Genomic DNA, 57,671 nt, shown 5'->3' on the forward strand with positions numbered 1-57,671 from the left:
CCGCGCGATCGTCTCGACCGGGCGCGCGCCTTTGCCGGCCAGCGCCGAGCCGAGCCAATCGACGTACAGGTTGACGGTACGCTCGACGACCCCGTGCGGGATGCGGTCGAAGTCGAGTTGCGCGGCGAAAGTGGCAAGCGTGAGACTGGGATGGTCGTTCATGGGGTCGTTACCGAATCAGATCGTGCCCGCCGCGCGCAGCGCGTCGATACGCCCATTGTCGTAGCCGAGCTCACGCAGAATTGCTTCCGTATGTTGACCAAGCGTGGGCACAGGGTCCATTCGCGGCTCGAGGTCGGAAGGCAGACCGGGCGGCCGCAATGCGGGTATCGTCCCCGTTGCCGTGCCGACTTCCTGCCAGCGCTCGCGCGCCTTCAGTTGCGGATGCGCCCACACGTCGGCGAGCGTATTCATCTGCGCGTTCGCGATGCCTGCCTCATCGAGTCGATCGATCACGTGCGCCGCGCTCTGCTTCGCGAACGCCGCGACGATCACCTCGCGCAGGGCGTCGCGCGCCGCAGTGCGTTTCGAGTTCGATGCGAAGCGTTCGTCGGTTGCCAGTTCAGGCTGTTCGAGCACGCGCTCGCAGAACAGCTTCCATTCGCGTTCGTTCTGCAGGCCAAGCATGACCGTCTTGCCGTCGCCAGCGGGAAACGGGCCATAAGGATAGATCGTTGCATGCGCGGCGCCCGCAAGCGCGGGCTGCGACTGACCGTCGATCGCGTAGTAGAGCGGATAACCCATCCACTCGACCATGCTCTCGAGCATCGATACATCGATGCGGCAACCGCGCCCTGTGCGCCCACGCTGCAACAGCGCGCTCAGGATGTTCGAATACGCGTACATGCCCGCCGCGATATCGGCGATCGAACAGCCCGCTTTCGCTGGCGCGCCGGGCGAACCGGTGATCGACAGGAAGCCGGACTCGCTTTGAATCAGCAGGTCGTACGCCTTCTTGTCGCGATACGGACCGTCCGCGCCGTAGCCGGAAATATCGCAGACGATCAACTTCGGATACTTGTGGCTCAATGTGTCATAGCCGAGGCCAAGCCGTTCGGCCGCGCCTGGCGCGAGGTTCTGCACGAGCACGTCGGCATCGGCAACCAATGCATCGAGAATCCCGGCCGCCGCGGGCTGCTTCAGATCGAGCGAAAGACTCTCCTTCGAGCGATTGGTCCACACGAAGTGCGACGACAGCCCATGCACACGTTCGTCATAGCCGCGCGCGAAATCGCCGACGCCGGGCCGTTCGATCTTGATCACGCGCGCGCCGAGATCGGCCAGTTGACGCGTGCAGAACGGCGCGGCAATCGCGTGTTCGAGCGTAATGACCTTGATACCGTCGAGTGGTCTCATGATGTCCGCCAGCGGGTCAGAACGAACGCGGCAGCTCGAGGATATGCTCGGCCACGTACGAGAGAATCAGATTGGTCGATATCGGCGCGACTTGATACAGACGCGTTTCACGAAACTTGCGCTCGACGTCGTACTCGCACGCGAAGCCGAAGCCGCCGTGAAATTGCAGGCACGCATTGGCCGCTTCCCACGACGCATCCGCCGCGAGCAGCTTCGCCATATTCGCCTGCGCACCGCACGGTTGATGTGCGTCGAAACGACGTGCCGCTTCGAAGCGCATCAGGCTCGCTGCCTCGACGTTGATGAACGAGCGCGCGATCGGAAACTGCACGCCCTGGTTCTGTCCGATCGGCCGGCCAAACACGACGCGCTCCTTCGCGTATTCGGTGACTTTATCGACAAACCAGTAACCGTCGCCGATGCATTCCGCGGCGATCAGCGTGCGCTCCGCGTTCAGGCCATCGAGAATGTATTTGAAGCCTTGCCCTTCCTCGCCGATCAGATTCTCGGCGGGAATTTCGAGGTTGTCGAAAAAGAGCTCGTTGGTCTCGTGATTGACCATGTTCAGAATCGGCTGCACGGTCAGACCATGACCGATCGCCTCGCGCAGATCGACGATGAAGATCGACATGCCCTCTGATTTCCTCTTCACGTCCGCGAGCGAAGTGGTGCGTGCGAGCAGAATCATCAGGTCCGAGTGTTGCACGCGCGAGATCCACACCTTCTGACCGTTGATCACGTAACGGTCACCGCGCCGCTCCGCGGTCGTCTTGATCTTCGTCGTATCGGTGCCGGTGGTCGGCTCGGTCACGCCCATCGATTGCAAACGCAGGTCGCCGTTCGCGATCTTCGGCAGATACCTGCGCTTCTGTTCTTCCGAACCGTGCCGCAGCAGCGTGCCCATGTTGTACATCTGCCCGTGGCACGCGCCCGAGTTGCCGCCCGCGCGATTGATCTCCTCCATGATCACCGACGCTTCCGTGAGCCCGAGCCCCGAGCCGCCGAAGTCCTGCGGAATCAGCGCGGCGAGCCAGCCGGCCTTCGTCAGCGCCTCGACGAACTCTTCCGGATAGCCGCGCGCCTCGTCGATCTTGCGAAAGTACTCGCCGGAAAACTGCTGACACAGATCGCGCACGGCCTCGCGAATGTCCTGGAACGAATCGTGTTGCGTGGTTTGCATAGTCGGGTCTCGCGGAATTCAGGCGAGCGCGGCGGTCGCGCGCATGGTCAGATAACCTTCGTGGTCCTTCGCCCACAGGTCGATGGTCTTGCCGTCGGCGGCGGGCTTGCCGCATACCGTGAACGGCTGGTCCGCGAACGTGGGGCGAAGCGCGCGAAACGCGAAGCTTTGCAGCGTCGCTTGCTGCAGTTCTCGGCGCACGAGATCGACCAGCAGCGTCGCGATCAGCGGGCCATGCACGACGAGGCCCGGATAGCCTTCGACCTGCGTGACATAAGGATGGTCGTAGTGAATGCGATGGCCGTTGAAAGTCAGCGCCGAGTAGCGCAACAGCATCACGGCATCGGCGTCGATCGTGCGGCGCCATGTTTCGTCTTCGGGCGCGGGCGCCGGCTGTTGCGGCCGCGCGCCCTCCTGGGGCGCGTCGCGATAGACGATGTCGTGCTCCTCTTCGAGCTTCAACTCGCCATCGACTTCGATCGTATGTTGCACGGTGACGAACACGAGGCGGCCCGAGCGGCCGGTCTTGTCCTCGATATTGGCGATCGTCGACGTGCGCCGCGCATGCTCGCCGATCTTCAGCGGCGCATGAAACGTGAGCCGGCCGCCAGCCCACATGCGGCGCGGCAGTGGCACGGGCGGCAGAAAATCGCCACGCTTCGGATGTCCGTCGGGACCGACTTCGGAGAGCGGCGCGACCGGCAGAAAGTACAGCCAGTGCCACAACGGCGGCACGGTGTTACCGCTTTCCTCGCGATCGAGCGTGGCGGCAAGCGCCTTCAATGGAAACGCGGTGATGTCGTCTTCGGCCACCGCCTGCTTGTTGAGCCAATCGTCGAGTTTCTCTGGGGCAGCGGACATGACGGAGTCTCCAGATTCAGTGTGTTGGTCCTCGTTAGGGCCCACTATGACCGACGCGCTGCGTTCCGCGAAGTTCGATTTTCCGAAGCGGGCCTTTGTTTTTCGTTAAGACGTTGAGCCCAGCGAGCGGCGCTGACGATCTGTTGTCGGCTCGATCGGCGATTCGATGTGGCTTGACCTTAGTGCCGGGCCGCGACGGCACCGCTGCGCCTGTTCGCTCATTTGAGCCCGAGCCGTTTAGCCAGCCGATTCAGATTCGCCCGGTCCAGCCCCAGCTCGCGCGCGACCGCTGCCCAGTTCTGCCTGTTGCGGATCAGCGCTTCGAGAACGAGATTGCGTTCGAACTCGGTGACCGCGCTGCGAAAGTCTTTCGTCTCGCTTTCCTCGCTCTGCGTGGCGATTTGATTGGCTTCATGATCTTGTGCGTCCGACAACGCGAAGTCCGCGGCCGTCAACGTCAGAATACGGCGGCGCTCACGATTGGCCGCCAACGCCTTCAGCGCACTGCGTCCGATCAGATGCTCCAGTTCGCGCACATTGCCGGGCCATGTGTAGTGCAGCAATGCGGCCTGCGCGTCAGCCGCAAGACGCAGGCTCAGCAAACCGAGCCGGGAGCGATTGTCTTCGAGGAAGAAGCCCGCCAGCAGTAGCACGTCGCGGCCACGCTCGCGCAACGACGGCACGCGCAGCGGATACACGCTGAGGCGATGATAGAGGTCGGCGCGAAAGCGGCCCGCGCGCACTTCTTCGGCGAGGTCGCGATTGGTTGCGGCGATGAGCCGCACGTCGACTCTGTGTTCGTGGTCCGAGCCGATGCGCTGCAACTGGCCGTTCTGCAGCACGCGCAACAGCTTTGCCTGCACCGCGAGGGGCAACTCACCGACTTCGTCGAGGAAAATGGTGCCGCCGTCCGCGAGTTCGAACTTGCCGCGTCGATCCGCCGAGGCTCCCGAAAACGCGCCGCGCACGTGCCCGAACAGTTCGCTCTCGACGAGCGTATCGGGCAACGCCGCGCAGTTCAGGCTGATCAGCGGCTTGTTCGCGCGCGGCGACAGCGCGTGGATCGCATTGGCGACAAGTTCCTTGCCGACGCCGGTCTCGCCGGTGACGAGCACGGTCAGATCGCTGGCGGCCACCACCTCGATCTCCTTGATCATGCGGCGATGCGCGTCGCTGCTGCCGATCAGCTCGCGCCGGCTCTCGCTGCTCGCCAGCCGATACGCTTCCGCGCGGCGCTGCGCCTCCTCGCCATTGCGCGCCAACGCGTCGATGCGTTCGACGACGCTCACGGTCGCGGCCGCGAGGCCGAGAAACGCCTGCAGCGAGGCCATGTCGAGTGTGTCGAAGCGCGCCGGGTCGAGTGCGTCGAGCGTGAGCAAGCCCCAAGGCTCGCCGCGGATGAACAGCGGGCACCCCAGACAGTCGTGCACTTCGAGGTGCCCGGGCGCCATGCCTTGCACGAGGCCATCGTAGGGATCGGGCAGATCGGAGTCGGCGGCGAAGCGCGTCGGCCCTGGCTGGGCCAGCAGCTCCTGAAAGCGCGGATGCTCGGCGACGCGAAAACGCCGCCCGAGCGTATCGCTGCTCAAGCCGTCGATGGCGAGCGGCACCAGCGTATCGCCTTCGAGGCGTAGCAGAGCCGCCGCGTCGCCCGGAAATAGCGAGCGCAGCGCGCTGAGCAGCCGCCGATAACGCTCGCGCTCGGACAGCTCGCGCGACAGGTCGAGAATCAGCGGGGTAAGAACATCGAGGACCGCCCCTGTAGTCAGATCGACTGCGGATTGAGTCTTTTCGACTAGGGTCGAATGAACCATCTTAATTGCCAGATCGTTGATCTAAATGCATTTTATACCTGGCACGAATCGTGGGTAGTAGAGGCAGTCTGCCGAAACCGGCTGTGACATTCGCTGATAGACAGACGCTCACTCAGACTCTCACCAGGACTTAAAAACATGCTATCCGCCGAACACCGCGCCATCATCAAAGCTACCGTGCCGCTCCTGGAAAGCGGCGGCGAGGCGCTCACCACGCACTTCTACAATCTGATGCTCAGCGAGCATCCGGAAGTGCGCCCGATGTTCAATCAAGCCAATCAGGCAAGCGGCGCGCAACCGCGCGCGTTGGCCAACGGCGTGCTGATGTATGCGCGCCATATCGATCAGCTCGAGCAGCTGGGCGGGCTCGTCGCGCAGATCATCAACAAGCACGTGTCGCTGAACGTGCAGCCTGAGCACTATCCGATCGTCGGCAAGTGTCTGCTGCGCGCGATTCGCGAAGTACTCGGCGCGGACGTCGCAACCGACGCCGTGATCGAAGCGTGGGCCGCCGCGTATCAACAACTCGCCGATCTGCTGATCGGCCTCGAAGAAAAGATCTACGCCGAAAGCGCAGCAGCGCCCGGCGGCTGGCGCGGCACGCGGTTGTTCCGCGTCGCGCGCAAAATGCGTGAAAGCGACGAGATCACGTCGTTCTATCTGCGTCCCGATGACGGCGGCGAATTGCTCGCGTTTCAGCCGGGTCAGTACATTGGCGTGCGTCTGGTGATCGACGGCGAAGAAGTGCGTCGCAACTATTCGCTGTCCGCAATGAGCGATGGCCGCGAATATCGCATCAGCGTGAAGCGTGAACCGAATGGCACCGTGTCGAAGTATCTGCACGAGCAGATCAAGGAAAACGACTCGCTCGATCTGTTCGCGCCGTCCGGCGAATTTACGCTGCAACCTGGCGACAAGCCGTTGGTGCTGATCAGCGGCGGTGTTGGCATTACGCCGACGATGGCGATGCTGGAGTCCGCGCTGAAGACCAATCGTACGGTGCATTTCATTCACGCGGCCCGTCATGGTGGCGTGCATGCATTCCGCGGCGCAATCGATGCATTGGCCGCACGCCATCCGCAATTGAAGCGCTTCTATTGCTACGAGGAGCGCCGTGATGGCGATGCCGAAGCGCACGCGCTCGGTTACGTCGACGAAGCGAATCTGAAGAAGTGGTTGCCGGAAACGCGCGATGTCGAGGTGTATTTTCTCGGGCCCGTCGCGTTCATGAAGGCGATCAAGAAAGGCCTGAAGGCGATCGGCGTGCCGGAATCGCAGAGCCGTTATGAGTTCTTTGGGCCGGCTGCCGCGCTCGAATAACGCACTCGAGTAATCGACGGGTACTTGCCCACTTTGAACCGCTGCGAAGCGTATTCGAAGACGGGCATGTTCGGGCTTCGATCACGCCGGCGGGTTTGGCCTCGTAAAAAGCGGGCCAAATTTGCCGCGCCTTCTAGCGCTCCCTCCTGCGGCGAAACGCCCACCAGCCCGTCAGCCCGGTAAAGCCGGCGACCAGCACCACCATCAGCCAGAAGCCATGCTTGTTCTCGGCGAGCGGAATGCCACCGACGTTCATGCCGAAGAAACCGGCGACGATATTGATCGGCATCACCAGTACCGTGACTAGCGTCAGGGTAAATAGCGTCCGGTTGTTCTGCTCCTCGAGGCCCGAGGTGATTTCTTCCTGCAGCAATCTGACCCGCTCGATCAATCCCGCTACGTCCGAAAGCACGACCGAGAACTCCTCCGTCGATTCACGCAGATCTTGCACGTCTTCCGCATGAAGCCACCGAGGCGGCCTCGCCAGCAAGCGGAAAATCGCGCCCGGTTCGGGTGCCAGCATGCGTTGCAGGCGTGTCAGCGTGCGACGCATCGCGCCGAGGTCCAGGCGGTTTTGCGTCGGCCGTTGCGACAGAAATCGATCCTCGATTCGATCGACGTCGGCACTGGTTCGGCGGACGATCTGCACGAGCAGGTCGGCCTGGTCGCGCATCAGATGAACTAGCAGTTCGGCAGGTGACCTGAATATTTCACCTTCGCGCACCGACGCGCGCAAACGGTCGACCGAGCGCAGCGGCTTCAGCCGCGCCGTCACGATAAGCCGCTTATGTGCGTAGATCCACAGCGTCGCGATTTCTGACGGGAGGAATTCGAGGTTGAACATGACGTCGTTGACGACCGCGCGCAGTGCGCCGTCCGCATGCTCGATCCGCGTCGAATGCGAGCCTTCGCGCAAGGCGTCGAAAAAGGTTTCGGGCAGATCGAGTTGCGTGCGCATCCAGCGCTCGCTCGCGCTATGCGCGAGATTGAAGTGAAGCCATAGAAACTCGCCAGCGTCCGTCGCGCTAGTGCCGGCATCCTCGCGCTCGCGGTACCAGTCGATGACTTCGTCCGCGTCGATCGGCCGCCCGGCGAGCGTCGGCGAAAACCGGAAACCGCAGACCATACCCGACGAATCCGCGCCGTAGGTTTGCATTGCCAGATCTGATTTCATAGGTCGTTCGATGCCAGCGCTTCCGAAAGGAATACGTGAGCATAGCGCGAACAATTGAAAGAGAGTTGACGCGCGCACTTTCCGGCGTCGTATTGTCGAATTGTGGCGGCTGGATTGTCTCCGAAAGTAAGCACCTCACGACGACCGTCGTAGACGGCGGCGAGAACCGACATCAAAGTGGTGCCCATCATTTTCGATTTGATGGACATCACTGTGACAGAGTCGGAAGCCAAGCCGGGTAGCCGCAAGGGGCGCCCGAATTATGATCGCGAATTTCGACGCCGGCTTGCGGCCGCGGCATGTGAGCCTGGTGCGTCGGTCGCGAAGCTGGCGCGGGACAATGGCATCAATGCAAACATGCTGTTCACCTGGCGGCGTCGCTATCGCGAGCAATTGCAGGCGGAAACGACGTGCCTGATTCCAGTGGCGGTGGTTCATGAGACGCCGCCGCAGCGCGTGGCGATGCCCCCAGATGCAAGGGACGTCTGCAACCGGACTGCACGAGCCGGGACGATCGAGATCCGGTTCGGTGACGTGGTAGTCAAGGTCAACGGCATCGTCGACGCCGACACGCTACGCGTCGTGCTGGGGAGCGTGCGATCGTGATCTCTCTACCCACGGGTACACGCGTCTGGCTGGTGGCGGGCGTCACCGACATGCGCTGCGGGTTCCAGGGGCTGGCGGCAAAGGTGCAGACGGCGCTCGAGGACAATCCGCTGGGTGGCAACGTGTTCATCTTCCGGGGACGGCGCGGCGATCTCGTGAAGGTCATGTGGGCGACCGAGGACGGGCTCTGGCTTCTTGCGAAGCGGCTTGAGCGGGGCCGCTTCGTCTGGCCGCAGGCCGATGGCGGCAAGGTCCATCTGACGGCGGCGCAATTGTCGATGTTGCTCGAAGGCATCGATTGGCGGCAGCCGCGTCGCACCGCTGCACTGTCGATGTTGTAAACCGAGCAGAAGACTCGTAAACTGCGCCGCATGTCGAACGGCGCCGAACTTCCTGACGATGTTGCAACCCTGCGAGCCTTGCTGGTCGAGGCCCGTGCCCAGCTTGCCGAGCGCGATCTGGAGATCGAGCAGCTCAAGGCGCAGATCGACAAGCTCAAGCGCATGCAGTTCGGCCGCAAGTCCGAGCAGTTGGACCGGGAGGTCGCGCGGCTCGAAACCGCGCTCGAGGACTTGACCGGTGAGCGTGGTGTCGCTGATGTGCGACGCGCCCGCCAATCAAGCGCGAGCACGCCTGTGGGCGACGCATCGCCGAAAGAAGCGCTGCCGCCGCATCTGCCACGCGAAGAACGCGTACTCGACGCCGACGCGACCTGCCCGAAGTGCGGCAGCGCCATGCAGCCGCTCGGAGAAGACGTGTCCGAGCAGCTCGCCCGCGTCGCGGCAATGTTCAAGGTGATCCGCACGATCCGGCGCAAGACGGTCTGTCCGTGCGGCCACCACTTCTCGCAGCCGTCCATGCCAGGCCTGCCGATCACGCGCAGCATTGCCCATCCGAGCCTGCTGGCCGACATCCTCGTCTCGAAGTACGCTGACCACGCGCCGTTGTACCGGCAGTCGCAGATTGCCGCGCGCGACGGCGTGAAGCTGGATCCGGCCAGCATGGGACGCTGGGTCGGCCAGTGCGAGGCCCTTTGCGATGCACTGACCGAGGCACTGCGCCGCTACACGGTGGCACCGTCGAAGCTGCACGCGGATGACACGCCTATCCCGGTGCTCGAGCCGGGCAAGAAGAAGACGAAGACTGGGCGCCTGTGGGTGTATGTGCGCGATGACACCCGTTCGGGCTCGACCGAACCGGCCGCAGTGTGGTTTGCTTACTCGCCGGACCGCAAAGGCATCCATCCCCAGACCCATCTGGCCGGATTCGAGGGCATCCTTCAGGCCGACGCCTACAGCGGCTTCAACGAACTGTACGAGAGCGGCAAGATTCGCGAGGCTGCATGCTGGGACCACGCGAGACGGTACATATACGACGTGCATGCCCGAACGCCTACCGAGGCGACCCGGGAGGTGCTCGAGCTGATCGGTGCACTTTACGGCATCGAGGCGGACATCCGCGGCAAACCCGCCGCTGAACGGCTGTGCGTGCGGCAGGAGAAAAGCGTGCCGCTGCTCGCGACCATCAAGACGTGGATGACGGACAAGCTCGCAACGCTGTCGAAGAAATCCGAACTGGCCAAAGCGATCCGTTACTCGCTCAACCAGTGGGACGCGCTCGCGCTGTACTGCGAAGAGGGTCGTGCCGAGATCAGCAACGCCCTGGCCGAAAACGCGCTGCGCTGTGTGAGTCTGGGCCGCAAGAACTTCCTGTTCGCCGGCTCCGACAGCGGAGGCGAGCGGGCAGCCGCGATGTACGGTCTGATCGGCACATGCAAGCTCAACGGGATCAACCCGCGCGCCTACCTCGAATACGTCCTGACCCATATCGCTGACCATCCCATTAACCGCATCGACGAACTGTTGCCCTGGAACGTGGCCACGAAGCTGCCTCGGCAGTCTGGCCCATCGGCGTCTGCTGACACGTAACCCGATTCCCCATCATGCCTCACGCGGGCGCCGCGTTGCGGACGGCCGTCGCGAGGTGCTTACCTCCGAAACGTCATCTCTGCCGATGACGGTCGCGTAAACGCAAAAACCCCACCGCGGCGGGTGGGGTTTCTGACTGGAGGGGAGCCTGACGATTACCTACTTTCACACGGGCAATCCGCACTATCATCGGCGTGGAGTCGTTTCACGGTCCTGTTCGGGATGGGAAGGGGTGGGGCCGACTCGCTATGGTCATCAGGCATGACGGGTTGCTGCGTCGCAGGGTTGAAGTCAACCGGTCGCGCCACAGCCAATCGGGAAGAAGCGTAAAGGATTCGAGTGTGGGGGGTTGTGTTGTTTCTGGCACAACACTGAATCCCAACCGTGCGTTTCTGTGAGCTCCCGCGGGAGGTCACACAAATCCCCTTCGGGGATCGGACCCGCGTAAGTGCTGAAGCACTCACGCGGGTCGAGACACACCTGTTATAGGATCAAGCCTTACGGGCAATTAGTATCAGTTAGCTCAGTACATTACTGTACGTGCACACCTGACCTATCAACGTCCTGGTCTTGAACGACCCTTCAAGGGGCTCGAAGCCCCGGGGATATCTCATCTTAAGGCGAGTTTCCCGCTTAGATGCTTTCAGCGGTTATCTCTTCCGAACATAGCTACCCGGCGATGCCACTGGCGTGACAACCGGTACACCAGAGGTTCGTCCACTCCGGTCCTCTCGTACTAGGAGCAGCCCCCTTCAAATATCCAGCGCCCACGGCAGATAGGGACCAAACTGTCTCACGACGTTTTAAACCCAGCTCACGTACCTCTTTAAATGGCGAACAGCCATACCCTTGGGACCGGCTACAGCCCCAGGATGAGATGAGCCGACATCGAGGTGCCAAACACCGCCGTCGATATGAACTCTTGGGCGGTATCAGCCTGTTATCCCCAGAGTACCTTTTATCCGTTGAGCGATGGCCCTTCCATACAGAACCACCGGATCACTATGACCTGCTTTCGCACCTGTTCGACTTGTCAGTCTCACAGTCAAGCACGCTTATGCCATTGCACTATCAGCACGATTTCCGACCGTACCTAGCGTACCTTCGTACTCCTCCGTTACACTTTGGGAGGAGACCGCCCCAGTCAAACTGCCTACCATGCACTGTCCCCGACCCGGATCACGGGCCAAGGTTAGAACCTCAAACAGATCAGGGTGGTATTTCAAGGACGGCTCCATTGAGACTGGCGTCCCAACTTCATAGCCTCCCACCTATCCTACACAGACCGGTTCAAAGTCCAATGCAAAGCTGCAGTAAAGGTTCATGGGGTCTTTCCGTCTAGCCGCGGGGAGATTGCATCATCACAAACACTTCAACTTCGCTGAGTCTCGGGAGGAGACAGTGTGGCCATCGTTACGCCATTCGTGCAGGTCGGAACTTACCCGACAAGGAATTTCGCTACCTTAGGACCGTTATAGTTACGGCCGCCGTTTACCGGGACTTCAATCAGGAGCTTGCACCCCATCATTTAATCTTCCGGCACCGGGCAGGCGTCACACCCTATACGTCCACTTTCGTGTTTGCAGAGTGCTGTGTTTTTATTAAACAGTCGCAGCCACCAGTTTATTGCAACCCTTTCACCCTTCTGGCGCAGGCCAGTCAGGCTATGAGGGCGTACCTTATCCCGAAGTTACGGTACCAATTTGCCGAGTTCCTTCTCCCGAGTTCTCTCAAGCGCCTTAGAATACTCATCTCGCCCACCTGTGTCGGTTTGCGGTACGGTCACTGTGAAACTGAAGCTTAGAGGCTTTTCCTGGAACCCCTTCCAGTTGCTTCGCCACCGAAGTGGCTCGCCTCGCACCCTTGAATTCCGCGCCCGGATTTGCCAAAGCGCCTTCTCCAATGCAAGGACCGGGACTTCCAACACCCGGACAACCTTCCGCGATCCGTCCCCCCATCGCATTTCACAATGGTGCAGAAATATTAATCTGCTTCCCATCAGCTACGCATTTCTGCCTCGCCTTAGGGGCCGACTCACCCTACGCCGATGAACGTTGCGTAGGAAACCTTGGGCTTACGGCGAGGGGGCCTTTCACCCCCTTTATCGCTACTCATGTCAGCATTCGCACTTCCGATACCTCCAGCACACTTTCCAGTGCACCTTCGCAGGCTTACGGAACGCTCTCCTACCATGCACATTACTGTGCATCCGCAGCTTCGGTATATGGCTTAGCCCCGTTACATCTTCCGCGCAGGACGACTCGATCAGTGAGCTATTACGCTTTCTTTAAAGGGTGGCTGCTTCTAAGCCAACCTCCTGACTGTTTTAGCCTTCCCACTTCGTTTCCCACTTAGCCATATTTGGGGACCTTAGCTGGCGGTCTGGGTTGTTTCCCTCTTGACACCGGACGTTAGCACCCGATGTCTGTCTCCCGTGATTGCACTCTTCGGTATTCGGAGTTTGCTATGGCGTAGTAATCCGCAATGGACCCCACAACCATGACAGTGCTCTACCCCCGAAGGTGATACACGAGGCACTACCTAAATAGTTTTCGGAGAGAACCAGCTATTTCCAGGTTTGTTTAGCCTTTCACCCCTATCCACAGCTCATCCCCTAACTTTTCAACGTTAGTGGGTTCGGTCCTCCAGCACGTGTTACCGTGCCTTCAACCTGGCCATGGATAGATCACCTGGTTTCGGGTCTACACCCAGCGACTGGACGCCCTGTTCGGACTCGCTTTCGCTACGCCTGCCCTAATCGGTTAAGCTCGCCACTGAATGTAAGTCGCTGACCCATTATACAAAAGGTACGCCGTCACCCCTTCGCAGAGGCTCCGACTGTTTGTATGCATGCGGTTTCAGGATCTGTTTCACTCCCCTCCCGGGGTTCTTTTCGCCTTTCCCTCACGGTACTGGTTCACTATCGGTCGATCACGAGTATTTAGCCTTGGAGGATGGTCCCCCCATCTTCAGACAGGATTTCACGTGTCCCGCCCTACTTCTCGTACACCCAGTTCTTCCATGCTGTTTTCGTCTACAGGGCTATCACCTGCTATGGCCGCACTTTCCAGAGCGTTCGACTAACAATACAGATAACGTGTACCGGCTGATCCCATTTCGCTCGCCACTACTCTGGGAATCTCGGTTGATTTCTTTTCCTGCGGTTACTTAGATGTTTCAGTTCACCGCGTTCGCCTCACGCAGCCTATGGATTCAGCTACGGATACTCCATTAGGAGTGGGTTTCCCCATTCGGACATCTCCGGATCAATGCTCGTTTGCCAGCTCCCCGGAGCTTTTCGCAGGCTACCGCGTCCTTCATCGCCTGTGATCGCCAAGGCATCCACCACATGCACTTGTTCGCTTGACCCTATAACGGGTGTGTCTCTGTGTCGACCCACGCTAGCGCTTTAGCGCTTACGTGGGTCCCATCCCCGCAGGGGATAGACGCACTCGCTACAGGTTGAGTATTCGTGTTGCGCCGTATTCCAAAGCAATCTTTCGATCACCTTTAAAATACATCGATACAATCACAACCCTGATTCACCTACTCCGCACCCATCTCCAGGTGCCTTTCGTGAATCTCTTTACTACTTCTTCCTGATTGTTAAAGAACGGCAGCCGGTATGAAGCCTGTGCCTCATACCGCTCTGACTGGCTCAATCGCCAATGCAAAGTACTCAGCATCACTTCGTGCTGAACCCTTGGCATTGAGGATTGGTGGAGGATGACGGGATCGAACCGACGACCCCCTGCTTGCAAAGCAGGTGCTCTCCCAGCTGAGCTAATCCCCCAGTCTCACAGATACTCCAGCGGCCCCAGCCCTTCAGCTCACCAGACAAGACACTGGTGGGTCTGGATGGATTCGAACCATCGACCCCCGCCTTATCAAGACGGTGCTCTAACCGGCTGAGCTACAGACCCCTGAGCCTGCCTGCGTTTCTTCTAACCACAGCCGATAAGCGTGAGCACTTGAGTGCAATGAATGCACAGCTCTGGAAAGGAGGTGATCCAGCCGCACCTTCCGATACGGCTACCTTGTTACGACTTCACCCCAGTCATGAATCCTACCGTGGTGACCGTCCTCCTTGCGGTTAGACTAGCCACTTCTGGTAAAACCCACTCCCATGGTGTGACGGGCGGTGTGTACAAGACCCGGGAACGTATTCACCGCGGCATGCTGATCCGCGATTACTAGCGATTCCAGCTTCACGCACCCGAGTTGCAGAGTGCGATCCGGACTACGATCGGTTTTCTGGGATTGGCTCCACCTCGCGGCTTGGCAACCCTCTGTTCCGACCATTGTATGACGTGTGAAGCCCTACCCATAAGGGCCATGAGGACTTGACGTCATCCCCACCTTCCTCCGGTTTGTCACCGGCAGTCTCCCTGGAGTGCTCTTGCGTAGCAACTAGGGACAAGGGTTGCGCTCGTTGCGGGACTTAACCCAACATCTCACGACACGAGCTGACGACAGCCATGCAGCACCTGTGTTATGGCTCCCTTTCGGGCACTCCCGCCTCTCGGCAGGATTCCATACATGTCAAGGGTAGGTAAGGTTTTTCGCGTTGCATCGAATTAATCCACATCATCCACCGCTTGTGCGGGTCCCCGTCAATTCCTTTGAGTTTTAATCTTGCGACCGTACTCCCCAGGCGGTCAACTTCACGCGTTAGCTACGTTACCAAGCCAATGAAGGCCCGACAACCAGTTGACATCGTTTAGGGCGTGGACTACCAGGGTATCTAATCCTGTTTGCTCCCCACGCTTTCGTGCATGAGCGTCAGTATTGGCCCAGGGGGCTGCCTTCGCCATCGGTGTTCCTCCACATCTCTACGCATTTCACTGCTACACGTGGAATTCCACCCCCCTCTGCCATACTCCAGCGCTGCAGTCACCAATGCAGTTCCCAGGTTAAGCCCGGGGATTTCACATCGGTCTTACAGCACCGCCTGCGCACGCTTTACGCCCAGTAATTCCGATTAACGCTCGCACCCTACGTATTACCGCGGCTGCTGGCACGTAGTTAGCCGGTGCTTATTCTTCCGGTACCGTCATCCCTCACGGATATTAGCCACAAGGTTTTCTTTCCGGACAAAAGTGCTTTACAACCCGAAGGCCTTCTTCACACACGCGGCATTGCTGGATCAGGCTTGCGCCCATTGTCCAAAATTCCCCACTGCTGCCTCCCGTAGGAGTCTGGGCCGTGTCTCAGTCCCAGTGTGGCTGGTCGTCCTCTCAGACCAGCTACAGATCGTCGGCTTGGTAGGCCTTTACCCCACCAACTACCTAATCTGCCATCGGCCGCCCCTTGAGCGCGAGGTCCCGAAAGATCCCCCGCTTTCCTCTCCCGAGCGTATGCGGTATTAATCCGGCTTTCGCCGGGCTATCCCCCACTCCAGGACACGTTCCGATGTATTACTCACCCGTTCGCCACTCGCCACCAGACCGAAGTCCGTGCTGCCGTTCGACTTGCATGTGTAAGGCATGCCGCCAGCGTTCAATCTGAGCCAGGATCAAACTCTTCAGTTCAAACCTGTTACTGTGTTCGGGCTCTCTCGAACCCGGTCGCTCACTCAACGTACTGACGATGATTGATCCGTCTTTCGACAGACAAACCTTCCTCTAATACTGTGTGAGGCTTCTGATACTTCTGCCTGACAGCAGACTCCGGAGAATCCGCCGCCGCATTCCGCATCAAGCGCCCACACTTATCGACTGTTAGTTTTTAAAGATCGGTCCGCCAAACCCGCCGCGCCTGAACCACCACTACCCGGCACTGCTTCGTTTGCGTCGCTGCGTCTGCAGCAGAGAAACGAGATTATGGAGAGCGGTCGACAACACGTCAATACCCTTCTCACAATTTATTTTAAAAAGTTGAAGAGCTTAAAAATTGAGCAGTGCCGCGTGCAACCTGAATTAGTTAGGCTTCCAATTGAATTCTCCGGAGCGCCGCGGCGAAAGGGAGAGATGAGTGGAGTTGCGAAAAGCCGTTAAGCAGCTTTTCCACAGAAAATGTTCGCAAGGCTGTGGATAACCACTCCACAACTGCGCCAAGTACTTGATGCAAAACCATTCTCGCGCGTTGCGCGCGAGAATGGCCGCTTGCGCGGCCGCGTGTCACCGTCACCATCAGGCGGACTTCATCGTCACCCGCGCATTCGTACGCATAAAAGCGCTGCGCTCGACCATCGCGCCAAACAGCAGCCCGATCGTCGTCCACATGACCACCTGCATGCCGATCGCCGCGACGCGGAACTTCCACAGCAGCACAGCCGGGAACGCGGCCGGCACTTCATTGATGACCGGCATCGACAGTTGCACGGCCGCGATGACCACGACGAACACGAGCCCCGCGACGATCGAACCGTTCCACGCACCCAGCTTCGCCGCCGCGCGACGCCGCACCTTCAGCGAAAACACCATCGTCGCGAGCGAAATCGCGATCATCAGAAAGAACAGGCCCGTGCGCGTGCCGATCGTCTCCGGATCACCGACCGACGGCGGATTGGCCGGATACTTGATATTCGGCACGATCACGAGCGTGATGAACGCGCCAAGCGCGAGCCACGCGGACAGCGCGCGCACGCTCAACGTCCCCGCGCGTCCATACGCATACGCAAACACCAGCGAGAACAGGCCGCCAAATGCCGCGCCATACGTGACCACGCCAGTCAGCAGGCCGAGGCCAGCCTGCGTCTGACGGCTCACGATTTCGGGCTCGGGCGCCTCGCCGCGCGCGGCGGCCGCTTTTTCTTCGAATGAAATGGCCTGATCGACCTGTGGTTCGCCGACGATTCGCGCGAACGCGAACGTGAGCGAGCCCGCGACGATGCCCGCGAGCATCCCGCGCACCAACAATTTACCTACCATGTCGAACTCCGTTAGTGGCAGGGAAAGCCGAGCAGATGGCGGCCGTCGTGCACGAACTCATGCATGTACATGCCGGGCACGAGCGACGTCGCGCCCTGTTCCGCACCAACGAAGTAAAGCGCGAGCAACAGCAGCAAGCCGCCGAACACGACCCATGGCAGCAGTTCGCGTAAAGGAATGGGAGTGGGCTGGGCTGCCGGTTGCGCGGCGCGATCAAGAACAGCTTCGGTCATGATGGACATCTCCTGGGGTGACGCGCCCCGAAAGTCGATTGCAGAGGAATGGTGCGAAGCTCGGGTCTGGCTTTCGGCTCTTGTGGATTGCAATGCCGATTACAGTGGCGCGACCGCGCCGGGCTCTCACCGGCTTCCGTGCTTCGCAGTGTCAGTATTCTACGCGCTAAACTGCGGCTTCCGTGACGGCGAGGGCTACCTCGCAACGCGCGCCGCGAGGCGATGAAACCACGCAGGCAAGTACGAATGAGGCGCCAACGCAAAGAATGGATACGCGACTATTACTGGTGAGCCACGCGGCAACGGCCGCGCAGCGCGCGGGCCGCTTCCCTGACGACGATCCGCTCGACGCGCGCGGTCGCGCCGAAGCCGTAGCGGCGCGACCGCGTCTCGCGCTTCCCGCCCACGGCGCGGTGTTCACCAGCCCCGCCGCCAGCGCGCGCGAAACGGCCGCCGCGCTCGGTCTGAGCGCCACGCCTGCCGACGCATTGGTGGATATCGACTATGGCAAATGGCGCGGCCAGCGCCTCGCGGCCATTGCCGACGCAACGCCCCGCGAACTCGCCGCCTGGACACGCGAGCCCGACACCGCGCCGCCCGGCGGCGAATCGTTCGGTCAACTCGTGCAGCGGGTTGGAGAGTGGCTCGACGCGCAGCAGGCAGACGTGCGTTCATGCAATGCCGTCAACGAAGCAAGCTTCGCGGCCTCTGCGCAAGGTCGAACCATCGTCGCCATCACCCACGCGACTCTACTGCGAGCGGCAATCGTGCACGCCCTCGGCGCATCGCCAACCGTGTTCTGTCGCATCGAGATCGCGCCGCTGTCGGTCGTCGAATTACGCCACTCGCGACGCGGCTGGTCGTGGCGCCCGGCCGCCACCGCCTGAACGCCAGCGCCTGAACGGCACCGCCGCTTACCTGCCCGACACCACGAGCCGCAACCGGTTGGACCCCTCGGGCGTCAGCGTGATTTCGGTGCGTCGATCCTTCGCGCCGAGATAAAAGTGCTGACGTCCCGGCGAATTCTGATCGTGCGTTGCATCGGGCAGGCACGACGCGACATCTGCCGCGACCGCTTCCAATGCATCCGCGTTCGAGCCCGCCGCCTGATGCGGCGTCCACGTGCACTGGAAACTTCGATGCGCGGCCGAACATTGCGCGTCATCGCCATAAGGTTGCGCAACGCCTTTGCCGTCGTCGGGTGTCAGCGAGGCGAAGCCGTCCGGCGCCGCGGCCACGATCCGTTTGAGCGCACCGCAAGGTCTGGGGCTATCGTCGGCGGATGCACTGACCGGCAGCAGCGCAACGAGCGATGCCGCGGTAAGCGCGATAGCCGAAAGTCGATAGGTTTTCATGGTGTGCGTGAAGCTTCCAAAGTGCTGCTGAAGAAAAACTCGCAGCGAGCCACCTTTAATAGCACGCTTCATGCCCATGCGCGCGAGGCCCGAGCACGCAGGCAATGCACGACGGCACACAAATTGCATAGCGCCATACCGGCCGCGACATCGCGCCCGTTTCGATCAAAGCCACTGCCGCCGTCATTTCAACCATCATGTCGACCACTACCGCCGCCCCTACCCCCGCCCGCATATCGTCGGGCATCGAAGGCATCGACGACATCCTCGGCGGTGGTCTTACGCCGAACCGCATGTACCTCGTGGAGGGTGTGCCAGGCACGGGTAAGACCACCCTCGCGTTGCAATTCTTACTCGAGGGCCTGCACGAAGGGCAGACCGGCCTTTATATCGCGCTGTCCGAAACCCGTGCTGAACTGCTCGCGATCGGCGCGAGCCATGGCTGGGATCTGAGCCGTTTCACGATACTGGAGCAACTGCCCGAAGAAGGGCTCGAACCGCAATACGAACAGACCGTGCTGCACCCGGCCGAAGTCGAACTCGGCGAAAGCGTGCGCAACGTAATCGAGCACGTCGACGAACTGAAGCCGGCGCGCGTCGTCCTGGACAGCCTGTCCGAACTGCGTCTGCTGGCGGAGAACCCATTGCGCTACCGTCGGCAGATTCTCGCGCTCAAGCACCATTTCTCGACGCGCGAATGCACGGTGCTGCTGCTCGACGACACGTCGGCCAGCACCTCCGGCATTCAGCTTCACAGCATCGTGCACGGCGTGATCAGCCTCGAAAACGTCGCTCATGATTACGGCGGCAATCGCCGCCGTCTGCGCATCGCGAAGATGCGCGGCATCAAGTTCCGCGAGGGCTATCACGACTTCACGCTCAACACCGGCGGTCTGCGCGTCTATCCGCGTCTGGTCGCCGCCGAGCATCGCAGCGAATTCGGCACGAGCCCGATGAGCACCGGCACGCCCGGCCTCGACGCGCTGCTCGGCGGTGGCCTCGTCCCCGGCACCAATTCGCTGATCATCGGCCCGTCGGGGGTCGGCAAAACCACCACCGTCGTGTCGTGCCTGCTTGCCGCACTCGAGCGCGGCGAGCGTTGCGCGTACTACATATTCGACGAAACGCTCAGCACGCTGGTCACACGCTGCGCGACGCTCGGCATGGATCTCGCGCCGCACGTCGAAAGCGGTCTGCTGATGCTGCGCCAGATCGATCCCGCGGAAATCTCGCCGGGCGAGCTGTCGAGCGACGTGCGCAACGCGGTCGAAAACGAGCACGTGCGCTATGTCGCGGTCGACAGCCTGAACGCCTATCTGCAGGCGATGCCCGGCGAGCGCTACCTGCTGCTGCACATGCACGAATTGCTCGGCTATCTGAATCAGCAGGGCGTGGTCACGATGCTCGTGCTCGGGCAGCACGGCATCATCGGCGAAGTGCAGACCGAGGTCGACGTCAGTTATCTGAGCGACGTGGTCGTGCTGTTCCGCTATTTCGAGCACCGCGGCGAAGTGCTGACGGCAATAACCGCCGTCAAGAGCCGCGCGAACGATCATGAACGCACGATCCGCCAGTTCCGCCTCGGCACCGAAGGCGTCGAGGTCGGCGAAGCGCTGCGCGACTTCGAGGGCGTGCTGTCGGGCCTGCCCTCGTATCGCGGCAGCACCGCGATGCTCGGCGCGACGAACCATCTGATCGATATGTCAGGACAGTGAGCGATGGAGCAGCGTGTCCTCATCCTCGCACCGTTCGGCCGCGACGCCGAAGTGATCACCGCCGTTCTGCACAATGACGCACGCGCCTGCGTGACCTGCGACGACGCCGACGCGCTCACCACCGAGCTCGACGTCGGCGCGGGCACCGCGCTGCTCACCGAGGAAGCGCTCGCGAACGGCCACGGCTCGAGCCTCTATGCGTGGCTCGAACGGCAGCCCGCATGGTCCGACTTCCCGTTCATCCTGCTCGCCGCCCGCAGCATCGGCCATCGATCCGCGCGCGGGCTCGAAGTGCTCGAACGGCTCGGCAACGTAGTGGTGCTCGAACGTCCGCTCAATTCGGAAACGTTGCGGCGCGCGGTCGTGTCGTCGTTGCGGGCCCGCGGACGGCAATATGAGTCGCGAAGGCTGCTTGCCGAGCGCATCGAGGCACAGGACGCGCTGGAGCAGCTGAACGATTCGCTGGAAAGCCGCATCGCCGCGCGCACGCACGAACTTGCGTCAGCCAACGACCGGCTGATGGCCGAGATCCACGAACGCGCGAAGGTTCAGGCCGTGCTCGTGCAATCGCAGAAGATGGAGGCGCTCGGTCAGCTGACCGGCGGCATCGCGCACGACTTCAACAATCTGCTGAACGTGATCATGGTCAACGCGGAACTGATCGCGCGCGTGAGCGGCGACGAACGCCTGCGCGGCATGGCGGCCACCGTCAAGCGCGCGACCGAGCGCGGCGCGAAACTGACTGGCCAGTTGCTGACTTTCTCGCGCAACAGCAACCCGAATCTGAAAGCGATCGACGTGGTCGCGCTGCTGCAGGGCATGCGCGACATCATCGCTGTGTCGCTCGGCTCGAGCATCCGCTATGACAACGACTTCGAGCGCACCGAAATGTGGACCCAGGCCGACGCAAATCAGCTCGAGCTCGCGGTGCTCAATCTCGCGATCAACGCGCGCGACGCGATGCCGGCCGGCGGGCGCCTCGACATCCACGTGACCCTGCGCGACGCGCCCGACCAGACGCTGAAGCATGGCCGCTACGTCGTGATCGAAGTCGCCGACACGGGTGAGGGCATTCCGCCAGACGTCGTGTCGCGCGTGTTCGATCCGTTCTTCACGACCAAGCCGATCGGCAAGGGCACGGGGCTAGGCCTGAGCCAGGTGTATGGCATCGCGAGGCAGGCGGGCGGCGCCGCGCGCATCTTCAGCGAAGAAGGTACCGGCACCACGGTGCAGATCTGGCTGCCGATGCGCGAGCGAGTGGCCGCGCACAGCGAAGCGGAGTCCGATGCGGAAGCGAACGCGGTCGGCGACAAGCGCGTGCTCGTGGTCGAGGACGACAGCGAAGTGCGCGCGATGCTCGTTGAATCGTTGCGCATGCTCGGCTACACGGTGACCGAGGCCGCCGACGGCCAGGCCGGCCTTGACCGCCTCGTCGACGATCATCCCGATCTGCTGATGGTCGACTTCGCGATGCCGGGCATGAACGGCATCGACGTGATCGCCGCGGCGCGCAAGCTTCGTGCCGATCTACCGGTGGTCCTGGCGACCGGTTATGCGGACGTCGACATTGCCGATCTCGCAGTCAAGCATTGCACGATCCTGCGCAAGCCGTTTCAGCTCGACGAGCTGGCGCGCACGGTGCGGATCGGGCTGCTCGCGTGAATCAAGCTCGAGTGAATCAAGTAGACCACTTGCATCAAAATGCCCATTGAATCGCGGCGCACCGCACACCCAACGATTCTGTAAGCCCACCTCCTGGCCACCGATTTAATGCCGCTGTCGCATTCGCGCCGCACGCTCCTCCGGTTCGGTCACGATTTCCAATTCAATAGTTTGCTAACGAATATTTTGGAAATACAATACCGGCCATGTCGAATCTCGATGCCCTGCGCCGCACCGTCAGCAGCACGCTGGTCGTCGCCGCCAGAAAGTGGCGGCGCACGAGTCACGGTGTGCTCGCGGCCTTCAACGTATCCGAAGCGTGCGCGACGCCGCTGCTGACCGCGAGCCGGCTCGGCTCGGCGGTGCGTCAGGTCACGCTCGCCGATCACATCGGCATCGAGGGGCCGTCCCTCGTGCGGCTGCTCGACCAGTTGTGCGCGGCCGGCCTGATGCGCCGCGACGAAGATCCCGAAGACCGCCGCGCGAAGACCGTCGTACTGACCGACGAAGGCCGCGCCGTCACCGCGAAGATGGAAGAGGAGCTGGTCACGTTGCGCGCGCAGGCGCTCAAAGGCGTATCGCGCGACGATCTCGAAGCCGCCCTGCGCGTGCTCGGCGCATTCACGGCCGATGCCGCCGGACGCGCCGAACCGGGAAGCGTCGAGCGCGACACGCGTCACGAACGCGCGCAGCCGGTGCGCCCGGAATCGGTCAGGCACGAGGCGACGAAGCGCACCTCGTCGGCGAAGCGCGAGCCCGCCAAAGGCGAGGCGCTTGCCAGCAAGGTCAAACGGACGAGCGGCAAAAGCGCTGCCAAAACGGCCGGCAAATCACGCGGCACCGCCAAGGCGCGCAAGTCCACCAAGAGCGGCGCGCGAGCCACCGCGCCGCACAACGCCGATTCCGCGTAACGGTTCATGGTCTATCCCACTCTCCGCGACTGGCTGTTTTCCGTCAAAACGTTCGCCGCGGCCATGCTCGCGCTTTACATCGGCCTCGCGTTCGAACTGCCGCGGCCGTACTGGGCGATGGCGACCGTCTACATCGTGTCGAACCCGTTCGTCGGCGCGACCCGCTCGAAAGCGATCTATCGTGCGCTGGGCACTGCGCTCGGCGCGTCGGGCGCGGTGCTGCTGGTGCCGCCGTTCGTCGAATCGCCGTACCTGTTCAGCGTGGTCGTCGCGGCGTGGATCGGCACGATGCTCTACCTCGCGGTGTCCGACCGCACCGCGCGCAGCTACGTGTTCATGCTGGCGGCCTATACGATGCCGATCATCGCGCTGCCGTCGGTGACGAATCCGACCGGCGTCTTCGATCTCGCCGTGAGCCGGACCGAGGAGATCATTCTCGGCATCGTGTGCGCGAGTATCGTCGGCAGCGCGGTGTTTCCGAGCCGGCTCGCGCCGACGATCATCGAGCGCACCGACGCATGGTTTCGCGACGCCGCGTTCTACGCGACCGAAACGCTGTCGGGCCGTATCGCAAGCTCGGCGATTTCCGGTGCCCGGCAACGACTCGCGAGCACGATCAACGGTCTCGAACTGCTGCTGAGCCAGCTCGCCTACGATCACACGCGGCCCGACGTCCTCGCGCGCGCGCATGAACTACGTGGCCGCATGCAACTGCTGCTGCCGATCATGTCGTCGCTCGCCGATCCGCTGCTCGCGCTCTACAACAACGGCCCGCAACACTGGCCCGAAGGACTTCAGACGCTGATCGACGACGTCATCAAGTGGTTCAACCAACCGCTGCCCGCGCCGAGCGAGGGTTATCACGCGGACGAGACCGCCAACGCGCTGCGCGCGCGCATCGCCGCGATGCACCCGCCCGCCGCCGCGCTCACGCATTGGGACGGCGCGCTGCTGTCGAATGCACTATGGCGCCTCGCGCAAGTGATCGACGTGTGGCAAGACTGCCGCTCGCTGCGCATCATCATCACGCGCGAGGAAGGTTCGTGGCGGCCGCATTTCCGTCACTGGCGACTCGGCGGCACCGAGCGCTTCTACGATCGCGGCATGATGCTGTTCGCGACCGTGTCGGCGGCCGCGGCTGTGGTGCTCGCGTGCGCGCTGTGGATCGGCTCGGGCTGGAACGACGGCGCGAGCGCGGTCACGCTCGCGGCGGTCGCCTGCTGCTTCTTCGCCGCGCTCGACGAACCCGCGCCGTTCGTGTTCCGCTTCTTCCTCGCGACTGGCGTCGCCGTGGTGGCCGCGGGCCTCTATCTGTTCGTCGTGCTGCCGCAGGTGCACGACTTCCCGATGCTGGTGATCCTGTTCGCCGCGCCGTTCATTCTGGTCGGCACGCTGATTCCGCGCCCGCAGTTCAACATGGTGACGGTGCTGGTCGCGGTGAACACGGCCACCTTCATCAGCATTCAGGACGCGTACGACGCGAACTTCCTGACGTTCCTGAACGCCAACCTCGCGGGCCTCTCCGGCCTGCTCTATGCATACTTGTGGACCCGTGCAACGCGCCCATTCGGCGCCGAGCTGGCCGCGGCGCGCCTGTTGCGCTCGAGCTGGGCCGACGTCGCGCTGAGCGCGTCGACGCGGCCGATCGAAGACCCGCGCAATCTCGCCGCGCGCATGCTCGACCGGCTGATGCAATTGATCCCGCGCCTCGCTGCAACCGACGACTACCGCCATCCGTCGATCGAGAGCTTCCGCGATCTGCGCATCGGCTTCAATGCGCTGGACCTGCGCCGCCTCACACGCAAGCTCGGCGGCGAAGCGGCCGGCGCGATCGACCATGTTCTCGATGGAGTGCGTACATACTACGAGAGCTGCATCGATCGACGCCACCGCGAGCCGGTGCCGGACAGCCTGATGTCGTTGATCGACGTGGCCGTCGCGCGCGTCACCGCGCAGGGGCTCGCCAATGCCGCGGCGCCGACCGAGACCTCGCGGACCTCGGCGCGTCAGTTGCGCGATGCGCTGCACGCGCTGGTCGGCTTGCGTCTTTCGCTGTTTCCGGCGACCCTCACGAAACCAACGCCGACCGAACCGGAGGCCGCCGCGTGATGCACCCATTCTTGCGCCCCTGCTTGCGCCCCTGCTTGCGCCCGCCTTCGCACCCCGCCTCCCCCTTTTCCCAGTTCCCGCGATGATCGGTGAAATCGATATCTTCGGCGTGTTCGTACCGTCCGTGCTGGTGCTGATGTTGATCGCGTATCTGATCAACCTCGGCATTCGCACCGCGCTCGATTACACCGGCTTTTACCGCTTCGTCTGGCATCGCTCCATCTTCGATCTCGGCGTCTATGTGCTGGTGCTGGGCCTTGTCGTCGTCGTTTCGCACAGACTAATAACGTGAAAAAAACCTGGTTCTCCGTCGGTCAGATCCTGCTGACCCTGATCGTCGTAGTGGTCGCAGCATTGGTGCTGTGGAAACTCGTCAACTACTACATGTTCGCGCCGTGGACCCGCGACGGGCGCGTACGCGCCGACGTGATCCAGGTCGCGCCCGACGTGTCGGGACTGATTTCGTCGGTCGAGGTCATGGACAACCAGCAGGTCAAGCAGGGCCAGGTGCTGTTCAGGATCGATCAGGCGCGCTACACGCTCGCATTGCGTCAGGCCGAGGCAACGGCGCAGCAGCGCCGCGCGACGCTCGATCAGGCCCGCCGCGAATACGCGCGCAATCGTCAGCTCGGCAATCTCGTCGCCGCCGAAGTACTCGAAGAAAGCCGCTCGCGCGTCGAGGCGGGCGAAGCCGCGCTCGCCGACGCGAACGTCGCGATCGACACCGCGAAGCTGAACCTCGAGCGCTCGACGATCAAAAGCCCGGTAGACGGCTATCTGAACGACCGCGCGCCGCGCGCCGGCGAATTCGTCGCGGCCGGCCGCGCGGTGGTCGCGGTGGTCGACATGCATTCGTTCCGCGTCGACGGCTACTTCGAGGAAACCAAGCTGCGCGGCATCGACATCGGCCAGCCGGTCGACATCATCGTAATGGGCGAGCCGAAGCCGCTGCGCGGGCACGTGCAAAGCATCGTCGCCGGTATCGAAGACCGCGACCGCACGCAAAGCGCCAATCTGCTGCCGAACGTGAACCCGGCGTTCAGCTGGGTGCGGCTCGCGCAGCGCATTCCGGTGCGGGTCGCGCTCGATGAAGTGCCCGCTGATTTCCGCCTGATCGCGGGGCGTACCGCGACGGTGTCGGTGCGTGACCTGTCGCCGCTCAGGAGACGAGCCGTGTCGGGCACGGGTGGCGCATCTGGCACGGTCGCCGCTTCGGCTGCGCCGGTGGCGCCGGGTTCGTCGGTGGCGTCCGGGTCCGCTGGGTCGGGCACCGCACCGTCGGGCGCGTCGCAATGAAGTTCGTGCGTACCTTGTCCGCGCTGGCGCCGCGCTTGCCGCTGCTGCCGCTGCTGCCGTTATTGCCGCTCACCGTCGCGCTGAACGGCTGCATCAACGTCGGGCCGAACTACACGCTGCCGAAACAGGCGCTCGTCAATGCCCCGCTCGCGAACGGAGCGATCGAGGGCGCCGATCCCATGCTGACGTCAACCCTCAATCTGCCGACCGTCTGGTGGAAGCTGTACGACGATCCGGTGCTGAACGGTCTGGTCGACCAGGCGTTGAAATCGAATACCGACCTGCGCGTCGCGACCGCGAATCTCGCGCGCTCGCGCGAGGCGCTGGGCATAGCGCAAGCGCAGGGCGGTTTTTCGGGCAACGCGTCGGTGGCGATCCAGCGCGCGCAGGAATCGGCCGAGCAATACCTGCTCTTCGAGAAACTGCCGGTCGCCAACCTGGGTGACATGGGCATCAACGTCTCGTACGAAATCGACCTGTTCGGCAAGCTGCGCCGCGGCGTCGAAGCGGCGGCGGCGGACACCGAGGCCGTGGAAGCCGCGGGCGACCTCGCGCGCATCACTGTCGTCGCGGACGTGGTGCGCTCGTACGTCGAACAATGCTCGGCGGCCGAGGAGCTGCGCATCGCGCAGCAATCGCTCGCGCTACAGAAGGAGCGCGTGGACGTGTCGCGCCGTCTGCGCGACGCGGGACGCGGAAACCAGACCGCGGTCACGAGCGGCCAGACTCAGGTCGAGACTCTGACGGCCGACATTCCGCGCTACACCGCGCGCCGCAAGATCGCACAATACCGGCTCGCGATGCTGCTCGCCCAGGCGCCATCGCAATTGCCGCCGGCCGTGCTCGCCTGCGACCGGCTGCCGCAAATCCACCAGCCGATTCCGATCGGCGACGGCGCCGGGCTGCTGCGGCGACGCCCGGACGTGCACGAAGCCGAGCGTCGGCTCGCGGCGTCGACGGCGCGCATCGGCGTCGCGACCGGGGCGCTTTATCCGAGCATCAGCATTGGCGCGTCGGCGGGCTTCACCGGCATTCTGGAAGACATTCCCACCTCGCCGACGGCGCGTTGGGCCTTCGGTCCGCTGATCAGCTGGACCTTCCCGGCCAACGGCGCGCGCCAACGGGTGCACGAAGCCGAAGCGTCGAGCCAGGTCGCGCTCGCGAAGTTCGACGGCGTGGTGCTGACCGCGCTGCGCGAAACCGAGACCAACCTCGCGACCTACGCGTCCGATTACGCGCGCGCCGAATCGCTGCGCGCGGCGCTGAAGTCGGCGACGCAATCGGCGGATGAAACGCATCGGCTGTATCGCGCCGGGCGCGAGTCGTTCATCTCCGATCTCGACGCGACGCGCACGCTGACGGCCGCGAAGTCGCAGCTCGCGGCGGCGGAGGGCCAGGTGGCGATCGATCAGGTCAATCTATTCCTGTCGCTGGGCGGCGGGTGGGAAGTTGGCGGGCAAAGCACGCCGGGTGAAACGCGGCCGCAGCTGAAGGCAACACCTGTCGCGGCCAAGCCGTCCGCGAAGTCGGGAGCGTCGACGGCCGCAACTGCGAAAGCGCCTTGATCGGCCGTCTTACGATTTATTTTTGACAATCTTTCTTTTTGCTTTCACTTTCGGTTAAATACGTGACACCACTTCACGCTACGGAGTCTCGTATGTCGCCATTCATGCAGGGTGTAGTCACGTTGGGCGGATGCATCGGTATCTTCACCGCGGTGGTTGCGGTGGTCGAAATGTTGGCTAATTGAGCTGGGCGGGCGGCGGACCGAAAGAGTGGCTAGCTGTTCCGCACTTTCGCCGCCGCCTGATGTATCGCCGCCCGTACCCGCGGATACGTGCCGCAACGGCACACCACCGGCGTCATCGCCTCGTCGATGTCGGCGTCGGTCGGATCGGGCTTGTGCTTCAGCAACGCGCAAGCCGCCATCAATTGCGCGCTCTGGCAATAACCGCACTGCACCACATCGAGTTCGATCCACGCGGCCTTCAGCGCCTGCGCCTCGCGTCCCTGCAAACCCTCGATCGTCGTGATCTTCTGCGTATGCAGGCTCGACATCAACGTCTGGCACGCGAAGCACGCGGCATCGTCGAGATTGATCGTGCACGCGCCGCAGATGCCCACGCCGCAGCCGAACTTGGTGCCGGTCATGCCGAGATCGCAGCGCAGCACCCATAGCAGCGGCATGTCCGGATCGGCATCGACCTTCACCTTGCGTCCGTTGATATTCAGTACCGCCATGCTTGCCTCCTGAGTCGCCGCGCTACACCGCAAGCTTTTGCTCATCCACCGTCCATCATGCAAGCCGCAACGGCAGCGTCCGCAAACGCTGCCCCGTCAGTGCGAACACCGCATTGCCCACCGCCGGCGCGATCGGCGGCACGCCCGGCTCGCCGACACCTTGCGGGTGCAGCTCGCTCGGCATGATGTCGACTTCGATCGCAGGGCACCCGTTCATCCGCACGACCGGAAAGTCCACGAAGTTCTTCTGCTGCACCTGGCCGTTGACGATCGTGATCTCGTTCTGCAATGCGCTCGACAGCCCGAACACGATGCCGCCTTCCATCTGCTGACGGATCAGGTTCGGATTCACCGGCAAGCCGCAATCGATCACGCACACCACCCGATGCACGCGAATCAGCCGGTTCGCGCCGATCGACACCTCCGCGACCTGCGCGACCACGCTGCCGAACGCCTCGTGCAACGCGACGCCACGAGCGCAACGCGCGCCATCGGCGGCGGGTTTTAGCGGACGCCCCCAGTCGGACAACTTCTCGACACGCTTCAGGACCGCCAGATGACGCGGATGCTGCGCGAGCAGCATCGCGCGAAACACGATCGGGTCCTGGCCGGCCGCGGCGGCGGCTTCGTCGGTGAAGCTCTCGGTGAAGAAGGCCTGATGCGAGTGGCCGACCGAGCGCCAGAAGCCGATCGGCACCGGCAATTCGACTATCTTGTGCGACACGCGCGCGGCCGGCCACTCGTACGCCTGATCGAACGCGCCTTCGCAGGTGGTCTTGTCGATCGGGATGTGCGGCACGCCGTAGTAACGCGCGAGCGCATCCGGCACGATCGCCTGACCCGCCGACTTCGCGTGCCAGGCGACCAGCTTGCCGTGCTCGTCGAAGCCGGCCTGAAGCCATGCCGCGCATGCGGGCCGGTAGAAGTCGTGCGTGAAGTCCTGCGCGCGCGACCAGATGGTTTGCACCGGACGGCCATCGGCCTCGCGCGCGATCGCCGCGGCCTGCGCGACGAAATCGAGTTCGAGGCGCCGGCCGAACGCGCCGCCCAACAACTGCGTCTGTACATCGACGAGATCGACGTCGAGGCCGAGCACTTTCGCCGCATGATGCCGCGCGAGCCGCGGCATCTGCGTCGACACCCAGACGGTCGCTGCGCCGTCCGCGACCTGCACCGTGCAGTTCAGCGGCTCGACCGCGCCATGCGCGAGATACGGTGCGTGATAGACCGCTTCGATCGTGCGCGCCGCGCGACTCATCGCGTTGTCGACGTTGCCGACGTGGTAATACACGTGGCCGTCCGTATGGTCGAGCGCCTCGACGAGGCGGGAGTCCACCGCCGCGCTCGACACCTTCGCGGCCGCGCCGTCATGCCAGGTCACGTTGATCGCCTCGACCGCGCTCATCGCGCGAAACGCGTTGTCCGCGATCACGGCCACGCCGCCGGTGCCGCCCGCGTACGGCGGCACGGCGAACGCCTTGATGAAGCCCCGTATCTTTTGCGCGGGCGTCGCGTCGAAATGCGCGACCGTGCCGCCGAGCGTCGGACACATCACGACGCTTGCATAGACCAAACCGTCGGGCAACACGTCGATGCCGAAGCGCGCCGCACCGTCGATTTTCGAAGCGGCTTCGATGCGCCGCACGGGCTGGCCGATCAGCCTGAAGTCGGCCGGCTGCTTCAGGACGACGCTGCGCGGCAGCGGCTGGCGCGCGGCCATCGACGACAATTCGCCGAACGTCGCCTTGTGCCCCCAAGGGTGCAGCACGTAGCCCTTTTCCGCGCGGCATTCGCGGACCGGCACCTCCCAGCGCTCGGCCGCCGCCGCGATCAGCATCACGCGCGCCGACGCGCCGGCCTCGCGCATCGGCGTCCAGAGATCGTTCATGCTCGAGGAGCCGCCCGTCATCATCGTGCCGATCTCACGCACTGCCTTGCTCGTGATCCACACGGTGCCGCGGCGGATGTAGCTGTCGTCGTCGGGGCGAAACGGCAAATCGTCGACGATGCTCTGCACCGCGTTGTAGATCCGGTCGATCGGCGCCTCTTCGACTTTCACCTGCGGCCAGTCGGCGTCGAGCTCCTCGGCGAGCAGCATCGCAAGCCCCGTATGGATGCCCTGCCCCATTTCGGCCTTCGGCACGATGATCGTCACGCGGTTGTCGGCGTCGATCTTGACCCAGCCGTTCAGCCCAACCTCAGTGCCTTGCGTCGGCAGCGGCGTCGACGTCATCAGGCGCTGGCGCGGCGGCACCACGGCCCAGCCGACCAGCAGCCCGCCCAACGCACTGGCGCCGCCAAGCAGAAAGGTTCTGCGCGTCAACATGGCATGGCTCGCTCGGCTGGCTCGATGGTAGGAAAACGGCGACAGCGCCGATGCACCCGTCTTTGTCTGCGAATAGTAATAAGACGAATCGGCGAGCGTGAGACTTAAATGCGCGCGTGAACCTCGAGCGGCCGTACGGCGTGGGAAGGCGGGGACTGAAAGCGGCGGGGGAAAGTCGTGGGGTGTTTCATTAACTGCGACCGCGCAGAGGCGGCGGTGTGCCGGCGTAAGTCACCGCCGGCACACCGCGAACCTTGCGCTTGATTCAATCAGGCGATCATGCGACCGGATCAACGGCGGTTCGAACCCGACACCACGTCGATCCACACGGCCAGCACGAGGATGCCGCCCTTCACGATCATCTGCCAGTACGCGTCGACGTCGAGCATGGACATGCCGTTGTCGAGGCTCGCCATGACGAGCGCGCCGATCAGCGCGCCATACACGGTGCCGGAGCCGCCGCGCATCGAGGTGCCGCCGATAAAGCACGCGGCGATCGCGTCGAGTTCGCCCATCGAGCCCGCCGACGGCGAACCGGCCGCGAGCCGCGCCGTGTTGACGATGCCGGCAAACGCGCACATCAGCCCCATCAGCGCGAAGATCGCGAGCTTCACGCGGTCGGTGTTGACACCCGACAGCCGCGTCGCTTCGAGGTTCGAGCCGACCGCGTAGATGCGGCGTCCGAACACGGTCTGCGTCGCGATCCATGTGAAGACGCCGAGCAGCGCGAGCAGCAGCAACACCGGCACCGGAATGCCGCCGTAACTGTCGAGCATCGCGATGAAGCCGGCGAGAATCGCGCCTGCGCCGATCACCTTCGCGACGTCCTGCCAGAACGGCACGACGCGCAACTGATAACGCTGCCGATTCGCGCGCTGGCGGATCGTCAGGAATGCCAGCAGCAGGAACAGCACGACGGCGAGCGTGTCGCCGGCGAGCCGCGGCAGGTAGCCCTGGCCGACGAACACGAAGCTGTCCGACACCGGCGCGATCGTCGACCCTCCGGTAATGCCGAGCAGAATGCCGCGATACGCGAGCATGCCGCCAAGCCCGACGATAAACGACGGCACGCGCCGATACGTCGACCACCAGCCGTTGAACACGCCGACCGCGATGCCGAGCAGCAACACGACCGGAAGCGTCACGCCGATCGGCCAGTGCCGGTTCACGTCGAGAATCGCCGCAACGCCGCCTAGCAAACCGAGCAGCGAACCGACCGACAGATCGATTTCACCGGCGATGATCACGAACACCATGCCGCACGCGAGCATGCCGGTAATCGACATCTGCCGCAGCAGATTCGACAGGTTGCGCGGCGTGACGAACGCGCCGTGCGTGAGCGCCGAAAAGAAAATCCAGATCACGGCGACGGCGATCAGCAGCGCGAGAATCTTGTAGCGCGCGAACAGTTGCTGGATCCGTTGCGTGCCGCCGAATGCGCCTCGCGGCGCGGCGTTGTCGGTGCGTTGGGAAGTTACTTCGGGAGTCATGCGGCACTCGCTGCGGTTGGGTTCGAAGATAGATGCGCGGGGCGGATCGCGGCGCCGAGAATGTCTTCCTGCGTGAGACCGTCGTTGATGAAGTCGCCGCGCAACTCGCCTTCGCCGATCACGAGCACTCGGTCGCTGATGCCGAGCACTTCCGGCAATTCGGACGACACCATCACGATCGACATGCCGCGCTGCGCCAGTTGGAAGATCAGCTTGTAGATCTCGTATTTGGCGCCGACGTCGACGCCGCGTGTCGGTTCGTCGAGAATCAGCACGGTCGGGTTGGTCAGCAGCATGCGCGTGAGCACGGCCTTCTGCTGATTGCCGCCCGACAGACTTGCAATCGATAACATCGGATTCGCGGCGCGCACGGAAAGCCGTTTCATTTCCGTCTGAATCGTGTCGAGTTCGGCCGCGGAATCGATACGTCCGCCCGACGCGAAACGCTGCAACACCGCAAGCGTGATGTTATGACCGACGCTCATGCCGGGCACGATGCCGTGGCGTTTGCGATCCTCGGGCACCATCGCGATGCCGGCGCGAATCGCGTCGATCGGCGCGCGAATTTTCAGCGGCTTGCCGTCGAGCATGACGTGCGCCTCGCTGATGCCTGCATACGCGCCGAAAACCGCCTGCATCATTTCGGTGCGGCCCGCGCCGACGAGCCCGGCGACACCGAGAATTTCGCCGCGCCGCAACGAGAACGACACGTCGTCCACGCGCTTGCGGCGCGGATTCGTCACGTCGAAACAGGTCACGTTGCGCGCTTCGAAGATCACGTCGCCGATCGGATGCGGCTCGCGCGGAAACAGGTTCTTGATCTCTCGGCCGACCATCAGCGAGATGATCCGCTCGGTCGTCAGGGCGTGCATCGGCTCGGTCGCGACATGGCGGCCGTCGCGAATCACGCTGATCGTGTCGCAGACGGCCGCGACTTCTTCGAGCTTGTGCGAGATGTACACGCAGGCAATGCCGCGCCGCTTCAGATCGCGCACGATATCGAGCAGAATCGCGATTTCGGAGGCGGTCAGCGACGACGACGGTTCGTCGAGGATCAGCAGCTTTGCGCGCTTGTTCAGCGCCTTTGCGATTTCGATCAGCTGCTGATGGCCGCCCCCGTAGTTCATCACGGGCTGCGCGGCGTTGATGCCGCTGATGCCGAGGTCGCGCAACAGTTCGTCGGCGCGCTGATACATCGCCGCGTAGTTCATGCGGCCGCCGGGCAGCGTGATTTCGTTGCCGAGAAAGATATTTTCCGCGACCGACAACTCCGGCACGAGCATCAGTTCCTGATGGATGATGATGATGCCCGCGCGTTCGGTGTCGCGTACGCTCGCGGCCTTTAGCGTCTCGCCTTCCCAGGTTATTTCGCCATCCCACGTACCGTGCGGATACACGCCGGACAGCACCTTCATCAGCGTCGATTTGCCCGCGCCGTTTTCGCCGCACAGGCCCACGCATTCGCCCGGCGATACGGTCAGATCGATGCCGTCGAGCGCCTTCACGCCGGAAAAAGCTTTGACGATGCCGCGCATCGTCAGAACAGGTTGGGTCATTCGCTATGCCTCGCTGCAAGTTGGGCCGATGTTCGATCACGCTCCCGGGCGCGATGACCCGGGAGCGTGGCGTTCACATAGCCCGTCTCTGTGTTATTTGCTCGCGAGTTGCTCTTGCGTGTAGAAGCCGTCCTTCACGACGGTGTCGAGGTTCGCCTTGGTCAGCTTGATCGGCTGCAGCAGCACCGTATCGACCTTCTTCTTGCCGTTGTCGTATTGCGCGTTGAACGCCGGCTTGTCACCCCTGGCAAGCGCGACCGACAGCTTCGCCGCTTCGCTCGCGATCAGCTTCAGCGGCTTGTAGACCGTCATCGTCTGCGTGCCGGCCGCCACGCGCTTCACGGCTGCGAGGTCGGCATCCTGACCCGAGATCGGTACCTTGCCGGCGAGGCCCTGCGCGGCGAGCGCCTGGATCGCGCCGCCCGCGGTGCCGTCATTCGACGCGACGACTGCGTCGATCTTGTTGTTGTTCGCGGTCAGCGCGTCTTCCATGATGCGCAGCGCGGTCGATGCGCTCCACTCCGGCACCCACTGCTGGCCGACCACCTTGATGTCACCCTTGTCGATCGCCGGTTGCAGCACCTTCAGTTGGCCTTGGCGCAGCATCTTCGCATTGTTGTCGGTCGGCGCGCCGCCGAGCAGGAAGTAGTTGCCCTTCGGCCGCACGTCATAGACGCCCTGCGCCTGCATCTCGCCGACCTTCTCGTTGTCGAACGAGATATAGGCGTCGATATCGGCGTCGAGAATCAGGCGGTCATACGACACGACCTTGATGCCCGCTTTGCGTGCTTCGGCCACGACGTTGCCGAGCGTCTTCGAGTTGAACGGCACGATCACAATCACGTCGACGCCGCGCGAGATCAGGTTTTCGATCTGCGAGATCTGGCGCTCTTCGCTCGCATCGGCCGATTGCACCGACACCTTCGCGCCGAGCTTTTCCGCCGCGGCGACGAAATAGTCGCGATCGCGCGACCAGCGCTCGACGCGCAGATCGTCGATACAGAAGCCGATTTCCGGATGAGCCTTGCTGGCGTGCGCGAGCGGCGCGGCGAGCGACAGGCTGGCGAGTACCGCGCCGCACAACAGCGAACTCAGGACGTTACGACGCATTGCAAATTTCATTGATGTCTCCTTTTTGTGTAGTGATAGCCGGAATACCGGACATATCGGTCTGCGCTGCGAGCCGCAGACTCGGACAAGCGACAACCCACAGCTTGCTGGTGCGCGCGGTCGACGTGGCCGCGCGATCTTTATTCAACGTCCGCTATAAATCGCCTGATTTACGATGTTTTCCATGTGTTCCTGCTGCCCGCTCACATGCCGCGGATTCAGATCGCGCGCCAGCGTGTCCGCGGCGAGCGTCGACAGCGAATACCCGCCGGACAGGATCTTGCGGCCGAACTCGCCATCCCAGCCCGCGTAGCGTTGCCGCTTGAACTGCTCGAGGCGCTCGTTTTCGACCAGCACCGCGGCGCGTTCGAGGCCTAGCGCGAGGTTGTCGATCGCGCCGACGTGGCCATAAAACAGGTCTTCCGCATCGACACTCTGGCGCCGCACTTTCGCATCGAAGTTCATGCCGCCGCTCGTGAAGCCGCCGTGGCGCAGGATTTCGTATAAGGCCAGCGTGAGTTCCTCGACGCTGTTGGGAAATTGGTCGGTGTCCCAGCCATTTTGCGGATCGCCGCGATTCGCATCGACGCTACCGAAGATGCCGAGCGCAAATGCGGTCGCAATCTCGTGATGGAACGAGTGCCCCGCCAGCGTCGCGTGATTCGCCTCGATGTTGACGCGAATCTCCTTGTCGAGGCCGTGCTGCAGCAGAAAGCCGTGCACGGTCGCGACGTCGTAGTCGTATTGATGCTTGGTCGGCTCCTGCGGCTTCGGCTCGATCAGCAGCGCACCCTTGAAACCGATCCGGTGCTTGTGTTCGACGACCATGTGCAGGAAGCGCGCGAACTGCTCGCGCTCGCGCACGAGGTCGGTGTTCAGCAGCGTGTCGTAGCCTTCGCGGCCACCCCACAACACGTAGTTTTCGCCGCCGAGGCGCAGCGTCGCGTCGAGCGCATGACGCACCTGGGTCGCCGCAAAGGCGAATACCTCCGGATTCGGATTGGTCGCGGCGCCGGCCGCGTAACGCGGATGCGAAAACAGATTCGCGGTGCCCCACAGCAATTTGACACCGGTATCCTGCTGCTTGCGCGCGAGGTAGTCGGACACGCGCAGGAAGTTCTCGCTGTATTCCTTCACGCTCGCGCCTTCGGGCGCGACGTCGGTATCGTGGAACGTGTAGTACGGCGTGCCGAGCTTCGAGAAGAATTCGAACGCGGCGTCGGCCTTTTGCTGCGCCCGCTCCATTGCGTCGCCGGGTTGCTGCCACGGCCGCCGGAACGCGCCCTGACCGAAGATATCGACGCCGGGCCATACGAAGGTATGCCAGTAGCAGACGGCGATACGCAGATGTTCCTCGAGCGTCTTGCCGAGTACCTTCCTCGTTTTGTCGTAGTGACGGTACGCGAGCGGGTTGTCCGATTGCGGGCCTTCGTAACGGATCTCTGGAATGTGTTCGAAGTAGGACATCGGCGTCTCCAATGTATGGTGCATTGCAACCCACGCGAGAAGCCGCGCAGGCCGACAAAGTGACGCCATGCTGCCGCTTGCACGATGTGCCGGCAATTGCGAAATTGCGCAGCGCGCTTGATGTTTCTTACCGCCCGCGCGTTTGTTTACTGCCGCCGCGCGATTCGGCGCCTAGAATAACCAGACGCTTAAAAACGGGGCTGCTCCCAGGCACCCGACACAATGGAGACAAAGGCGCGTGGTCCATCGAGCCACCCGCCGCTCACCGCCATGACCCGTCCACAAGCACCTCAGACAACCCATCGCATCGCGCTGCTGTTCAACGCGAACAAGGTCTACGATCGCGAGATCATCACCGGCATCGGCAACTACCTGCTGTCGACGCGCGTCGCATGGGATCTCTTCCTCGAAGAAGACTTCCGCTGCCGGCTCGCGGGTATCCAGCGCTTCGACGGCGACGGCATCATCGCGGACTTCGACGATCCCGCCGTCGACGAAGCCCTGCGCGACTGTCCACTGCCGGTGGTCGCGGTCGGTTCGTCGTACGAGGATCCGACGCAGTACCCCCCGGATTTACCCTATATCGCGACCGACAACAGCAAGCTCGTGTCGCTCGCGTACACGCACCTGATCGGCGCGGGCCTCGAAAACTTCGCGCTGTACAGCCTGCCGCAGGCGCAGGAAAACCGTTGGGCGCAACAGCGCGAACTCGCCTTCGCGCATCTGCGCAGCGCGGACGGACGCAGCGCGGCGCAGATCGATAGCGAGATCTATCGCGGTCTGTCGACGAGCGCGCCGTCCTGGAACCAGGCCATCGAACAGCTGACCACGTGGCTGCGGCAACTGCCGAAGCCGGTCGGCATCATCGCGGTGACCGACGCGCGTGCGCGGCATTTGCTGCAGGCATGTCTGATCGCGGGCATTCCGGTGCCCGAGGAAGTCGCGATCATCGGCATCGACAACGATCCGCTCACGCGGACGCTGACGCGCATTCCGCTGTCGTCGGTGATCCAGGGCACCGAGGAAATGGGCCGTACCGCCGCGCACATCCTGCATCAGATGCTGCACGGCGCGCGCTTTCCGGGGCGCCGCATTCTGGTGCCGCCGGTCGGCATCAACGTGCTCGAATCGACGCGGCATCAGCCGCTCGCGAGTCCTTACGTGATGCGCGCCCGCCATTTCATTCGCCAGTACGCGTGCCAGGGCATCCGCACCGAGCAGGTGGCCGACTATGTGGGCGTGTCGCGTTCGTCGCTCGAAGAGTATTTCCGGCGCGAGCGTCAGTGCACCGTGCATCAGGAGATCCTGCGCCACAAGCTCGACGTCGCGAAGTCGCTGCTCGCGAAACGCGATGCGTCGAGCGCGGAAGTCGCGATCCGTTGCGGCTTCACGTCGCTGCAATACATGTACGCGGTATTTCGCCGCGAACTCGGCTGCACGCCGCGCGAATACCAGGAGCGCGTGGGCCCGAAGACCAAAACCGCTGGCTGAGCATGCTTTCTATTTTTTCTTCGCACTGACCACATGATCAGCATCGCACAACTCTCTTCCGAGCCGTGGGGCACGCTGCAGGGCGGCGATCGCGTACGGCTTTACACGTTGCGCAACGCGCACGGCATGAAAGTCGCCATCAGCGACCTCGGCGCGACGCTGGTTTCGTGGCACGCACCGGATCGCGCCGGACGTCTCGGCGATATTCTGCTCGGTCACGACACGCCCGCCGAATACGTGGCGGCCTCGACCTACATGGGCGGACTGATCGGCCGCTGGGCGAATCGCATTGCGGGCGCGCGCTTTTCGCTCGACGGCATCGAGTACACGCTCGATCGCAACGAAGGTCCGAATCTGCTGCACGGCGGCACGGTCGGTTTTCATCGGGCGTTGTGGGAGGTCGCCGAGGACGACGGCGCGTTGCTGATGCGGCTCGAGTCGCCCGAAGGCGATGCCGGTTTTCCGGGCAACGTGACGGTGCAAGTACGCTATTCGCTCGACGACGACGGCACGCTGACGATCGGCTACGAAGCGATCACCGACGCGCCGACGCCGCTCAATCTGACGAGCCATCCCTACTTCAACCTGACCGGGCGCGCGGGCACCGACATTCGCGGCCACGTGCTGTCGATCGACGCCGAGCGCTTTTTCGAAGTCGACGCGACGATGATTCCGTGCAAGCTCGCCGACGTCGCGGGCAACGCATTCGACTTCCGGCAGAGCGCGCCGATCGGCGGCCGGCTCGACTGGCCGCACGCGCAACTCGCGCGCGCCGGCGGCTTCGATCATTGCTACGTGCTGCGCGAGGCGCCGGCAAACGCGATGCAGGGCAACGACGGCCACGCGCCGCCACTGCGCGAAGTCGCCTGGGCATACGATCCGGGCAGCGGACGCGAACTGACCGTCGCGACCGATCAGCGGGGCTTGCAGTTTTACACGGGCAACGCGTTGAACGGCAACCCGGGACGCGGCGGTGTTCGCTATCAACGGCACGCCGGCTTGTGCCTCGAGGCGGGCGGTTTCCCGAACGAGGTCAATATGACCGGGCAGAACGAAGTGATCGTGCGACCCGGAGATACTTATCGGCAAATCACGAGTTATCGCGTCGATGTGCGCAAAGGTGTGTGACCAGATTGACGGCCGCTTTTGCGCTGTTTTACGAGAACCCGCGACGGCGAGATTACAGCTCGCCGACTACCCGTTCTTTGCAATACTGAATTAGTCGGCTAGTGGTTTTCCCCAAGTTCACCCCCCTCTAGACTGCGCTTATGGCACCGGTATCGCTGCGGTGCCGGATAGACAACTACGGAGGGAAACATCATGAAATCGCTTATCCAGGCAGTTGCGCTTACGGCCCTGATCGCTGCGCCGGTCGCGTCGTTCGCGCAATCGGAACAGCCGATCACGCGGGCCGAAGTCAAGGCACAGGTGCAGCAACTCGAACAGATTGGCTATAACCCGGCCATCGTGCTCGATGCCCAGTATCCCGCGGACATCCAGGCGGCCGAGGCACGCGTCTCCGCGATGAACGCGAAGGGCCAAGGCGACACGTCTGGCTATGGGTCGTCGATGGGCGGATCATCGCAAGCGGGCCATCATCCGATGTGGGTCAATCCGGACGGTCAGTGACGAGTCCCGAACGTATAGCGAATGTCCGTAGCGAGGAAAGATTCTCGAGTTAACGGCCCTTTCCCCTCTTTGCGGTTTTCGCCGTTTCGAACCGATATGAAGCGGGCGCATGTTTTCAAGGCATGCGCCCGCTCTTTACGTTTATGCGGCACTAACAACGTACCGCCAATTCTGACGCCGCGGCAGATTCACCCAGCCCGTGCCTGCGGGCATTCCGCCTGATACCAGATGTCCACCTGCCTCTGCGCGCGCTCGAGACTCGCCGGATAGTCAGGATCAAAGCGTCGTTCAGGGTGGTAGCCCGCTTGCCGCAGCGCTGTCAGTTCGCTCATGCTCCGCTGGTGCGTGGCCGGTGCCTTGTTCCTGAGGTCGGTCAGATCGCGGCATTGCGTTGCACTCAGATGCGTTTGCGCGCCGCCATTCCCGCCGCCCGCCGCGCAGCCAACGAGCGTGAGCACCAACACGGCAGGGATCGACCGCATCCGGGTCGCGATGTTCATGTTGTGCCTCCTTTGGGGAAATGACCTCGTCGCGAATGCCGACTGCCCACGCGGCCCTTCGCATCTCAGAACCGGCTTCTTCGCCTGTCGTCATTTTGAATTATTGGAAACGTCTGTGAAAGTCGCCACCCATTTCATCAACCACGGTTTCGATACGGACATAGACTTTCCCCTGGTGAATGCCGATTCGCCTGCGCAACAGTTGGCCCGGCGTTTTCCTTTCAACGAGGGAGCCGCTCCCTCACACCAAGGAGACATGCGATGCCCCGCACCGCCGCTGAAAAACGCGCTGCTTTCCGCGCGCTGCACTCGTCTGGCTGTTTCGTGCTGCCCAATCCATGGGACGCGGGCAGCGCCCGTTATCTGCATACACTCGGCTTCAAGGCGCTCGCGACGACGAGTTCCGGTTTTGCGTGGTCGACCGGACATGCGGACAACACGTTGCCGCGCGAAACGATCCTCGCGCACCTGCGCGCAATCGTCGACGCGACTGATCTGCCGGTCAACGCCGACTTCGAAAACGGCTTCGGCCGCGACCCGGAAGAAGTCGCCGAGAGCGTGACGCTCGCGGTGGAAACGGGCGTCGCGGGCCTGTCGATCGAAGACTCGACCGGCAACCCCGCCGCGCAGCTGTTTCCGGTCGACGTCGCCGTGCAGCGGCTCAGCGCGGCGCGACTTGCGATCGATCAGAACGGCGGCGACACGCTACTCGTCGGCCGCGCGGAGAATTTCTTCGCCGGCAAGCCCGATCTCGACGATGCCATTGCCCGTCTGAAGGCCTATGCGGCGGCGGGCGCCGACTGCCTGTATGCGCCCGGCATCCAGACGCGCGAGCAGATCGAAGCGGTGGTCGCGGCCGTCGCGCCGAAGCCCGTCAATCTGCTGATCGGCTCGACATCGACCCTGACGTTGCAGGACGTGGCCGCGCTCGGCGTGCGGCGGATCAGCGTCGGCGGCGGGCTCGCGCGCGCGGCGTGGGGTGGCTTCATGCACGCCGCTCAGGCGCTGGCCGATGGCCGCTTCGACTTCACCGGCGCGACGGCGGGCACGCAGCTCAATGAGCTTTTCAATCGCTGCGCGTGAAAACGCCGCGCAAAGGACGCCTCATCAACCTGAGATCGCCACGCTGCGTCGAACTCATCGGAAAAGCCGCGACGTTTCCGATGAGAAAAGCGCACGAACGCCTGAATCGGCGCACAAAGGCCGCGGCCACGCCAAATGTTATGATCGGAAACATTATTCGCCCGATCAAGCGCATACCCGACCAGCAGCAAGCCTCATGGACACCCACCTCACCAAATCCGCCGACACGTCCTCCACCGATCTCGGCCGGCGCGTGCGCGCCGCCCGTCAAGCGCAGGATCTGACGCTCGAAACCGCGAGCCGCCTGTGCGGTGTCTCGCGCTCGACGCTGTCGAAGGTCGAAAACGGCCTGATGTCCCCCACGTTCGACGTGCTGCAAAAAATCGTGCTGGGCCTGAAGATCGAAATTGGCGAACTGTTCGGCTCGACGCCGAAAGTCAGCGCGAGCGGCCGGCGCGCGCTGACGCGCAAGAACGAAGGCCAGCGCCACGCTTATCGCGGCTATCAGATGGAGTTGCTCGCCACCGACCTGGCGCACAAGGCGATGCTGCCGTTTCGCATCCGCATCTCGGCGCACACGCTCGACGCATTCGACGACTGGGGCCGCCACGAAGGCGAGGAGTTTCTCTACGTGATCAGCGGCAGCGTGTGCCTCTATTCGGAGCTGTACGCGCCGACACATCTGAACACGGGCGACAGCCTCTACTTCGACAGCCGCACGGGTCACGCGGCGGTGTCGACCAGCGAGGAAGACGCCGAAGTGTTGTGGATGGCGACCAATGCGGACCTTCCGCATACACCGCCTGCCGCGAACGAGTCAGCGAAGAAATAGCGCGCCCTGCACGGTGCGCGCACACTCAGCGCGCCGCCAGCGCCCGTTGCGCGAGTTGCGCGATATGCAGTGCGTGTCGCCCTGTGCCGTGCTCGATCTGCTCGCGACAACTGAAGCCGTTGGTCAGCACGATCGTTTCCGCATTCGCCGCCATAGCGTCGCGCACGGCCTCAAACATGTCCTCGCCGATCTTTTCCGACAACGCGTGATGCTCGATGTTGAAGCCGAACGATCCCGCCATCCCGCAGCAGCCGGTATCGAGCAGCTTCCATCTGACGCCGAGCTTGTTCAGCAACGCCGTGTCGCCCTGCATGCCGAATAGCGCCTTCTGATGACAATGGCCATGCACGATCACATCGGCCGCGAGCGTCGGCCACTCGAACGGCTGACGCGCGACGAAATCGGCAAACAGATATGTTTGCGCGGACAGCTTCTTCGCCAACGCATGATCGGGGAGTTGCTTCAGCAACTCGTCCTTGAACACCGATAGACAGCCAGGTTCCAGACCGACCAGCGGCATGCCGGCGGCGATGTCGTCCGCGAGGTCGTCGACGATATGCGTGAGCAGCTCGCGCGCGCGTTCGAGCAGGCCGAAGTCGTACAGCGGACGCCCGCAACACAAACGTTTCTTCGGCAACACGACGTGCCAGCCGAGTTGCGTGAGCACCTCAGCGGCGGCCTGCGCGATCTCGGGCGTGAAGTGGTCGTTGAATGTATCGACCCACAGGATCACCTTCTTTGCGTCGCCGCCGAGCGCATGAATCGCGGATGCTTGCGACGACGCACTCCGTCGATAAGTTGCAGCGGCGAACCGCGGCAACGCACGCGTCTGCGCCACACCCGCGATCCATTTGCCGAGCGCGGACAAACCGGGCGCCGTCGTCAGAAAGTTCGTCGCGCGCGGAAAACGCGCGGCCCACGGTGCCCATTCGCCGATTCGTCCCATGAACAGCGCCTGACGCGGCCGACGATTGTTCTCATAGTAGTGGGAAAGGAACTCCGCCTTGTACGACGCCATGTCCGTATGCGTCGGGCAATCGGACTTGCAGCCCTTGCATGCGAGGCAGGTATCGAGCGCTTCTTTCACTTCGCGGCTGTTCCAGCCGTCGGCGATCACGTCGCCTTGCAGCATTTCCCAGAACAGATGCGCACGCCCGCGGGTCGAGTACTTTTCCTCGCGCGTGCCGCGATAGCTCGGACACATCGTGCCGCCTTCGAGCGAGCGGCATTTGCCCATGCCGATGCAGCGTTCGATCGCACGCTGAAAGCCGTCGCCCTCCTGGCTCGCGAACGCGAGCCTCGTATGCAGCGTCACCGGCTTGTACGCAGGGCCCATGCGCAGGTTTTCGTCGGCGCGGTATGCATGCACGACTTTGCCCGGATTCAGACGATTCGCCGGGTCCCAGATCGCCTTGAACTGCTCCATCGCCTGCATCAGCTCGGGGCCGTACATGATCGGCAGAAACTCGGCCTTCGCCTGGCCATCGCCGTGTTCGCCCGACAGCGAGCCGCCGAATTCGACCACCAGTTCCGCCGCTTCGCGCAAGAACCCGCGCCACCTCGCGATACCTTCCGCGCTGCGCAGATCGAACGTGATGCGCGCGTGCACGCAGCCGTCGCCGAAATGGCCGTACAGGCTCGTCTCGTAGCCATGGCGATCGACGAGCGCCTGAAAAGCGCGCAGATAATCGCCGAGCCGCAGCGGATCGACCGCCGCGTCTTCCCAGCCGACCACCGGATCGGGCTTGTCGCGATCCACTGACAACGCGACCGCCGACGCCCCCGTCTCGCGAATCGACCACACTTTCGCCTGCAAGGCGCGATCTTCGACGAGCATCGTCGAGATTTGCGGCCCAGCCGCGCCCGATTGGAAATACGCGGCGGCGTCGCGTGCCTGTTGCAGCACCTCGTCCTGCGTGTCCGCACCGAATTCGAGCACGACCCACGCATCGCCTTCAGGCAGCAGTGCGATCTCGTCCTTCTTCAGGCCGCGCGCCTGCAAGCCGCGAATGATCGCGCGGTCGAGTCCCTCGACTGCGATCGGCCCGCAGCGCATGAAATGCGGCACCGCGTCCGCCGCCGTATAGATGTCGGTGAAGCCGACCACGACGATCACGCGCCTGGCCGGACTCTTCACGAGCCTCACTTTGGCCTGCAACGTGACCGCGCACGTGCCTTCGCTGCCGACGAGCGCACGCGCGACGTTGAAGCCGTTTTCCGGCAGCAGTTGATCGAGATTGAAGCCCGACACGCGCCGCTTGATCTGCGGGAATTTCGCGCGAATCCGTTCGGCGTACGTGTCGCGCAGTTGCTTGAGCGCCGCGTAGATTTCGCCTTGTCGGCCACCCGCCGCGATGATGCGTTCGAGTTCTTCCCCGGAGGTCGGGCCGACCCAGAAACGCGCGCCGTCGAAGGTCGCGATTTCGAGCGCTTCGATGTTCTCGACGGTCTTACCGGCCATCACCGAATGCGCGCCGCACGAGTTGTTCGCGATCATGCCGCCGAGCGTGCAGCGGCTATGCGTGGCGGGATCGGGTGCGAACGTGAGGCCGTGCTGTTCGGCGGCATCGCGCAAGGAGTCGCACACCACGCCCGGCTCGACGACCGCGACGCCCGCAAGCGGATCGATCGAGACGACGCGGTTCAGATAGTTGCTCGCGTCGGCCACGACCGCGACGTTCACGCATTGGCCGTTCTGCGACGTGCCGCCACCGCGCGCGAGAAACGGCACGTCGTTGCGACGGCATGCGGCGAGCGTTGCGAGCAGATCGTCGATATCGGCCGGCACCACGACACCGAGCGGGACTTGCCGATAGTTCGACGCATCCGATGCGTACAATGCTTTGGAACCCTGATCGAATCGCACCTCGCCGCGCACGTGCTGGCGCAGGTCGCTTTCGAGCGCCTGCAATAGCTCCGCGCTGGCCGAGAAAGGCGTGGCGACACGCGGTTCATGCAAAGCGCCCCGCTGCGCGCCAACCCGCCGCTCTTCATCCAATGACAATGACGTCCCCACTGCGCACCTCGTCTGCGATGCCGGCGCTCGCGCCGCCGTCAGCGCTCAGGCCGCCTGGCTCGCGGTCATCCGGAAGATGCCCTGTGCGTTGCCCGCGTCGAAACGCCGGTCCGTTTCCCAGCGGCGCGCGTCCTGATCGAAACTGCGCTTGCGCGTAATGAATTCGAAGAACGAGCCCGGCACGTCGCGCGTGACGACGCCGCCGTCGGCCGCGCGAAATTCACGCTGCACGACATCCGCGCGATACGCGGTCTGGAACACGCGCCCGGAACGCGAATGCTCGACTTCGGGCTTCATCGGCCGACCCTTCGCCTTCTGTTCGTCCGACAGCTTGAAGACGTCCGCGACGCGATCGGTCGCGTGATTGAACGCGTTACCTTCGGTCGCGATCCACGCCATCTCCGCCGATTCCTTCAACAATACTTCGTAATCGGCTTCGTGTGGCATCTCGTGCTGACGCGCGAACGCACCGACGATCACCGGTAGCAACTCCTGCGCCGCATCGAGCGGCAGCACGCCATCGCGTTCGAGTTCCCACAAGAGGCCATGGGCGCGCGGCGTCAACGGATCGCGCGAGGCACCGATCACGTTCGTCACCGCCTGCTGGAACGCCGCGGAAAAACGCTCCGGGTGCAGTTCGCTGACGAAGAACTGCGCGATCTCGTCGGCGGCGTCCTCATGCGCCCACGCGCGGCCGGTCATGCCGAGACGATCGAGCGGGTAACGGCCGTTGATCCGAAAGCCGAGCGGCCGCAGGATGCGCGCGAACGCGGCCTCGCCGGGCGGCAGCGCGCCGCTGTGCGGCCAGCGCACGGTGCGCAGCGCGCCATGATCGAAGTACACGCTGCCGCTGGCGGCGACGGTTTCCTCCGTATAGCGGCGGCCGTTTTCCGAGCGCGCGAGCAGATCGTCGAACAGCGCCATGTTCATCGCCTGTGCGAGTTCGGCGCGCGTGACGCTGCCGCTTTCCCACTCGTTCAACACACGCGGATGATTCAGCGTCGCAAACAGGCGCGCGGCTTTCTGCGCGCCCAGCAGCTTCACCAGCAGTTGTTCGACGTTCGCATTCTTCAGGTTTCGCATCCGGCTTCTCCACGCTATACGTTGAGCGCTGCACGAGCGCCTCATAACGGGCGAGATTATTCGAAATGCGCTGCGCCCCGTAAAGCGAGATAAACTCGCCACTTGATGCGTTTTTGGAATTAACGTGCGAAAGTTCAAGATTCCCAACATGGGCGCGCTGCTCGCGTTCGAAGCCGCGGCGCGGCACCAGAGCTTCACGCATGCGGCGCGCGAATTGTTCCTCACCGAAAGCGCGGTGTCGCGACAGATCAATACGCTCGAAAGCAATCTCGGCGTGCGGCTGTTCGTGCGCGTCAAGCAACGCGTGGTGCTGACGCGCGCGGGCAAGGTCTACAGCGCGCAGGTGCGACGCTCGCTCGAACACCTCGATCGCGACACGCTGTCGATCATCGCGCACGGCAGCGGCGGCGGTTATCTGGAACTCTCGGTATTGCCGACGTTCGCATCGCAATGGCTGATTCCGCGCATGGCCACATTCAATGAACAATACCCCGAGGTGCGCGTGAACATGGGCGTGCGTACCGCGACGTTCCCGTTCGCCGAGACGCATTTCGAAGCGGCAATTCATTACGGCAAGCCGACGTGGCCGGGTACGTCGGCCGATTTTCTGTTCCGCGAGGAAGTAGTGCCGGTCTGCGCAGCGAGTCTGCTGAAGCGGCCGGTCCGCAACGTCGCCGAATTGCTCAACTATCCGCTGCTGCATTCGACGACGCGACCCGACGGCTGGGCGAACTGGTTCTCGAATCTCGGCGTCGACGAAAACCATACGATGCAGGGCGTGCGCTACGAACTGCACACGATGCTGATCAGCGCTGCCGCGGCCGGACTCGGCATCGCGCTGGTGCCGCGCTTTTTCGTCGACACGCAGTTGCAGCAGTTCGGTCTCGTGATTCCGTTCGACACACCCGCGCTCGCCGAGGCGGCGTACTACCTTGTCTATCCGACCGAGTTGAGTCACGGCAAGCCGCTCGCGAGTTTCCGCGAGTGGCTGCTGCGCGAGGCCGCCGCATACGGCGCGATTTATCCGGAGTTGGTGGAGAGGCCCGAGGGGGCGTGACGCGACGAAAGCCGCATGCGTGAGTGATCCAATCACGCACGCGACTACGCGCAGTGTTCAGCTGCCGGTGCGCGCCTGGGCCAATGCGGCGAGATTGCCTTCGCCGAAGCCATGATGTCCCTGACGTTGCACGATCTCGAAGAAAATCTCGCCGGCGCGGCGGCGCACGAAGGTCTGGAAAAACAGCAGCGGCACGCCGTCCGCGCCGATCTCGCCATCTACGAGCACATGCGTGTGCCGCAGTCGCTCGACATCGAGCCCGTGGCCCGGCAAACGTGCATCGAGCTGCTCGTAGTAGCGCGGCGGCGGCTCGACGAATTCGACGCCGTTCGCGAGCAGACGCTCGACGCACGCGAAGATGTCGTCGGTGGCGAGCGCGATGTGCTGCACGCCTTCGCCGGGATGATCGGGCAAATACTCGTGCATCAGGTTGGTCCGGCCCGTGCCTTCCTCGTACAGCGGCACGCGGATCGCGCCGCACGGCGACACCATCACGCGCGATTCCGCCGACACATGCCAGTTGGCGTGCAGCTCGTGGATCTCGCGGAAATTCAGCAGGTCGCGATAGAAGTCGATCCACTCCTGCATGCGGCCTTCGCCAACGGTTTGCGTCAGATGGTCGACCGCGATCAGGCCGCTGCCCGCGTGATTCAGATCGGCTGCGGCCGTGTCGATTTCGATGGGCCGGAAGTCGATGTCGAAGATCGAGATATCGCCGAGGCCGCCGCGCTGACCGCCTCGCCCGCGCCAACGATCGACGAAATAGATGTGCGAATCGCCGATGCCTTGAATGGCCGGAATCAGCAGTTCGCCGGCACCGAGGCGTTCGCCTTCGAACGCCCACGCGCCGAGTTCCACCGCGCGTTCGAACGCGCGCTGTGCGTCGGCGACGCGGATCCCGATCGCGCAGATGCCGACCCCGTATTCTTCCGCGTAGCGCGCTGCGAACGAATCGGGCTCCGCGTTGATCAGGAAATTCATCTCGCCCTGGCGATACAGCGTCACATCCTTGCTGATATGACGCGCGATCGCCTTGAAGCCGAGCCGCGTGAAGGTCTCGCCGAGCGCCTGCGGATCGCGCGCGGCGAACTCGACGAACTCGAGGCCGGCCGTGCCGAGCGGATTGTGCTGCGGCGCCAATACGGCGCGCTGCGCGGCCTCTGGAGTGGGCAAGTCGCTGGGCATGGCAATCTCCTTGTACGGTCTTTCGACGCGCGGCCGGTCTTTCCGGGTTCGGCGCGAAGTGTTCCGGTCGTTCGCGAGGGGCTGCGTGGTGCGTGCTCGCTCGTGGCGCGCACGCGGCGTGCCGCAGGAACAACGGTCTGTGGCGGCTTTCGCACCGTGTTTTTACACCGGGTCGCGGGGCGTTCGCAACCGTCTGCCCCGCGCGACCTCGCGCACCGCCTCGATGAACGCGCGTCCCACCGTCGACGGCTGCGTATCCGAGCGACGAATCAGCCCCACCGGCTCGCCGGTGCCCGCAAACGGCAGCGGCAGGCGCACCAGCATGCCGTGCGCGAGTTCGTATTCGACCGCGCTTTGCGGCACGAACCACACCGCGCCGTTTTCGAGCGTCAGCGCGCGCCCCGTGGATACCGACAACACCTCGACGAACGCCGACAACGGCGGCACGCCCCACGCGCCGAGCAGGCTCTCGGCCGATTGGCGGATCAGCGTGCCGAACGGCGGCAGCACGATCGGAAATTCCTCCAGCGACGTGGCGGGCAAGGCCTTCCCTTGCGCCAGCGGATGCCCGGCGCGCACGACCGCGATCAGCGGCTCGGTAAACAGTTGCTCGAAACTCAGGCCGACCATCCGCTCCGGGTCCGCGAGGCGGCCGATGGCGAATTCGATCGACCCCGCTTTCAGGCGTTCGAGCAATTCCGGATTTGCGCCGGTCGCGAGGCGCACGATCACGCGCGGCCACTGCGTCGCGAACTGTCTCAGCACGGGCGGTACCAGCACCGCGGCGACAGTGGGCAGCACACCGACTTCGAGCGTCGCGGCGGCCGCGCCCTCGGCCCGCGCAAGCAGATCGACGCCCTGGCGCAGCGCGCTCACGCAGGCGCTCGCGTGCGGCATGAAAAGCTGCCCCTCGCGCGTCGGCACTGCGCCGTGACGGCCACGCTCGAACAGCTTCACGCCGAGAATGGTCTCCAGCTCAGCGACCGTCTTCGATACCGCCGGCTGCGTGATGGACAAACTGTCCGCCGCCCGCTGGACGCTGCCGAACTGCGCGACGGCCAGAAAGCACTGGAGATGACGGAATTTGACGCGGCTATCCGCGAGACTGCGTTGCATAACGGAAGGTTATACGAAACGGGCAAAAACGTCATTTTTCATAACCGCACGCTTTGTATAAAGTGCGAGTCATAACGTCGCATCCCCGATTCCTCCAACGGAGACACCTCATGGAAGATTCAATTCTTTCGCCGCGAGATTTCGCGTCCCATCCCGAGTACATCTATCCGCCGTACGGTTCGTCGGTCAAACGCGGTCCGTCGCGTCCGCTGATTCCGCTGAAGGAACGGCTGCGGGACCAGCGCGTGCCGGTCTACGGCACCGACGACCTCGACCCGCTCGACAGCGACCTGACCCGCAACGCGGTGCGCAATGGCGAACCGCTCGGCGAGCGCATCATCGTGACGGGCCGTGTGCTCGACGAAGGCGGCCGCCCGGTGCGCAACACACTGGTGGAAGTCTGGCAAGCGAACGCCGCCGGCCGCTATGTGCACAAGGCCGACCAGCACGACGCGCCGCTCGACCCGAACTTCCTCGGCGCGGGCCGCTGCATCACCGACAACGAAGGCCGTTACCGCTTCATGACCATCAAGCCGGGCGCGTATCCGTGGGGCAACCATCCGAACGCCTGGCGTCCGCAGCACATCCATTTCTCGCTGTTCGGCGACCACTTCGGCTCGCGTCTCGTCACGCAGATGTACTTTCCCGGCGATCCGCTGCTCGCATTCGACCCGATCTACCAGGGCACGCCCGAGCACGCCCGTGAGCGCATGGTCTCGAAGTTCTCGCTCGACACCACGCAAGAGGCCTACGCGCTCGGCTACGATTTCGACATCGTGCTGCGCGGCCCGAACGAAACCCCGATGGAGCGCTAAGCCATGACGACTCTCAAGCAAACGCCTTCGCAAACCGTTGGTCCGTACTTCGCCTACGGTCTTTGCCCGCAGCAATACGATTTCGACTTCAAGAGCCTGTTCACGAACGTTCTGGCCGACATGGAAGCGGCCGGCGAGCACATCACGATCGTGGGTCAGGTGTTCGACGGCGACGGCAAGGTGATCGGCGACGCGATGATAGAGATGTCGCAAGTCGACTCGAACGGCCACTATCCGGAATCGCGCGAAGAAATTTTGAAGACCGGCTTTCACGGCTTTGCGCGCGTCGGTACGGGCACGGATCCGCACAAGCGTTTCATCGTCGAGACGGTGAAGCCGGGCCGCGCGAATCCCGACGAAGCGCCGCACATCGACGTAATCCTGACGATGCGCGGCATGCTACTGCACACGTTCACGCGCATCTATTTCGAGGACGAAGCGCAGGCGAACGAGCAGGACACCGTGCTGGCGTCGGTGCCGGCCGAGCGCCGTAATACGCTGATCGCGCGCCGCGTTGCCGGTACGGCCAACCTGTATCGCTTCGACATCCACATGCAGGGCGATCAGGAAACCGTGTTTTTCGACCTGTGATGCGCGATTCGTCGCGAGACTCCGAGCAGTAAAGATCGAGCCCGCCTTGTGCGGGCTTTTTTTCGCGCGGGCGTTTCGCGGTGCGCCTGCGCGCGTTCAGCAGCGGAAATGATCGATGCTTTGTCCGGCGTGAATCGCGCGCGCGAGCCATGCCGGTTTATCGCCGCGACCGTCCCACGTGTTACCGAACGCGTCGCGATACAGCACCGCGGCCACGGCGTTCGCATCGGCTTCGAGCGATTCGGCCAGCGCTTCGAATGTGATGCCGTGGTCGTCCATGCGTCGGCGGATCCACGCGATCATGCGCTCGCGCAGGCTCTCGTCGCGTTCGAACAGGCGTTGTTGTCCTTCTCGTTGTTTCATAACGTATTGGTGTCGCAGCTCTTGCTGGCATTAGACAAACGGGCAACTCGCATAGCAACGCGAGGCTCGTGCGTAATTCAATTTGAATGGAAGCAATTCGACGAATTCACGCGATCCATGCAAATGCGTGAAAACCCGCGTTTGCAAGAGATGCCTGTCAGATCCTGAATTAAAGCGCCTGAAGTAAAGCGCCTGAGTTGAAGCGCTGGAATCAAGCGAATCGGCTACTCGAAAAATCGGCGTGGCTCGAATTGCGCCCGTGTTTCGCGTCGTGCGTCGCCTCGTCGTGACGAGGGAGCTTCCGCGTATGGAAAGTCATTCTAGCATTCGATGTATTTGGGCCGCAGCAAAGAACTTTTTCTAATTTCACTGATTGCGCGACTTCCGAGTTTTCGGTATTCGTGGCTTCCGCCGCGCGACTGGCGGACAATGCGAGACTCTGTATTCGCCAGAACATCTGGCATCGGCCCGACATCAGGAGACACGACCATGCCCGCCTCGACCGCCATCCTCACGATCCTCGCCGCGCTGCTATTGGGCGCGATGAGTCCGGGGCCCAGCTTCGTCATCGTCGCGCGCAATGCGATCGGTCTGTCGCGCGGCGACGGTCTCGCGACAGCGCTCGGCATGGGTATCGGCGGTGTGTTTTTTAGCGGCATCGCGCTGCTCGGGCTCTATACGCTGCTCGCGACGGTCGAATGGCTCTACGTCGGGCTGAAAGTGGCCGGCGGCGTCTACCTGGTCTATCTGGCGTCGAAAATCTGGCGCGGCGCCGCGAAGCCGCTCGCGTTCAGCGAAACGCGAACCGGCAGCGGCGGCAATCCGCGCAAGTCGTTCTGGATCGGCTTGAGCACGCAGCTCAGCAATCCGAAAACGGCTGTCTATTACGGCAGTATCTTCGCTGCGCTGCTGCCGCAGCATCCGCCGGTGTGGTGCTATTTCGCGCTGCCGCCAGCGATCTTCGCGATCGAGGCGGGCTGGTACACGATCGTCGCACTGTGCTTTTCGAGCCAACGGCCGCGCGAAATCTATCTGCGCTGGAAGGGGTGGATCGATCGCATCGCCGCGAGCGCGGTGACCGCGCTGGGCCTGCGGCTGATTTTTAACGCGCACAAGGTGGGAATTTGACGGCAACCCGAAGCGGCGCGCACCGTCGTGACTCGATGCGCGCCACTCGCGCCGCCCTGAATCAGCGGTAATCGCGGCGCGTTACCCTTTCCCCTCCGCCTTGATCCGCGCGCGCAACTCGAACTTCTGGATCTTCCCCGTCGACGTCTTGGGCAACTCGCCAAAGCGCACCGCCTTCGGCAACTTGTAGCCGGCCAGAAACAGCCGGCAGTGCGCGATGATTTCCTCCTCGGTCACCTGCGCGCCTTCCTTCAACTCGATGAACGCGCACGGCACCTCGCCCCACTTCGGATCGGCCATCGCGACCACCGCCGCCACCGACACCGCGGGATGCCGGTACAGCGTGTCCTCGACCTCGATGCTCGAAATGTTCTCTCCGCCCGAAATGATGATGTCCTTGCTGCGGTCGCGGATGCGGATATAGCCGTCGGCCGTGCGCACGCCGAGATCGCCGGTATGGAACCAACCGCCTTTGAAAGCCGCTTCGGTCGCGCGCTCGTTCTTCAGATAGCCCTTCATGCAGATGTTGCCGCGAAACATGATCTCGCCGATCGTTTCGCCGTCGTCCGGCACCGGCGCGAGCGTGTCCGCATCGAGCACCGCGACCGCCGCCTGCAGGTGATAACGCACGCCCTGGCGCGCGGTCAGGTCGGCGCGGATTTGATCGTCGAGCGCGTCCCATTCGTCCTGCTTTGCGCAGACAGCCGCCGGCCCGTAGGTTTCGGTGAGCCCGTACACGTGCGTCAGATCGAAGCCGATCTGCTTCATCTTCGCGATCACCGCGGGCGGCGGCGCGGCGCCCGCGACCATCGTCGACACGCGATGCGTGATGCCCCCGCGCCATTCGGCCGGCGCATTCACGAGCGAACTCTGTACGATCGGCGCTCCGCAGTAATGCGTGATGTGTTCGCGACGAATCAATTCGAACACGATCTTCGCGTCGAACTTGCGCAGACAGACGTTGACGCCCGCGCGGGCGGCCACGGTCCACGGAAAGCACCAGCCGTTGCAGTGGAACAACGGCAGCGTCCACAGATAGACCGCGTGCTTCGGCATGTCCCATTCGAGGATGTTGCTCAGCGCGTTCAGATACGCGCCACGGTGATGGTAGACGACGCCCTTCGGGTCACCGGTCGTGCCCGATGTGTAGTTCAGCGCGATCGCGTCCCATTCGTCGGCGGGCGGAGCCCACTCGAAGGAAGGGTCGCCGGTTTGCAGGAACTGCTCGTAGTCCGTCGCGCGCATGAACTGCGCGGCGTCGGCGGGCTGCGCGTCCGCCACGCTGATCACGCGGAGCTCCGGGAATTCTAGCGCCGCGCGATGCGCGAACTCGCCGTATTCGGTGTCGACGATCAGCGCCTTCGCCTCACCGTGGCGCAGCATGAACAGCAGCGTCGCGACGTCGAGCCGCGTGTTCAGTGTATTCAGCACGGCGCCGGCCATCGGCACGCCGAAGTGCGCCTCGACCATCGGCGGGATGTTCGGCAGCAGCGCGGCGACCGTGTCGCCGCGGCCGATGCCGGCCTCGTGCAGCGCGCTGGCGAGCCGCCGCGCACGCTCATAGGTCTCGCGCCAGTTGCGGCGGATCTCCCCATGGACGATCGCGAGCCGCTCGCCATACACTTGCGCTGCGCGCACGAGGAAATCGATCGGCGTCAACGGGACATAATTGGCCTCGCGCCGCCCGAGGCCTTCGTCGAACATGTGCTGTGTCATTGCTTCGTCTCCTGAGGCGCGAGCCGCGCCGCCGATTGTTGACCGTGTTCTGTGAATGAACCAGGGCCTAGCCTAGCAATTGTCGTCATGAACTGTCTGTCATTCAAATGACAGAGTGGCGCGATTGTTCGTCGCGTGCGCGTGGTTTCGCGCGCTCGCCGCCGATCATCAGGCGATGGTGCTCGCCAGCGCACACGCCGAGCACTTTGAAGGCGGTGCGTGGATCGCCCGCCGTCAGCAACCGTCCGACTATTGGATCGGCGTGCACTCGGGGCTCATCAGGCTCGCTATCTACAACGCGTCGGGCCGCAGCTGCACGCTGTCGGGCGTGCCGCCGGGCGGCTGGTTCGGCGAAGGCAGCGTGATCAAGCGCGAATTGCGCAAATACGACGTGGCCGCGATCCAGCCGTCGCTCGTGATGTTCGTGCCGTCCGCGACCTTCCATGCGTTGCTCGAATCGAGTCTGCCGTTCACGGGCTTCGTGATCCGGCAATTGAACAACCGGATGGGGGAATTCATCGCGTCGATCCAGAACACCCGGCTGCTAGACGTGGACGCACGCGTCGCGCAATCGCTCGCGCAGCTGTTCAATCCGGATCTGTATCCGGACACGGGTCGCACACTGGCGATTTCACAGGAAGAAGCCGGTCTGCTCGCGGAAGTGTCGCGGCAGCGCATCAATCAGGCGCTGCAGAACCTCGAGAAGCTGCGGATTTTGCGACTGTCGTATAACCGGATCGAGGTGCTCGATCTCGAGCGACTGGCCGCGTACGGGCGGGAACAGATCTAGCGACGCGACTGGCGCTCGCTACCCGGCGCGCACGCCGCCCTTGCGCGTCGCGCGCGTTTCGAAAGCGTCGTCGGTCTTGAACAGCGCGAGCATGATCGCGCTCAACACGCCCGTTTTTTTCCAGCGCAGATAGTAGCGATGCGCGGTCTGGTACGGGACGTAGTGCTCGGGCATTGCGCTCCACGGCGCGCGCGCGTGCAGCACCCACATCACGCTATCGAGCACGTGGCGAATTTCGATCGGCGGACGACCACGGCGCGGGCCGTCATCATGCAAGGTTTCAGGTAACAGCGGCGCGACCCGCTGCCATTGCTCGTCGGTCAGCTCCTGAACGACTGGCGAGGTCTCGATGGATTCGCAAGATGGACTATTCATGCGTGAAAGCGCGCGCGTAAAACGCGTGCTGGCGTCGCTCCGAAAGTCGTGTCGATACGTCAATTCGCTCGAGACTACTCGCAGCTTGCCTGGGAGAAAGTCAACTTTTGTCACAGGAACGGCGCGATCACCAACAGCCGCTGGGGTCTGCGCGGCTCGGAAGACCTCTGCTCGGCGATACCTACGACCCGCTCACGGTCGGCAACTACAACGAGAACTCGTGGCTGCCTGGCGCGCTCGGCGCGGGGCTTTACGCCGATAACGCGATCAGGTACACGGGCACGTTCAAAGGCCTGACGGTGGCCGCGATGTACTCATCGGCACGAACTCGGAATCGACCGGCGACGGCGGCTTCTCGGGCCAGGTGCCAGGCCATCTCGGCGCGGGCAACATGTACGGCTTCACGCTGTCGTACGCGGCGGGTCCGCTGCCGGTCGCGGCCGGCGTGCAGCAGAACAGCGACAACAGCAATCACAAGCAGACCATCTTCAACGCGAACGCGGTCTATGCGTTCAGCTCGACGAAGCTGTACGTCGGCTATCTGCATTCGAAGGACGAGACCGGCTTCGTCGACAGCGCGCTCGCGCAGCAGACGCTCGTGCCGGGCGTCGATATCGTCAAGGGCTCGGGCCGCATCGACAACGGCCCGTTCGCCGGAGTCAGGTGGCAGGCCATGCGCGCGCTGACGCTGACGGGCGCCGCGTACTACGACCACATGTCGAACGCGGCGATCGGCGCTGGTCAGCTCGGCAGTGGCTATCGCTACACGTTCGTCGCACTGGCAGAGTACGCGCTGTCGAAGCGCACCGAGGTGTACGGCACCGTCGATTTCGACAAGGTGTCGGGCGCGGCGTCGGTCGAACTGCCGGCCCGCGACAACCAGACCGGCGTTGCGCTCGGTTTGCGGACAATTTTCTGAATCGTTTCACGTCGTCATGGCAAAACGGGCGTCCCCAGGGACGCCCGTTTTTTTCGCCTCGCATACGGAAACCGGCTCACCGGTCTGCCGCGCGCATAAAAAAAGGTGCCGCGAACGGCACCTTTCTGTACTACAGGCAGCTTCTGCTGAAGCTTAGAAGCGGTGACGCAGACCGACCGTAGCAGCCGTCTGGTTCTTCGACGACGAGGTCGGAACCGTGTTGTCGCCGCTGTAGATCGAAGCCACGCCGCCGTCACCCATTGCGTGCTGGTACACAGCCTGAGCGTAGACGTCGGTGCGACGCGACAGCGAGTAGTCAGCCTGCAGGCCGATCTGGTGGTAACGGGTCTTCATGTCGTTACCGTCGGCGTTGATGCCGTAGCCGCGCGCGTCGGTGAACGTGTACGCGACGCCGAGAGCCATAGCCGGGGTCACGTTGTACTTGCCGTTGATTTCGTAGTTGTTGGTGTGGCCTTGACGCTGACCAGGAGCTTCACCAACCAGGTTGTCGACGCGCGATTGCGTCCATGCCACGCCAACCAGCGCCGGGCCGAAGCCGTACGAAGCGCCTGCGCCGAACTGACGCTGACGGAAATCGCCTTGCAGCACGCCCGCGGTGTTCGCCAGAACGCCGTCCGATGCGCCGCTTGCGTTAGCAGCCGGGTTGTTTTGCTGAGCGTAGGCAGCACCGAGGTGCAGGCCTTGCCACTGGTATGCGGCGCCCAAGCTGTACTGACGGTTGTTTGCGAAGCCACCAGCCTGGTTCGAGAAGCCGTACGTGCCGCCGAACGTGAAGCCAGCGTAGTTAGCGCTCGAGTACTTGACCGAGTTGTTGACCGACAGACCACCGTTGGTGTTCAGGTTGTCGTTGTTGAACGGGTGCGCGAAGTACGTGCCGCCCCAGCTGCCCGTTGCGGTCAGCGGTGCGAGGTAGTCCTGCGCTGCGTCGTACTGGCGACCTAGCGTGACCGTACCGAATTGCGAGCTCGACAGACCGACGAAGGCCTGGCGGTTGAACATGCCGTTGTTGTTAGCGTACTTGCCGTTGTTGATGTTGAAGCCGCTTTCCAACGTGAAGATTGCCTTCAGACCGCCGCCCAGATCTTCCGAACCACGCAGGCCGAACATGCTCTGGTTGATGCCGCCGCTACCTGCTGCCCACTTGGAGTTGTGGGCAACGTTGCTGGTGTACGTCAGACCTGCGTCGAGCAGACCGTACAGGGTCACGCTGCTTTGTGCGTGAGCGACCGAAGCGAACGATGCGGCAGCCGAAACGACGATGAGACTCTTTTTCATGGGAACTCCAATTCGAAAAATTTATACGGGGAGCAGGACCTGCTTCAGCAGCCGATGCATCGCATTTGCCGCCGCCCGCTTGGCCGAACCGTGGGGATCGACCG

At 63.2% G+C, this 57,671-nt stretch carries 45 protein-coding genes, 2 tRNA genes, 3 rRNA genes, 2 pseudogenes and 1 riboswitch (1 of these 53 cut by a window edge); of the genes and pseudogenes, 23 read left to right on the forward strand and 29 right to left on the reverse strand.

The window, feature by feature from the left end; genetic code table 11:
- The 5 genes from OKW27_RS06905 to norR form a co-directional block, all read right to left on the reverse strand.
- Window positions 1–162, reverse strand: the beginning of a protein-coding gene (locus tag OKW27_RS06905) for an MmgE/PrpD family protein (RefSeq protein WP_429333015.1). It extends 1,227 nt beyond the left edge of the window; only the first 162 of its 1,389 coding nucleotides appear in the window; it begins with the start codon at window positions 160–162; its stop codon lies off the left edge, out of view.
- A gap of 15 nt (window positions 163–177) precedes the next feature.
- On the reverse strand, window positions 178–1,356 hold the full coding sequence (locus OKW27_RS06910) for a CaiB/BaiF CoA transferase family protein (RefSeq protein ID WP_429333016.1): 1,179 nt from the start codon (window positions 1,354–1,356) through the stop codon (window positions 178–180).
- A gap of 16 nt (window positions 1,357–1,372) precedes the next feature.
- Window positions 1,373–2,536: an acyl-CoA dehydrogenase family protein gene (locus OKW27_RS06915; protein WP_429333017.1), complete on the reverse strand. Its 1,164-nt coding sequence runs from the start codon at window positions 2,534–2,536 to the stop codon at window positions 1,373–1,375.
- Between the two features lie 18 nt (window positions 2,537–2,554).
- Complete coding sequence (locus tag OKW27_RS06920; protein ID WP_429333018.1) at window positions 2,555–3,397, reverse strand: FAS1-like dehydratase domain-containing protein; 843 nt, start codon at window positions 3,395–3,397, stop codon at window positions 2,555–2,557.
- Window positions 3,398–3,615: 218 nt separating this feature from the next.
- Window positions 3,616–5,211, reverse strand: coding sequence for a nitric oxide reductase transcriptional regulator NorR (gene norR, locus OKW27_RS06925; protein WP_429333019.1), 1,596 nt, complete (start codon window positions 5,209–5,211; stop codon window positions 3,616–3,618).
- A gap of 138 nt (window positions 5,212–5,349) precedes the next feature.
- On the opposite strand from norR, the gene hmpA reads away from it, so the two are divergent.
- Window positions 5,350–6,531 carry an NO-inducible flavohemoprotein gene (gene hmpA / locus OKW27_RS06930; protein WP_429333020.1) on the forward strand — a complete coding sequence of 394 codons (1,182 nt, stop codon included), beginning with the start codon at window positions 5,350–5,352 and terminating at the stop codon, window positions 6,529–6,531.
- 133 nt (window positions 6,532–6,664) lie between these two features.
- Here hmpA and OKW27_RS06935 read toward each other — a convergent pair whose 3' ends face one another.
- A complete protein-coding gene (locus OKW27_RS06935; protein WP_429333021.1) occupies window positions 6,665–7,705 on the reverse strand; it encodes a transporter in 1,041 nt (346 codons plus the stop codon).
- Between the two features lie 213 nt (window positions 7,706–7,918).
- Here OKW27_RS06935 and tnpA point away from each other — a divergent pair, with 213 nt between their 5' ends.
- Genes tnpA through tnpC form a run of 3 tightly spaced genes read left to right on the forward strand, consistent with a single transcriptional unit; the run spans window position 7,919 to window position 10,239 of the window.
- Window positions 7,919–8,311, forward strand: coding sequence for an IS66-like element accessory protein TnpA (gene tnpA / locus OKW27_RS06940; protein WP_429333022.1), 393 nt, complete (start codon window positions 7,919–7,921; stop codon window positions 8,309–8,311).
- The gene (gene tnpB / locus OKW27_RS06945; RefSeq protein ID WP_090806198.1) at window positions 8,308–8,652 is read left to right on the forward strand and encodes an IS66 family insertion sequence element accessory protein TnpB; all 345 of its coding nucleotides are present in this window, start codon (window positions 8,308–8,310) and stop codon (window positions 8,650–8,652) included. The genes tnpA and tnpB overlap by 4 nt, the downstream gene beginning before the upstream one ends.
- 30 nt (window positions 8,653–8,682) lie before the next feature.
- Complete coding sequence (tnpC, locus tag OKW27_RS06950; protein WP_429333023.1) at window positions 8,683–10,239, forward strand: IS66 family transposase; 1,557 nt, start codon at window positions 8,683–8,685, stop codon at window positions 10,237–10,239.
- A 146-nt stretch (window positions 10,240–10,385) separates the two neighbouring features.
- Here the strand turns inward: tnpC and rrf are convergent.
- The 7 genes from rrf to OKW27_RS06985 form a co-directional block, all read right to left on the reverse strand.
- Window positions 10,386–10,499, reverse strand: a 5S ribosomal RNA gene (gene rrf, locus OKW27_RS06955).
- Window positions 10,500–10,726: 227 nt separating this feature from the next.
- Window positions 10,727–13,608, reverse strand: a 23S ribosomal RNA gene (locus OKW27_RS06960).
- Between the two features lie 348 nt (window positions 13,609–13,956).
- Window positions 13,957–14,032: transfer RNA gene (locus OKW27_RS06965), tRNA-Ala, on the reverse strand.
- Window positions 14,033–14,085: 53 nt separating this feature from the next.
- A tRNA-Ile gene (locus OKW27_RS06970) sits at window positions 14,086–14,162 on the reverse strand.
- Between the two features lie 75 nt (window positions 14,163–14,237).
- Window positions 14,238–15,770 (reverse strand): 16S ribosomal RNA (locus OKW27_RS06975).
- The 16S, 23S and 5S rRNA genes sit together here with 2 tRNA genes alongside, the layout of an rRNA operon.
- A gap of 600 nt (window positions 15,771–16,370) precedes the next feature.
- Complete coding sequence (locus OKW27_RS06980; protein WP_429333024.1) at window positions 16,371–17,111, reverse strand: CbtA family protein; 741 nt, start codon at window positions 17,109–17,111, stop codon at window positions 16,371–16,373.
- 11 nt (window positions 17,112–17,122) lie between these two features.
- Entirely contained in the window at window positions 17,123–17,344 is a 222-nt protein-coding gene (locus OKW27_RS06985) for a CbtB domain-containing protein (protein ID WP_429333025.1), read from the reverse strand.
- 40 nt (window positions 17,345–17,384) lie between these two features.
- Window positions 17,385–17,530, reverse strand: a riboswitch (cobalamin riboswitch).
- Window positions 17,531–17,610: 80 nt separating this feature from the next.
- Between OKW27_RS06985 and OKW27_RS06990 the strand changes: the two genes are divergently transcribed.
- On the forward strand, window positions 17,611–18,231 hold the full coding sequence (locus OKW27_RS06990; protein ID WP_429333026.1) for a histidine phosphatase family protein: 621 nt from the start codon (window positions 17,611–17,613) through the stop codon (window positions 18,229–18,231).
- Window positions 18,232–18,258: 27 nt separating this feature from the next.
- On the opposite strand, the gene OKW27_RS06995 is transcribed toward OKW27_RS06990, so the two are convergent.
- Window positions 18,259–18,699 (reverse strand): hypothetical protein, encoded by a 441-nt coding sequence (locus tag OKW27_RS06995; RefSeq protein WP_090808487.1) that lies wholly within the window; start codon window positions 18,697–18,699, stop codon window positions 18,259–18,261.
- 197 nt (window positions 18,700–18,896) lie between these two features.
- On the opposite strand from OKW27_RS06995, the gene OKW27_RS07000 reads away from it, so the two are divergent.
- From OKW27_RS07000 to OKW27_RS07030, 7 genes are all read left to right on the forward strand, one after another.
- Window positions 18,897–20,414: an ATPase domain-containing protein gene (locus tag OKW27_RS07000; RefSeq protein ID WP_429333027.1), complete on the forward strand. Its 1,518-nt coding sequence runs from the start codon at window positions 18,897–18,899 to the stop codon at window positions 20,412–20,414.
- A 3-nt stretch (window positions 20,415–20,417) separates the two neighbouring features.
- Window positions 20,418–22,076 carry an ATP-binding protein gene (locus OKW27_RS07005; RefSeq protein WP_429333028.1) on the forward strand — a complete coding sequence of 553 codons (1,659 nt, stop codon included), beginning with the start codon at window positions 20,418–20,420 and terminating at the stop codon, window positions 22,074–22,076.
- A 206-nt stretch (window positions 22,077–22,282) separates the two neighbouring features.
- The gene (locus tag OKW27_RS07010) at window positions 22,283–22,987 is read left to right on the forward strand and encodes a MarR family winged helix-turn-helix transcriptional regulator (RefSeq protein ID WP_090808481.1); all 705 of its coding nucleotides are present in this window, start codon (window positions 22,283–22,285) and stop codon (window positions 22,985–22,987) included.
- 6 nt (window positions 22,988–22,993) lie between these two features.
- Window positions 22,994–25,096 (forward strand): FUSC family protein, encoded by a 2,103-nt coding sequence (locus OKW27_RS07015; protein WP_429333029.1) that lies wholly within the window; start codon window positions 22,994–22,996, stop codon window positions 25,094–25,096.
- 82 nt (window positions 25,097–25,178) lie between these two features.
- Window positions 25,179–25,388 carry a DUF1656 domain-containing protein gene (locus OKW27_RS07020; RefSeq protein ID WP_090808477.1) on the forward strand — a complete coding sequence of 70 codons (210 nt, stop codon included), beginning with the start codon at window positions 25,179–25,181 and terminating at the stop codon, window positions 25,386–25,388.
- Window positions 25,385–26,392, forward strand: coding sequence for an efflux RND transporter periplasmic adaptor subunit (locus tag OKW27_RS07025; RefSeq protein ID WP_187612142.1), 1,008 nt, complete (start codon window positions 25,385–25,387; stop codon window positions 26,390–26,392). The genes OKW27_RS07020 and OKW27_RS07025 overlap by 4 nt, the downstream gene beginning before the upstream one ends.
- Window positions 26,389–27,957, forward strand: coding sequence for an efflux transporter outer membrane subunit (locus tag OKW27_RS07030; RefSeq protein ID WP_429333030.1), 1,569 nt, complete (start codon window positions 26,389–26,391; stop codon window positions 27,955–27,957). Before OKW27_RS07025 ends, OKW27_RS07030 begins: the two co-directional genes overlap by 4 nt.
- 214 nt (window positions 27,958–28,171) lie before the next feature.
- Here the strand turns inward: OKW27_RS07030 and OKW27_RS07035 are convergent, their stop codons facing one another.
- The 6 genes from OKW27_RS07035 to xylA all read right to left on the reverse strand — a co-directional run bounded on the left by OKW27_RS07035 (window position 28,172) and on the right by xylA (window position 36,582).
- Window positions 28,172–28,633: a (2Fe-2S)-binding protein gene (locus OKW27_RS07035; protein WP_090808471.1), complete on the reverse strand. Its 462-nt coding sequence runs from the start codon at window positions 28,631–28,633 to the stop codon at window positions 28,172–28,174.
- Between the two features lie 55 nt (window positions 28,634–28,688).
- On the reverse strand, window positions 28,689–30,959 hold the full coding sequence (locus OKW27_RS07040) for a molybdopterin cofactor-binding domain-containing protein (RefSeq protein ID WP_429333031.1): 2,271 nt from the start codon (window positions 30,957–30,959) through the stop codon (window positions 28,689–28,691).
- 290 nt (window positions 30,960–31,249) lie between these two features.
- Window positions 31,250–32,449: a sugar ABC transporter permease gene (locus OKW27_RS07045; RefSeq protein WP_429333032.1), complete on the reverse strand. Its 1,200-nt coding sequence runs from the start codon at window positions 32,447–32,449 to the stop codon at window positions 31,250–31,252.
- Window positions 32,446–34,005, reverse strand: coding sequence for a D-xylose ABC transporter ATP-binding protein (xylG, locus tag OKW27_RS07050; protein ID WP_429333033.1), 1,560 nt, complete (start codon window positions 34,003–34,005; stop codon window positions 32,446–32,448). The genes OKW27_RS07045 and xylG overlap by 4 nt, the downstream gene beginning before the upstream one ends.
- Window positions 34,006–34,098: 93 nt before the next feature.
- Window positions 34,099–35,127, reverse strand: coding sequence for a D-xylose ABC transporter substrate-binding protein (gene xylF / locus OKW27_RS07055; RefSeq protein ID WP_429333034.1), 1,029 nt, complete (start codon window positions 35,125–35,127; stop codon window positions 34,099–34,101).
- A gap of 132 nt (window positions 35,128–35,259) precedes the next feature.
- Entirely contained in the window at window positions 35,260–36,582 is a 1,323-nt protein-coding gene (xylA, locus tag OKW27_RS07060) for a xylose isomerase (RefSeq protein WP_429333035.1), read from the reverse strand.
- A 270-nt stretch (window positions 36,583–36,852) separates the two neighbouring features.
- Here xylA and OKW27_RS07065 point away from each other — a divergent pair, with 270 nt between their 5' ends.
- From OKW27_RS07065 to OKW27_RS07075, 3 genes are all read left to right on the forward strand, one after another.
- Entirely contained in the window at window positions 36,853–38,073 is a 1,221-nt protein-coding gene (locus tag OKW27_RS07065; protein ID WP_090808461.1) for a XylR family transcriptional regulator, read from the forward strand.
- Between the two features lie 33 nt (window positions 38,074–38,106).
- Complete coding sequence (locus OKW27_RS07070) at window positions 38,107–39,201, forward strand: aldose epimerase family protein (RefSeq protein WP_429333036.1); 1,095 nt, start codon at window positions 38,107–38,109, stop codon at window positions 39,199–39,201.
- 192 nt (window positions 39,202–39,393) lie between these two features.
- Window positions 39,394–39,702: a DUF4148 domain-containing protein gene (locus OKW27_RS07075; RefSeq protein WP_018424216.1), complete on the forward strand. Its 309-nt coding sequence runs from the start codon at window positions 39,394–39,396 to the stop codon at window positions 39,700–39,702.
- Window positions 39,703–39,890: 188 nt separating this feature from the next.
- Here the strand turns inward: OKW27_RS07075 and OKW27_RS07080 are convergent, their stop codons facing one another.
- Window positions 39,891–40,202, reverse strand: coding sequence for a hypothetical protein (locus OKW27_RS07080; RefSeq protein WP_429333037.1), 312 nt, complete (start codon window positions 40,200–40,202; stop codon window positions 39,891–39,893).
- Window positions 40,203–40,463: 261 nt separating this feature from the next.
- On the opposite strand from OKW27_RS07080, the gene OKW27_RS07085 reads away from it, so the two are divergent.
- Window positions 40,464–41,285 carry an isocitrate lyase/PEP mutase family protein gene (locus tag OKW27_RS07085; protein ID WP_429333038.1) on the forward strand — a complete coding sequence of 274 codons (822 nt, stop codon included), beginning with the start codon at window positions 40,464–40,466 and terminating at the stop codon, window positions 41,283–41,285.
- Between the two features lie 196 nt (window positions 41,286–41,481).
- Window positions 41,482–42,117, forward strand: coding sequence for a helix-turn-helix domain-containing protein (locus tag OKW27_RS07090; RefSeq protein WP_090808454.1), 636 nt, complete (start codon window positions 41,482–41,484; stop codon window positions 42,115–42,117).
- A gap of 25 nt (window positions 42,118–42,142) precedes the next feature.
- On the opposite strand, the gene OKW27_RS07095 is transcribed toward OKW27_RS07090, so the two are convergent.
- A complete protein-coding gene (locus OKW27_RS07095) occupies window positions 42,143–45,115 on the reverse strand; it encodes an FAD-binding and (Fe-S)-binding domain-containing protein (RefSeq protein WP_429334563.1) in 2,973 nt (990 codons plus the stop codon).
- 63 nt (window positions 45,116–45,178) lie between these two features.
- Window positions 45,179–46,216 carry a DUF1338 domain-containing protein gene (locus OKW27_RS07100; RefSeq protein WP_429333039.1) on the reverse strand — a complete coding sequence of 346 codons (1,038 nt, stop codon included), beginning with the start codon at window positions 46,214–46,216 and terminating at the stop codon, window positions 45,179–45,181.
- Between the two features lie 124 nt (window positions 46,217–46,340).
- Here OKW27_RS07100 and OKW27_RS07105 point away from each other — a divergent pair, with 124 nt between their 5' ends.
- Window positions 46,341–47,273 carry a LysR substrate-binding domain-containing protein gene (locus OKW27_RS07105; protein ID WP_429333040.1) on the forward strand — a complete coding sequence of 311 codons (933 nt, stop codon included), beginning with the start codon at window positions 46,341–46,343 and terminating at the stop codon, window positions 47,271–47,273.
- 57 nt (window positions 47,274–47,330) lie between these two features.
- On the opposite strand, the gene OKW27_RS07110 is transcribed toward OKW27_RS07105, so the two are convergent.
- Complete coding sequence (locus tag OKW27_RS07110; RefSeq protein WP_187612155.1) at window positions 47,331–48,458, reverse strand: 4-hydroxyphenylpyruvate dioxygenase family protein; 1,128 nt, start codon at window positions 48,456–48,458, stop codon at window positions 47,331–47,333.
- A 162-nt stretch (window positions 48,459–48,620) separates the two neighbouring features.
- Entirely contained in the window at window positions 48,621–49,574 is a 954-nt protein-coding gene (gene pcaQ, locus OKW27_RS07115; RefSeq protein ID WP_090808443.1) for a pca operon transcription factor PcaQ, read from the reverse strand.
- Between the two features lie 110 nt (window positions 49,575–49,684).
- On the opposite strand from pcaQ, the gene pcaH reads away from it, so the two are divergent.
- Entirely contained in the window at window positions 49,685–50,389 is a 705-nt protein-coding gene (gene pcaH / locus OKW27_RS07120; protein ID WP_090808441.1) for a protocatechuate 3,4-dioxygenase subunit beta, read from the forward strand.
- A gap of 3 nt (window positions 50,390–50,392) precedes the next feature.
- A complete protein-coding gene (gene pcaG, locus OKW27_RS07125) occupies window positions 50,393–50,980 on the forward strand; it encodes a protocatechuate 3,4-dioxygenase subunit alpha (protein ID WP_429333041.1) in 588 nt (195 codons plus the stop codon).
- Between the two features lie 96 nt (window positions 50,981–51,076).
- Here the strand turns inward: pcaG and OKW27_RS07130 are convergent, their stop codons facing one another.
- A complete protein-coding gene (locus OKW27_RS07130) occupies window positions 51,077–51,343 on the reverse strand; it encodes an H-NS family nucleoid-associated regulatory protein (protein WP_187612158.1) in 267 nt (88 codons plus the stop codon).
- A 489-nt stretch (window positions 51,344–51,832) separates the two neighbouring features.
- Here OKW27_RS07130 and OKW27_RS07135 point away from each other — a divergent pair, with 489 nt between their 5' ends.
- Window positions 51,833–52,471: a LysE family translocator gene (locus OKW27_RS07135; RefSeq protein ID WP_184057444.1), complete on the forward strand. Its 639-nt coding sequence runs from the start codon at window positions 51,833–51,835 to the stop codon at window positions 52,469–52,471.
- An 81-nt stretch (window positions 52,472–52,552) separates the two neighbouring features.
- Here OKW27_RS07135 and OKW27_RS07140 read toward each other — a convergent pair whose 3' ends face one another.
- Entirely contained in the window at window positions 52,553–54,187 is a 1,635-nt protein-coding gene (locus OKW27_RS07140; protein WP_429333042.1) for an acyl-CoA synthetase, read from the reverse strand.
- Between the two features lie 124 nt (window positions 54,188–54,311).
- On the opposite strand from OKW27_RS07140, the pseudogene OKW27_RS07145 reads away from it, so the two are divergent.
- Window positions 54,312–54,977, forward strand: a pseudogene (locus tag OKW27_RS07145) (Crp/Fnr family transcriptional regulator); the annotation flags it as partial.
- A gap of 18 nt (window positions 54,978–54,995) precedes the next feature.
- On the opposite strand, the gene OKW27_RS07150 reads toward OKW27_RS07145, so the two are convergent.
- Entirely contained in the window at window positions 54,996–55,352 is a 357-nt protein-coding gene (locus OKW27_RS07150; RefSeq protein ID WP_429333043.1) for a transposase, read from the reverse strand.
- A 143-nt stretch (window positions 55,353–55,495) separates the two neighbouring features.
- On the opposite strand from OKW27_RS07150, the pseudogene OKW27_RS07155 reads away from it, so the two are divergent.
- Window positions 55,496–56,271 (forward strand): annotated as a pseudogene (locus tag OKW27_RS07155) (porin); the annotation flags it as partial.
- 153 nt (window positions 56,272–56,424) lie between these two features.
- Here OKW27_RS07155 and OKW27_RS07160 read toward each other — a convergent pair.
- Window positions 56,425–57,567, reverse strand: a complete 1,143-nt coding sequence (locus OKW27_RS07160) for a porin (RefSeq protein WP_090808426.1) — start codon at window positions 57,565–57,567, stop codon at window positions 56,425–56,427.
- Window positions 57,568–57,671 lie beyond the last annotated feature (104 nt).

The organism is Paraburkholderia sp. 35.1, assembly GCF_050436525.1.
GTDB classification, from domain to species: Bacteria; Pseudomonadota; Gammaproteobacteria; order Burkholderiales; family Burkholderiaceae; genus Paraburkholderia; species Paraburkholderia tuberum.

Bases quoted from the DNA above. Each gene is read 5' to 3' on its own strand.
- OKW27_RS07030 (WP_429333030.1), top strand. From the start codon at position 26,389: ATGAAGTTCGTGCGTACCTTGTCCGCGCTGGCGCCGCGCTTGCCGCTG.
- xylF (WP_429333034.1), bottom strand. From the start codon at position 35,127: ATGAAATTTGCAATGCGTCGTAACGTCCTGAGTTCGCTGTTGTGCGGC.
- tnpC (WP_429333023.1), top strand. From the start codon at position 8,683: ATGTCGAACGGCGCCGAACTTCCTGACGATGTTGCAACCCTGCGAGCC.
- OKW27_RS06995 (WP_090808487.1), bottom strand. From the start codon at position 18,699: ATGAAAACCTATCGACTTTCGGCTATCGCGCTTACCGCGGCATCGCTC.
- OKW27_RS07140 (WP_429333042.1), bottom strand. From the start codon at position 54,187: ATGACACAGCACATGTTCGACGAAGGCCTCGGGCGGCGCGAGGCCAAT.
- hmpA (WP_429333020.1), top strand. From the start codon at position 5,350: ATGCTATCCGCCGAACACCGCGCCATCATCAAAGCTACCGTGCCGCTC.
- pcaG (WP_429333041.1), top strand. From the start codon at position 50,393: ATGACGACTCTCAAGCAAACGCCTTCGCAAACCGTTGGTCCGTACTTC.
- OKW27_RS07110 (WP_187612155.1), bottom strand. From the start codon at position 48,458: ATGCCCAGCGACTTGCCCACTCCAGAGGCCGCGCAGCGCGCCGTATTG.
- OKW27_RS06920 (WP_429333018.1), bottom strand. From the start codon at position 3,397: ATGTCCGCTGCCCCAGAGAAACTCGACGATTGGCTCAACAAGCAGGCG.
- OKW27_RS07150 (WP_429333043.1), bottom strand. From the start codon at position 55,352: ATGAATAGTCCATCTTGCGAATCCATCGAGACCTCGCCAGTCGTTCAG.
- OKW27_RS07015 (WP_429333029.1), top strand. From the start codon at position 22,994: ATGGTCTATCCCACTCTCCGCGACTGGCTGTTTTCCGTCAAAACGTTC.
- OKW27_RS07040 (WP_429333031.1), bottom strand. From the start codon at position 30,959: ATGTTGACGCGCAGAACCTTTCTGCTTGGCGGCGCCAGTGCGTTGGGC.
- OKW27_RS07160 (WP_090808426.1), bottom strand. From the start codon at position 57,567: ATGAAAAAGAGTCTCATCGTCGTTTCGGCTGCCGCATCGTTCGCTTCG.
- OKW27_RS06915 (WP_429333017.1), bottom strand. From the start codon at position 2,536: ATGCAAACCACGCAACACGATTCGTTCCAGGACATTCGCGAGGCCGTG.
- OKW27_RS07075 (WP_018424216.1), top strand. From the start codon at position 39,394: ATGAAATCGCTTATCCAGGCAGTTGCGCTTACGGCCCTGATCGCTGCG.
- OKW27_RS07065 (WP_090808461.1), top strand. From the start codon at position 36,853: ATGACCCGTCCACAAGCACCTCAGACAACCCATCGCATCGCGCTGCTG.
- OKW27_RS07070 (WP_429333036.1), top strand. From the start codon at position 38,107: ATGATCAGCATCGCACAACTCTCTTCCGAGCCGTGGGGCACGCTGCAG.
- pcaH (WP_090808441.1), top strand. From the start codon at position 49,685: ATGGAAGATTCAATTCTTTCGCCGCGAGATTTCGCGTCCCATCCCGAG.
- OKW27_RS06990 (WP_429333026.1), top strand. From the start codon at position 17,611: ATGGATACGCGACTATTACTGGTGAGCCACGCGGCAACGGCCGCGCAG.
- OKW27_RS07020 (WP_090808477.1), top strand. From the start codon at position 25,179: ATGATCGGTGAAATCGATATCTTCGGCGTGTTCGTACCGTCCGTGCTG.
- OKW27_RS07135 (WP_184057444.1), top strand. From the start codon at position 51,833: ATGCCCGCCTCGACCGCCATCCTCACGATCCTCGCCGCGCTGCTATTG.
- OKW27_RS06980 (WP_429333024.1), bottom strand. From the start codon at position 17,111: ATGGTAGGTAAATTGTTGGTGCGCGGGATGCTCGCGGGCATCGTCGCG.
- OKW27_RS06985 (WP_429333025.1), bottom strand. From the start codon at position 17,344: ATGACCGAAGCTGTTCTTGATCGCGCCGCGCAACCGGCAGCCCAGCCC.
- xylA (WP_429333035.1), bottom strand. From the start codon at position 36,582: ATGTCCTACTTCGAACACATTCCAGAGATCCGTTACGAAGGCCCGCAA.
- OKW27_RS07085 (WP_429333038.1), top strand. From the start codon at position 40,464: ATGCCCCGCACCGCCGCTGAAAAACGCGCTGCTTTCCGCGCGCTGCAC.
- pcaQ (WP_090808443.1), bottom strand. From the start codon at position 49,574: ATGCAACGCAGTCTCGCGGATAGCCGCGTCAAATTCCGTCATCTCCAG.
- OKW27_RS06935 (WP_429333021.1), bottom strand. From the start codon at position 7,705: ATGAAATCAGATCTGGCAATGCAAACCTACGGCGCGGATTCGTCGGGT.
- OKW27_RS07080 (WP_429333037.1), bottom strand. From the start codon at position 40,202: ATGAACATCGCGACCCGGATGCGGTCGATCCCTGCCGTGTTGGTGCTC.
- OKW27_RS07000 (WP_429333027.1), top strand. From the start codon at position 18,897: ATGTCGACCACTACCGCCGCCCCTACCCCCGCCCGCATATCGTCGGGC.
- OKW27_RS06910 (WP_429333016.1), bottom strand. From the start codon at position 1,356: ATGAGACCACTCGACGGTATCAAGGTCATTACGCTCGAACACGCGATT.
- OKW27_RS07045 (WP_429333032.1), bottom strand. From the start codon at position 32,449: ATGACTCCCGAAGTAACTTCCCAACGCACCGACAACGCCGCGCCGCGA.
- OKW27_RS07005 (WP_429333028.1), top strand. From the start codon at position 20,418: ATGGAGCAGCGTGTCCTCATCCTCGCACCGTTCGGCCGCGACGCCGAA.
- xylG (WP_429333033.1), bottom strand. From the start codon at position 34,005: ATGACCCAACCTGTTCTGACGATGCGCGGCATCGTCAAAGCTTTTTCC.
- OKW27_RS07090 (WP_090808454.1), top strand. From the start codon at position 41,482: ATGGACACCCACCTCACCAAATCCGCCGACACGTCCTCCACCGATCTC.
- norR (WP_429333019.1), bottom strand. From the start codon at position 5,211: ATGGTTCATTCGACCCTAGTCGAAAAGACTCAATCCGCAGTCGATCTG.
- OKW27_RS07100 (WP_429333039.1), bottom strand. From the start codon at position 46,216: ATGCGAAACCTGAAGAATGCGAACGTCGAACAACTGCTGGTGAAGCTG.
- OKW27_RS07035 (WP_090808471.1), bottom strand. From the start codon at position 28,633: ATGGCGGTACTGAATATCAACGGACGCAAGGTGAAGGTCGATGCCGAT.
- OKW27_RS07010 (WP_090808481.1), top strand. From the start codon at position 22,283: ATGTCGAATCTCGATGCCCTGCGCCGCACCGTCAGCAGCACGCTGGTC.
- OKW27_RS07130 (WP_187612158.1), bottom strand. From the start codon at position 51,343: ATGAAACAACGAGAAGGACAACAACGCCTGTTCGAACGCGACGAGAGC.